This is a genomic window from Arthrobacter sp. TJ-266, assembly GCF_058269115.1.
Genome location: NZ_JBZCNC010000001.1, coordinates 1 through 55,309, shown reverse-complemented (window position 1 = coordinate 55,309; position 55,309 = coordinate 1). Strand labels below are relative to the sequence as shown.

General features: G+C 69.7%; 55 protein-coding genes and 3 pseudogenes (1 of these 58 cut by a window edge). 26 read left to right on the top strand and 32 right to left on the bottom strand.

The genetic code is table 11. The features are described 5' to 3' along the window. Positions 1-847 carry the 3' portion of a fatty acid desaturase family protein gene (locus AC4D12_RS00290; protein WP_490947789.1) on the top strand. It extends 236 nt beyond the left edge of the window, so only the last 847 of its 1,083 coding nucleotides appear in the window; its start codon lies off the left edge, out of view; the stop codon is at positions 845-847. 34 nt (positions 848-881) lie between these two features. On the opposite strand, the gene AC4D12_RS00285 is transcribed toward AC4D12_RS00290, so the two are convergent. Together AC4D12_RS00285 and AC4D12_RS00280 are read right to left on the bottom strand one after the other, a co-directional pair. Then, entirely contained in the window at positions 882-2,270 is a 1,389-nt protein-coding gene (locus AC4D12_RS00285) for an FtsX-like permease family protein (protein ID WP_490947788.1), read from the bottom strand. Beyond that, positions 2,267-3,040, bottom strand: coding sequence for an ABC transporter ATP-binding protein (locus AC4D12_RS00280; protein ID WP_490947787.1), 774 nt, complete (start codon positions 3,038-3,040; stop codon positions 2,267-2,269). Before AC4D12_RS00280 ends, AC4D12_RS00285 begins: the two co-directional genes overlap by 4 nt. Positions 3,041-3,210: 170 nt before the next feature. On the opposite strand from AC4D12_RS00280, the gene AC4D12_RS00275 reads away from it, so the two are divergent. Together AC4D12_RS00275 and AC4D12_RS00270 are read left to right on the top strand one after the other, a co-directional pair. Further along, on the top strand, positions 3,211-3,843 hold the full coding sequence (locus tag AC4D12_RS00275) for a hypothetical protein (RefSeq protein WP_490947786.1): 633 nt from the start codon (positions 3,211-3,213) through the stop codon (positions 3,841-3,843). A gap of 56 nt (positions 3,844-3,899) precedes the next feature. Next, positions 3,900-4,130 carry a zinc ribbon domain-containing protein gene (locus AC4D12_RS00270; RefSeq protein ID WP_490947785.1) on the top strand — a complete coding sequence of 77 codons (231 nt, stop codon included), beginning with the start codon at positions 3,900-3,902 and terminating at the stop codon, positions 4,128-4,130. Positions 4,131-4,142: 12 nt separating this feature from the next. Here AC4D12_RS00270 and AC4D12_RS00265 read toward each other — a convergent pair whose 3' ends face one another. From AC4D12_RS00265 to AC4D12_RS00245, 5 genes and pseudogenes are all read right to left on the bottom strand, one after another. After that, positions 4,143-4,622: an anti-sigma factor gene (locus AC4D12_RS00265; protein ID WP_490947784.1), complete on the bottom strand. Its 480-nt coding sequence runs from the start codon at positions 4,620-4,622 to the stop codon at positions 4,143-4,145. Positions 4,623-4,879: 257 nt separating this feature from the next. Next, complete coding sequence (locus AC4D12_RS00260; protein ID WP_490947783.1) at positions 4,880-5,497, bottom strand: RNA polymerase sigma factor; 618 nt, start codon at positions 5,495-5,497, stop codon at positions 4,880-4,882. Between the two features lie 24 nt (positions 5,498-5,521). Then, a pseudogene (locus AC4D12_RS00255) lies at positions 5,522-5,935 on the bottom strand (class F sortase); the annotation flags it as partial. Positions 5,936-6,172: 237 nt separating this feature from the next. Continuing rightward, a pseudogene (locus AC4D12_RS00250) lies at positions 6,173-6,724 on the bottom strand (DUF4397 domain-containing protein); the annotation flags it as partial. Positions 6,725-6,860: 136 nt separating this feature from the next. After that, entirely contained in the window at positions 6,861-7,709 is an 849-nt protein-coding gene (locus tag AC4D12_RS00245) for an HpcH/HpaI aldolase/citrate lyase family protein (protein WP_490947782.1), read from the bottom strand. 233 nt (positions 7,710-7,942) lie between these two features. Here AC4D12_RS00245 and AC4D12_RS00240 point away from each other — a divergent pair, with 233 nt between their 5' ends. The 3 genes from AC4D12_RS00240 to AC4D12_RS00230 all read left to right on the top strand — a co-directional run bounded on the left by AC4D12_RS00240 (position 7,943) and on the right by AC4D12_RS00230 (position 12,825). Then, on the top strand, positions 7,943-9,250 hold the full coding sequence (locus tag AC4D12_RS00240) for an MFS transporter (protein ID WP_490948749.1): 1,308 nt from the start codon (positions 7,943-7,945) through the stop codon (positions 9,248-9,250). Positions 9,251-9,854: 604 nt separating this feature from the next. Next, a complete protein-coding gene (locus tag AC4D12_RS00235) occupies positions 9,855-11,534 on the top strand; it encodes a thiamine pyrophosphate-binding protein (protein WP_490947781.1) in 1,680 nt (559 codons plus the stop codon). A 190-nt stretch (positions 11,535-11,724) separates the two neighbouring features. Next, the gene (locus AC4D12_RS00230) at positions 11,725-12,825 is read left to right on the top strand and encodes an SDR family oxidoreductase (protein ID WP_490947780.1); all 1,101 of its coding nucleotides are present in this window, start codon (positions 11,725-11,727) and stop codon (positions 12,823-12,825) included. A 51-nt stretch (positions 12,826-12,876) separates the two neighbouring features. On the opposite strand, the gene AC4D12_RS00225 is transcribed toward AC4D12_RS00230, so the two are convergent. Both AC4D12_RS00225 and AC4D12_RS00220 read right to left on the bottom strand, forming a co-directional pair. After that, positions 12,877-13,584 carry a hypothetical protein gene (locus tag AC4D12_RS00225; RefSeq protein WP_490947779.1) on the bottom strand — a complete coding sequence of 236 codons (708 nt, stop codon included), beginning with the start codon at positions 13,582-13,584 and terminating at the stop codon, positions 12,877-12,879. A gap of 205 nt (positions 13,585-13,789) precedes the next feature. Further along, positions 13,790-14,359 (bottom strand): sugar O-acetyltransferase, encoded by a 570-nt coding sequence (locus AC4D12_RS00220; protein ID WP_490947778.1) that lies wholly within the window; start codon positions 14,357-14,359, stop codon positions 13,790-13,792. Positions 14,360-14,416: 57 nt separating this feature from the next. On the opposite strand from AC4D12_RS00220, the gene AC4D12_RS00215 reads away from it, so the two are divergent. Further along, complete coding sequence (locus AC4D12_RS00215) at positions 14,417-15,160, top strand: class I SAM-dependent methyltransferase (protein WP_490947777.1); 744 nt, start codon at positions 14,417-14,419, stop codon at positions 15,158-15,160. A gap of 25 nt (positions 15,161-15,185) precedes the next feature. Here the strand turns inward: AC4D12_RS00215 and AC4D12_RS00210 are convergent, their stop codons facing one another. Then, the gene (locus AC4D12_RS00210; protein ID WP_490947776.1) at positions 15,186-15,527 is read right to left on the bottom strand and encodes a rhodanese-like domain-containing protein; all 342 of its coding nucleotides are present in this window, start codon (positions 15,525-15,527) and stop codon (positions 15,186-15,188) included. Positions 15,528-15,699: 172 nt separating this feature from the next. Between AC4D12_RS00210 and AC4D12_RS00205 the strand changes: the two genes are divergently transcribed. Together AC4D12_RS00205 and AC4D12_RS00200 are read left to right on the top strand one after the other, a co-directional pair. Further along, the gene (locus AC4D12_RS00205) at positions 15,700-15,957 is read left to right on the top strand and encodes a metal-sensitive transcriptional regulator (protein WP_490947775.1); all 258 of its coding nucleotides are present in this window, start codon (positions 15,700-15,702) and stop codon (positions 15,955-15,957) included. 141 nt (positions 15,958-16,098) lie between these two features. Beyond that, entirely contained in the window at positions 16,099-16,506 is a 408-nt protein-coding gene (locus tag AC4D12_RS00200; RefSeq protein ID WP_490947774.1) for a DUF302 domain-containing protein, read from the top strand. A gap of 71 nt (positions 16,507-16,577) precedes the next feature. Here the strand turns inward: AC4D12_RS00200 and paaK are convergent, their stop codons facing one another. From paaK to AC4D12_RS00185, 3 genes are all read right to left on the bottom strand, one after another. Continuing rightward, positions 16,578-17,909 carry a phenylacetate--CoA ligase PaaK gene (gene paaK, locus AC4D12_RS00195; protein ID WP_490947773.1) on the bottom strand — a complete coding sequence of 444 codons (1,332 nt, stop codon included), beginning with the start codon at positions 17,907-17,909 and terminating at the stop codon, positions 16,578-16,580. Between the two features lie 21 nt (positions 17,910-17,930). Continuing rightward, positions 17,931-19,841, bottom strand: coding sequence for an FAD-binding monooxygenase (locus AC4D12_RS00190; RefSeq protein WP_490948748.1), 1,911 nt, complete (start codon positions 19,839-19,841; stop codon positions 17,931-17,933). Positions 19,842-19,997: 156 nt separating this feature from the next. Beyond that, complete coding sequence (locus AC4D12_RS00185; protein WP_490947772.1) at positions 19,998-20,219, bottom strand: hypothetical protein; 222 nt, start codon at positions 20,217-20,219, stop codon at positions 19,998-20,000. A gap of 235 nt (positions 20,220-20,454) precedes the next feature. On the opposite strand from AC4D12_RS00185, the gene AC4D12_RS00180 reads away from it, so the two are divergent. The 6 genes from AC4D12_RS00180 to AC4D12_RS00155 all read left to right on the top strand — a co-directional run bounded on the left by AC4D12_RS00180 (position 20,455) and on the right by AC4D12_RS00155 (position 26,933). Beyond that, on the top strand, positions 20,455-21,906 hold the full coding sequence (locus AC4D12_RS00180) for a fumarylacetoacetate hydrolase family protein (RefSeq protein ID WP_490947771.1): 1,452 nt from the start codon (positions 20,455-20,457) through the stop codon (positions 21,904-21,906). Continuing rightward, positions 21,899-22,627 (top strand): GntR family transcriptional regulator, encoded by a 729-nt coding sequence (locus tag AC4D12_RS00175; protein ID WP_490947770.1) that lies wholly within the window; start codon positions 21,899-21,901, stop codon positions 22,625-22,627. Before AC4D12_RS00180 ends, AC4D12_RS00175 begins: the two co-directional genes overlap by 8 nt. A 7-nt stretch (positions 22,628-22,634) precedes the next feature. After that, positions 22,635-24,173, top strand: coding sequence for a 5-carboxymethyl-2-hydroxymuconate semialdehyde dehydrogenase (gene hpaE, locus AC4D12_RS00170; protein WP_490947769.1), 1,539 nt, complete (start codon positions 22,635-22,637; stop codon positions 24,171-24,173). A gap of 3 nt (positions 24,174-24,176) precedes the next feature. Then, positions 24,177-25,271: a 3,4-dihydroxyphenylacetate 2,3-dioxygenase gene (hpaD, locus tag AC4D12_RS00165; protein ID WP_490947768.1), complete on the top strand. Its 1,095-nt coding sequence runs from the start codon at positions 24,177-24,179 to the stop codon at positions 25,269-25,271. A gap of 61 nt (positions 25,272-25,332) precedes the next feature. Beyond that, positions 25,333-26,118, top strand: a complete 786-nt coding sequence (hpaH, locus tag AC4D12_RS00160; protein ID WP_490947767.1) for a 2-oxo-hept-4-ene-1,7-dioate hydratase — start codon at positions 25,333-25,335, stop codon at positions 26,116-26,118. Then, positions 26,103-26,933, top strand: a complete 831-nt coding sequence (locus tag AC4D12_RS00155; RefSeq protein WP_490947766.1) for an HpcH/HpaI aldolase family protein — start codon at positions 26,103-26,105, stop codon at positions 26,931-26,933. The genes hpaH and AC4D12_RS00155 overlap by 16 nt, the downstream gene beginning before the upstream one ends. Positions 26,934-26,939: 6 nt before the next feature. Here the strand turns inward: AC4D12_RS00155 and AC4D12_RS00150 are convergent, their stop codons facing one another. Further along, entirely contained in the window at positions 26,940-27,788 is an 849-nt protein-coding gene (locus tag AC4D12_RS00150; protein WP_490947765.1) for an SDR family oxidoreductase, read from the bottom strand. Beyond that, a complete protein-coding gene (locus tag AC4D12_RS00145; RefSeq protein WP_490947764.1) occupies positions 27,785-28,111 on the bottom strand; it encodes a nuclear transport factor 2 family protein in 327 nt (108 codons plus the stop codon). The genes AC4D12_RS00150 and AC4D12_RS00145 overlap by 4 nt, the downstream gene beginning before the upstream one ends. A 103-nt stretch (positions 28,112-28,214) precedes the next feature. On the opposite strand from AC4D12_RS00145, the gene AC4D12_RS00140 reads away from it, so the two are divergent. Together AC4D12_RS00140 and AC4D12_RS00135 are read left to right on the top strand one after the other, a co-directional pair. Next, positions 28,215-28,790: a MarR family winged helix-turn-helix transcriptional regulator gene (locus AC4D12_RS00140; RefSeq protein WP_490947763.1), complete on the top strand. Its 576-nt coding sequence runs from the start codon at positions 28,215-28,217 to the stop codon at positions 28,788-28,790. 12 nt (positions 28,791-28,802) lie between these two features. Continuing rightward, complete coding sequence (locus AC4D12_RS00135; RefSeq protein ID WP_490948747.1) at positions 28,803-28,928, top strand: SDR family oxidoreductase; 126 nt, start codon at positions 28,803-28,805, stop codon at positions 28,926-28,928. 4 nt (positions 28,929-28,932) lie between these two features. On the opposite strand, the gene AC4D12_RS00130 is transcribed toward AC4D12_RS00135, so the two are convergent. From AC4D12_RS00130 to AC4D12_RS00110, 5 genes are all read right to left on the bottom strand, one after another. After that, positions 28,933-29,667 carry an NUDIX hydrolase gene (locus AC4D12_RS00130; protein ID WP_490947762.1) on the bottom strand — a complete coding sequence of 245 codons (735 nt, stop codon included), beginning with the start codon at positions 29,665-29,667 and terminating at the stop codon, positions 28,933-28,935. Positions 29,668-29,787: 120 nt separating this feature from the next. Further along, on the bottom strand, positions 29,788-30,450 hold the full coding sequence (pnuC, locus tag AC4D12_RS00125; protein WP_490947761.1) for a nicotinamide riboside transporter PnuC: 663 nt from the start codon (positions 30,448-30,450) through the stop codon (positions 29,788-29,790). Positions 30,451-30,914: 464 nt separating this feature from the next. Then, a complete protein-coding gene (locus AC4D12_RS00120; RefSeq protein WP_490947760.1) occupies positions 30,915-31,490 on the bottom strand; it encodes a dihydrofolate reductase family protein in 576 nt (191 codons plus the stop codon). Between the two features lie 141 nt (positions 31,491-31,631). Then, positions 31,632-31,997, bottom strand: a complete 366-nt coding sequence (locus AC4D12_RS00115) for a DUF1048 domain-containing protein (protein ID WP_490947759.1) — start codon at positions 31,995-31,997, stop codon at positions 31,632-31,634. After that, positions 31,994-32,323, bottom strand: coding sequence for a PadR family transcriptional regulator (locus tag AC4D12_RS00110; RefSeq protein WP_490947758.1), 330 nt, complete (start codon positions 32,321-32,323; stop codon positions 31,994-31,996). The genes AC4D12_RS00115 and AC4D12_RS00110 overlap by 4 nt, the downstream gene beginning before the upstream one ends. A gap of 107 nt (positions 32,324-32,430) precedes the next feature. Here AC4D12_RS00110 and AC4D12_RS00105 point away from each other — a divergent pair, with 107 nt between their 5' ends. The 4 genes from AC4D12_RS00105 (at position 32,431) to AC4D12_RS00090 (ending at position 34,674) form a co-directional block, all read left to right on the top strand. Further along, positions 32,431-33,030: a glycosyl-4,4'-diaponeurosporenoate acyltransferase CrtO family protein gene (locus AC4D12_RS00105; protein ID WP_490947757.1), complete on the top strand. Its 600-nt coding sequence runs from the start codon at positions 32,431-32,433 to the stop codon at positions 33,028-33,030. A gap of 124 nt (positions 33,031-33,154) precedes the next feature. Then, entirely contained in the window at positions 33,155-34,012 is an 858-nt protein-coding gene (locus AC4D12_RS00100; RefSeq protein ID WP_490947756.1) for an NAD(P)H-binding protein, read from the top strand. A gap of 150 nt (positions 34,013-34,162) precedes the next feature. Beyond that, entirely contained in the window at positions 34,163-34,411 is a 249-nt protein-coding gene (locus AC4D12_RS00095; protein ID WP_490947755.1) for a type II toxin-antitoxin system Phd/YefM family antitoxin, read from the top strand. Further along, a complete protein-coding gene (locus tag AC4D12_RS00090) occupies positions 34,408-34,674 on the top strand; it encodes a Txe/YoeB family addiction module toxin (protein ID WP_490947754.1) in 267 nt (88 codons plus the stop codon). Before AC4D12_RS00095 ends, AC4D12_RS00090 begins: the two co-directional genes overlap by 4 nt. Positions 34,675-34,752: 78 nt before the next feature. On the opposite strand, the gene AC4D12_RS00085 is transcribed toward AC4D12_RS00090, so the two are convergent. From AC4D12_RS00085 to AC4D12_RS00050, 8 genes are all read right to left on the bottom strand, one after another. Continuing rightward, positions 34,753-35,079: an L-rhamnose mutarotase gene (locus tag AC4D12_RS00085; protein ID WP_490947753.1), complete on the bottom strand. Its 327-nt coding sequence runs from the start codon at positions 35,077-35,079 to the stop codon at positions 34,753-34,755. After that, on the bottom strand, positions 35,079-37,571 hold the full coding sequence (locus AC4D12_RS00080; RefSeq protein ID WP_490947752.1) for a BNR repeat-containing protein: 2,493 nt from the start codon (positions 37,569-37,571) through the stop codon (positions 35,079-35,081). Before AC4D12_RS00080 ends, AC4D12_RS00085 begins: the two co-directional genes overlap by 1 nt. Before the next feature lie 77 nt (positions 37,572-37,648). Then, on the bottom strand, positions 37,649-39,118 hold the full coding sequence (locus tag AC4D12_RS00075; protein WP_490947751.1) for an arabinose isomerase: 1,470 nt from the start codon (positions 39,116-39,118) through the stop codon (positions 37,649-37,651). 84 nt (positions 39,119-39,202) lie between these two features. Beyond that, positions 39,203-40,267, bottom strand: coding sequence for a rhamnose ABC transporter substrate-binding protein (gene rhaS, locus AC4D12_RS00070; protein ID WP_490947750.1), 1,065 nt, complete (start codon positions 40,265-40,267; stop codon positions 39,203-39,205). 57 nt (positions 40,268-40,324) lie between these two features. Further along, positions 40,325-41,494, bottom strand: a complete 1,170-nt coding sequence (locus tag AC4D12_RS00065; RefSeq protein ID WP_490947749.1) for an ABC transporter permease — start codon at positions 41,492-41,494, stop codon at positions 40,325-40,327. Then, the gene (locus AC4D12_RS00060; protein ID WP_490947748.1) at positions 41,487-42,533 is read right to left on the bottom strand and encodes an ABC transporter permease; all 1,047 of its coding nucleotides are present in this window, start codon (positions 42,531-42,533) and stop codon (positions 41,487-41,489) included. The genes AC4D12_RS00065 and AC4D12_RS00060 overlap by 8 nt, the downstream gene beginning before the upstream one ends. Further along, on the bottom strand, positions 42,530-44,083 hold the full coding sequence (locus tag AC4D12_RS00055) for a sugar ABC transporter ATP-binding protein (protein WP_490947747.1): 1,554 nt from the start codon (positions 44,081-44,083) through the stop codon (positions 42,530-42,532). The genes AC4D12_RS00060 and AC4D12_RS00055 overlap by 4 nt, the downstream gene beginning before the upstream one ends. A gap of 126 nt (positions 44,084-44,209) precedes the next feature. Continuing rightward, positions 44,210-45,241 carry a LacI family DNA-binding transcriptional regulator gene (locus AC4D12_RS00050; RefSeq protein ID WP_490947746.1) on the bottom strand — a complete coding sequence of 344 codons (1,032 nt, stop codon included), beginning with the start codon at positions 45,239-45,241 and terminating at the stop codon, positions 44,210-44,212. A gap of 208 nt (positions 45,242-45,449) precedes the next feature. On the opposite strand from AC4D12_RS00050, the gene rhaI reads away from it, so the two are divergent. From rhaI to AC4D12_RS00035, 3 genes are read left to right on the top strand one after another with little or no spacing between them, the layout of a single operon-like run. Then, positions 45,450-46,616: an L-rhamnose isomerase gene (rhaI, locus tag AC4D12_RS00045; RefSeq protein ID WP_490947745.1), complete on the top strand. Its 1,167-nt coding sequence runs from the start codon at positions 45,450-45,452 to the stop codon at positions 46,614-46,616. Positions 46,617-46,618: 2 nt separating this feature from the next. Continuing rightward, positions 46,619-48,691, top strand: coding sequence for a bifunctional aldolase/short-chain dehydrogenase (locus AC4D12_RS00040; protein WP_490947744.1), 2,073 nt, complete (start codon positions 46,619-46,621; stop codon positions 48,689-48,691). Positions 48,692-48,710: 19 nt separating this feature from the next. Next, positions 48,711-50,336 (top strand): rhamnulokinase, encoded by a 1,626-nt coding sequence (locus AC4D12_RS00035; RefSeq protein ID WP_490947743.1) that lies wholly within the window; start codon positions 48,711-48,713, stop codon positions 50,334-50,336. Here the strand turns inward: AC4D12_RS00035 and AC4D12_RS00030 are convergent. The 3 genes from AC4D12_RS00030 to AC4D12_RS00020 all read right to left on the bottom strand — a co-directional run bounded on the left by AC4D12_RS00030 (position 50,319) and on the right by AC4D12_RS00020 (position 52,509). Then, complete coding sequence (locus AC4D12_RS00030) at positions 50,319-50,807, bottom strand: DUF2256 domain-containing protein (RefSeq protein WP_490947742.1); 489 nt, start codon at positions 50,805-50,807, stop codon at positions 50,319-50,321. The genes AC4D12_RS00035 and AC4D12_RS00030 overlap by 18 nt on opposite strands. Further along, positions 50,804-51,643, bottom strand: coding sequence for a DUF1206 domain-containing protein (locus tag AC4D12_RS00025; protein ID WP_490947741.1), 840 nt, complete (start codon positions 51,641-51,643; stop codon positions 50,804-50,806). Before AC4D12_RS00025 ends, AC4D12_RS00030 begins: the two co-directional genes overlap by 4 nt. Positions 51,644-51,744: 101 nt before the next feature. Beyond that, positions 51,745-52,509, bottom strand: coding sequence for a MerR family transcriptional regulator (locus tag AC4D12_RS00020; RefSeq protein ID WP_490947740.1), 765 nt, complete (start codon positions 52,507-52,509; stop codon positions 51,745-51,747). Positions 52,510-52,672: 163 nt separating this feature from the next. Between AC4D12_RS00020 and AC4D12_RS00015 the strand changes: the two genes are divergently transcribed. Continuing rightward, a complete protein-coding gene (locus AC4D12_RS00015; protein WP_490947739.1) occupies positions 52,673-53,587 on the top strand; it encodes a DUF8692 domain-containing protein in 915 nt (304 codons plus the stop codon). A 159-nt stretch (positions 53,588-53,746) separates the two neighbouring features. Here AC4D12_RS00015 and AC4D12_RS00010 read toward each other — a convergent pair whose 3' ends face one another. After that, entirely contained in the window at positions 53,747-54,010 is a 264-nt protein-coding gene (locus AC4D12_RS00010; RefSeq protein ID WP_490947738.1) for a hypothetical protein, read from the bottom strand. Positions 54,011-54,251: 241 nt separating this feature from the next. Between AC4D12_RS00010 and istA the strand changes: the two are divergent. Then, a pseudogene (gene istA / locus AC4D12_RS00005) lies at positions 54,252-55,309 on the top strand (IS21 family transposase); the annotation flags it as partial.

Here is a 55,309-nt window from a genome sequence, read left to right as displayed (position 1 = left end):
CCTCACGCAGGTCGCCTTCCTCGCGCACGAGGCCTCGCACCGCCAGATCTTCACGACACGCGGCGCGAACGACTGGTCCGGACGCATCCTCGCCGCCGGCGTCGTGGGCATCAGCTACGCGTGGTGGATGGACAAGCACACCCGCCACCACAACGACCCGAACACCGTGGGCAAGGACCCGGACATCGAGGTGGACACCATCTCCTTCCTCGAGGAGGACGCCGCGAAGGCCAAGGGCTTCCACGCCTGGATCACCCGCCGCCAGGGCTACCTGTTCTTCCCGCTGCTCACCATGGAGGGAATCAACCTCCACGCCCGCTCCATCAGCACCCTCTTCGCCCGCCGCACCATCAAAGGCCGCTGGGTGGAACTCGCCCTCCTCGGCGCCCGCTTCGGCGCGTACCTCGGCATCCTGTTCTGGTTCCTGCCCGTCGGCATGGCGTTCGCGTTCCTCGGTGTGCAGCTCGCCGTGTTCGGCGTGTACATGGGCGCCAGCTTCGCCCCGAACCACAAGGGCATGCCCGTTGTACCCAAGGACAGTACGCTCGACTTCTTCCAGAAGCAGGTCCTCACCTCGCGCAACATCCGCGGTGGCTCCTTCGTGAACAACGCCTTCGGCGGACTGAACTTCCAGATCGAGCACCACCTCTTCCCCGACATGCCCCGCCCGCACCTGCGCCGCGCAGCCGTGATCGTGAAGGAGCACTGCGAGCGCCTGCGCGTGCCCTACACCGAGGTCGGCGTCGCGGCGTCCTACGGCGCCGTGGTCTCCTACCTGAACCGCGTGGGCCTCGCGGCGCGTGACCCGTTCGACTGCCCCATGGTCAACCGCTACCGCCGCACCTGAGCCTCGACCGTCGAGGACCCGGCGCTGTGACCTCTTAGAGTGCGGCCACCGGGTTCGCGAGGATGTGCCTGAGGACGGGCCGCGTGGCGCGGAGGCCGGCGTACACCAGGAGTATGCCAGCGACGAGGCACCCGAGGACGATCCCCACCGACAGCGGCGCGAAGATCAGTGCCATGCCCGCGAGCGGCAGGATCACGATCACCGCAGCCACCGCGCTGCCCACGGACACCAGGACGAGTGGGGCCATGACGGCCCTGATACGGGCGGCGTCCATGGTGGCCATCGGCATGCCGAGCCGGTCGAGGCTGACGTAGAGGGCCCGGCGGTCCAGCAGGAGTGAGGACTGGTTGATCCCCGCGGAGCAGGCCACCATCAGGAACGACGCCACGATGGTGATCAGCACTCCTGTGCGGACGTCGTCGGGCAGGAACCGCTCTGCGCCCTCCGCGGGCCCCGCCGCCTTCATGAGCGCCGCACCCGTGCCGCCGAACACCGCGACGAAGCAGGTCATGGCCACGCCGCTGACCTGGCTCCAGGCCGCCTTCGGTGAATCGAGGATCTGGCGTGCGGCCAGCAGCCGCTCCGTGGTCCTCGCCGAACGGACCTGACGCCGGGCCACCACTGAGATGAGCCATGGGCCGATGAGGTTGAGGACACCCAGGGCGCACGCGAAGCCGACGCCGAGGATCACCACGATCGTCGCGAGGTCGGCGACGCCACTCAGATTCCCCATGACCATCGCGACGACGGCGATGACCACCACGGCGACGACCGCGCGCAGCCAGTGCAGCCGCGGCGCCTGCTGGCGGGTCCGCACCCCGAGCGGGGAGATCACGATCTTCCGGAGCCCGAGCATCGCACTGAACGCGGCCAGGAGCACCACTCCCAGGGTCACCAGGGCGATCGGACCGGGGCCCATCCACAGGGCACTGCCGAGCGGCTCACCCCGGAACGGGATCATGCGCACGAAGGGCAGGAGCGCAAGATGCCCGATCACACCGGCGAGTGCACCGACGGCCGCCAGGAGCGCGGACTCGGCGACGGTCATCACCGCGACGGTCGACGACGGCGCGCCCAGGAGCCGCAGGGTGGCGAGCCGCTCGTCGCGGCGTCGGGCCGACAGCCGCGCCGCGGACCCGCCGAGGGTCAGGAGGGGCACCACGAGGAGCGCCGTCGCGATCGCGGCCAGCGCCTGGTAGAGCTGCGCCGTCTCGTCCTGCCACTGCAGGAAGGACAGCGCGCCTGCGACGACCGTGAGGAGCAGCGCCGTGACGAGCGCGAACGCCGTGACGGGCAGCGCCGCCGCGGAGGCTCCCCCGGCCGAGGGCCTCGCCAGGAGCCAGGCGAGACGCAGCGCGACGGTCACGGGAACGCGTGAGAACGGCACCCGGTCGTCCGTGACGGACAGCGTCGGGGCGCTCACGCGGCAACCTCCGCATTCCACGCATCGTCGACAATGAGCCCGTCGCGCAGCCGGACGGTGCGCCGGCAGCGGCGGGCCACGTCGTCGTCGTGCGTGACCACCACGAGGGTCTTCCCGGTTCCGACGGTCGAGTCGAGGAGGACGTCCATGACCTCGGCGGACGTGCTGGAATCGAGCGCGCCGGTGGGTTCGTCCGCGAAGATCACGCTCGCACCGGACACCTGGGCGCGCGCGATGGCCACCCTCTGCGCCTGGCCGCCGGAGAGCTGGCCGAGCCTCCGGCCCTCGAGGCCACCGAGACCGAGCGCGGCGAGCCACTGGGCCGCCGAGTGCTCGGCGCTCGCGCGGTCCACACCGAGCAGCATCAGGGACACCGCCACGTTCTCGAGCGCGGTGAGTTCCGGGATGAGCAGGCCCTGCTGGAACACGAAGCCGAAGGAGGCACGGCGGAGGGCGGACCGGTCCCGATCCGGCATGCGGGCGATGTCCGCGGAACCTCCGCCCAGCTGCAGGAACACCTGACCCGAGTCCGGGGTGATGATGCCCGCGAGGCAGTGGAGCAGGGTCGTCTTGCCGCCACCGGACGGACCCATGATCGCCAGGGACTCTCCTCCACGGACGTCGAGACTGAGCCCGGCGAGGGCGCGGGTGGTGTCGTAGGTCTTCGTGAGGCCGCGAGCGCTGAGCACCACCGGGCGGGCGGCGTCGGGCGGCAGCGGCTGCGGCTGCGGCTGCGGCCGGGCATGGTGGGTGGCTGGTGTGGATGTCATACCTCCATGCTTCCGACGCGTCGCCTCGAGCGCGTCGGGCGAGGGTGGGACCGTCCGCCGCCGGGGCTCATACCGCGGGGGGACGGCGCACTCATCCCGTGTGCGGGCGGTGGCAGGATGAGGAGCAGTGCAACGGACGACGACCGACGCGACGAACCGGGGGAACGGCAATGGCGGGGCTCGACGATCTCCAGGAGAAGAAGCGCGTGCGCTGGGCGCGGGCGGAGCGGTACGCGCACGGCGTTGCCGACAACGGCATGGGAGAGGCCTTACGGCTCTACTACACGCGGTACTTCCCGGCAGGGGCATTGCTGGTGGTCGGCCTCGTGCTTGGAATCGCGGCGCTCCTCCCCGGACCGATCGAGTGGGGCTTCGCCGTCCAACTCGTCATCTTCCTGATCGCGCTGGGCGGAGGCATCTGCGGCCTGCTGTACAACTCGAAACGCCTCGCGCCACGGGCGAACCTCGGACGAAACACGAATATGGGCGTGCTCTTCGCCCTCGAGAAGGACGAGCGCGCACTCGTGCTCAAGCACATCTCCGGTAGAGCGCCACTGAACCCTGATCACCTTCGGATCGCGCGCGGAGCTGCGGTGCAGCTCCGCAAAGGGTCGGCGACCCAGCTTCTCCTGCTGCCCTTCTGGCTGTATTCGCTCGCTTCCCTCCTCGATGATGTTCACTGGATCTCTGCGGTACTCGTGACCAGCTTCATCGCGATCTCGGTGTGGGCGGTCCTCGACTTCCGCCGCAAGGGACGCTTCCTCGCAAGGACGGATAGGATGGTCGAGCCGGAGCGCAAGTAGGGCGGCGACCTTGCCGATCCGGCCCCGGAATCGGCGGCGATGGCTACCGTGGAGGGATGTTCTTCCTCTTCGGTCTGTCCACGCGTGAGCATCTCCACTTCACACGCTCCGCCACCTGCCGGTACTGCGGCGTCTTCGCGCCGCAGCAGGCGATCGTCCGCAAGACGAAGCTCTCCGTGTTCTTCATCCCGCTCATCACCCTCAAGAAGACACGCCTGCAGGCTTGCACGAACTGCGGCGGGACCACCCGGCTCAGCGGCTCGGAACAGCGCGCCCTCGCCGGCTGAGCCCCACGCGGGTCAGCCGTCCGTCGGATCGACCGTCCCACGAACCAGGCTCACGGTGGAGTGCGTGGGGTCGCCGTCGTACGGCTCGTCCGAGACGTCCACGATCGGGAACTGGGCGAGATCGATGTCCGCCGGCACGGTGAAGGTGCCCTCGTCGCCGTCCATCACGCCCACGGTGTACATGCGGGTCAGGTCGGGGGCGATCAGCCAGACCTCGCGGTACCCCGCCGGCTGCTGCCCCTCGACAGAGACGTCGAGGACCCTCGCGCCGTCGCTATGCTGCGTGACCGTCACCGCGCCACCGCCCGAGTAGCCGGGGAGTGCTGCGAGGTCGGTGCGGGCGAGGACGGCGCCGTCGTCGCTCCTGAACGCCTCGAGACCCCACAGCGAGGCACCGCCCGCGATGATGCCGATCGCAGCCGCCGCTGCGAGCCAGCGGCCCGAGAAGCGCCGGCCCCCACGTCGTGATTGCGCCGCGCGGAGGGGAATCACCGTCGCACCATCGCGCACCCCCGGGGCGCCCTGGCCGTCGGCCGTGCTCGACGGATCGGTGAGACCGAGTTCCCGGGAGATGGCCTCCCAGACGGCGGGGCCGGGCTGCTCGAGGGGCCCTTGGCCGCCGTCGCGCGATGAGCACGACGTCGCGCAGGTCCTCGACCTCCACCGAGCACTGGATGCAGGAGGAGAGATGCTCTGCCGATCGCGGGTCCACGGTCTCGCCGATCGCGGCGAGGGCGGCCGTCTTCGGGTCAAGATGCCGCATTCCACTCCCCCAATCGCGTGCGTAGCTGGACCAGACTCCTGCGAATGTGGCTCTTGACCGTTCCCAGCGGGAGGGCGAGACGTTCGGCGATCTGTTGATGTGTGAAGTCTTCGTAGAAGGCGAGCCTGAGGATCGATCCCTGGGGCTCCCCGAGGAGATCCAGCTCGGCGCGCATCACCACACGGTCCGCGATGGAGTCCACGGTGGAGCTCCGTTCGATCCGCGTATCGGGCAGGGCCACTGCGCGGGCCACGAGCTGCTGCTGCCGTGACCGCGCCGCGAGGACATCGACCACCGCGTTGCGGCTGATCCCGAGGATCCAGGCCGGCGCCGAACCCGCTGCCGGGTTGTAGCTCCCGCGGAAACGCCAGGCCCTGACGAACACGTCCTGGGTGACGTCCGCTGCGGCAGCGCGGTCGTCGAGCGAGCGGAGCGCGATGGAGAACACCAGCGGCGAGACACGCCCGTACGCCTCGGCCAGGGTGGTCTCGTCACCCGTTGCGAAGCTGCGATCGAGCTCCTCGGTCCACGCGGAACCGGAAGAATCCACCCAGCCCTCCTTGCGCGCGGCTTCCCGGAGCCGCGCCGCGGAGACACCGTTCATCCCGGTTTTCTCATCCGGCACGGTTCAGAGTGGCAGGGCTGTGAGGACCACATCATCTTCATAGTCGCCCTCCTCCGGCAGCCAGTCCCCGCCGCAGGTGATGACCTTCAGCTCGTGAGCGCCGTCGCGGTCGAAGATCTCGGAGCCGTTCAGCGTGGCCTTCGGGACGTTGCTCACGTCCGTGACGCGGTTGCTCAACGAACGCCCGCCCTCGAGACCGACCGTCACGATGCTCCCGGCATCCACGTCCTTGAGCTGCGCGAACGGCATGACCTCCGTGAGGCTGTCCACGTGCGCGGCGATCACGGCGTTCCCGGCGTCGGCTCCGGGTGCCGGCCCGAAGCGGTACCACCCGGCCTCGTAGAAGCTGTCCGGGATCTCCATGGCGTCGTTCTCCTCGATCCCGACCTCCACTACGGCGACGTCGATGTCGGTGCCCTCGACGGAAAGGGAGACGGGCCGCGGATCGGGCGGCTGGAGTGCCGCATCCGCCGGTCTGACGAGAGGGGCGGCCTGCGGAGTCACCGGGGCGGTCAGCGGATCCGTGACGGAGTTCCTCACCGGAGGCGCGGAGACCCCGGGCTGCGCCTGTACCGACACCTCGGCGGTGGGCGCCGGATCCCCGGCACCGTTCCCGCCCTGGGCGCATCCCGTCAGGAGCAGGGCGGCGAGGACGACGACGGCGGAGCGGTCTCCCGCGGCCGCGACGGCGGCGGAGACCGTGCCGGCAGCCGTGGTGAGGGAGGCCTCATTGGGGTCGCTCAAGGTCTGGACGATCAGCGAGCCGCCCGCGAGAACGTCGACGGCGGGAGCCGCTGCGGTGTGGCGCACCGTGACCCGTGCCTCGCCTGCAGGGACGGCCGAGATGTCATTGGTGTAGAAGTTGGCGGTGGGGGCGCCCTCGGCGTCGAGGTTCGCCGTCGCGGTGTAGTTGCCACCGGCCGCCAGGGTGACGTCCACCGGCCCGATGAGCGGGGCGCTCGCGTCCGCGGCGTCGGCCGCCGTCACCGCGAGCTGGTAGTCGCCGGCCGGCGGTTCGAGCGGACCGGCGAGGGTTCCGGGGGTGAAGTCGTCGAGGGTGAGGGCCCCATTGACGTACACGTCCACGGTGAGATCAGGCACGGCGTGCAACACGGACAACGCGGCGGGTGCGGGTGCTTCGGCTGCACTCGCCGGGGCGGCGAGGGACGCGGCTCCGACGACGGCGACTGCTCCGGCGGCATACAGGCTTCTGTGCGTGGCTACTCCTTGGCGGGGCCCCGGTGGGGGCTCGACTGGCTGGCACCCTGTACTACCGGCGTCGGCCCCGCTTCGGATGCACGGAAGCCGCACTTTTTTCCCCGGGGTCTCCCCCGGCGCCCGATCAGGCGTTCCAGAGGCCGTACGAATCGGCCAGTGAGGAGATCTTCTGTGCTCGTGCGAGGCGCGGCAGGTACGAGCCGTCGCCGACGACCGCCCCGGCCGCGTGCTCCCGCAGCAACTCCGCGGCCCAGTTGATCTCGGACTCGCTCGGGGACAGGCCCTGGTTGATGGTGTCCGTGGCGTCCGGCAGGAGGCACAGCTTGCCGGTCATCCCCATGGACGCCGTGACCTTGCAGGCTTCGAGAAGGTCGTTGCCGAGGGCTCCGACGGTCGGCCCGTCGATCGGGCCGGGCAGCTGCCCCACGCGGGACGCCACCACGAGCTTGGAGCGCGCATAGGCGAGCGCCATCGGATCGTCCGACGCCCCGGTGTCGCGGCGGAAATCACCGACGCCGAACGCGAGGCGGAACGTGCCCGGGGCGCTGGCGATCGCCGTCGCGTTCTCGATGCCGAGGGCGGATTCGATCAGGGCGAGCACCGGCGTGCCCGCCTGCAGCCGCATGGCCGTGTGGGTCACCTGCTCCGGCTTCTCGGTCATGGCGAGCATGACACCGCGCAGACCGGGCGTTCCCGAGAGAGCCGCGAGGTCGTCGGCCCAGTACTCCGTCTCGATGCCGTTCACACGCACCCACGCGGTCATGCCCGTGGACAGGGCTTCGACCACGCGCTCGCGCGCTTCCAGCTTGTTCGCCGCCGGTACGGCGTCCTCCATGTCGAAGACCACGGAATCGGCCTCGGACGTCAGGGCCGGGATGAACGTGTGCTCGGAAGCAGCGGAGGCCAGCAGCCAGGATCGGGAGAGCTTGGCGGGAAGCGCGGCAGCGCGGCTGTTTCTGAGGGAGGTGGCCATACTCCAAACAGTACTGAGCGCGCGCCGTCAATAGCCACCGAGGCGGCCTGCCGAGCCGCGAACACTACGACCAAAAGACCTTGACCGTGTGCGGACCCGGGCCTAGCATTCGTATACGATCCGTCCCGCGGTCCGCCGTCCGCGGCACCGCACCCCGAAAGACAATGAGGTTTTTCATGGCCATGGCACCAGACCGTCAGGCGTCCGAGACGAACTCGCGAGCCCCTGAGCGTATGAGCGCCGCCGACCGGAAGGTGCTCGCAGGCACCATGGTCGGCACAACCATCGAGTGGTACGACTTCTTCATCTTCGCCCAGGCTGCGGGCATCGTCTTCGCGACCCTCTACTTCGGACCCCTCGAGGAGGAGAGCACCGGGCTGGCGCAGCTCGTGGCCTGGGCCACGATCGGCATCAGCTTCTTCTTCCGGCCGCTCGGCGCCGTGGTCGCCGGCAGGCTGGGTGACAAGATCGGCCGGAAGGCCATGCTCGTCTTCACCCTCGTGCTGATGGGCTCCGCAACCGCTCTGATCGGTCTCCTGCCCACCTACGCGCAGATTGGCATCTGGGCGCCCGTCCTCCTGATGCTGCTGCGCATCCTGCAGGGGTTCTCCGCCGGTGGCGAGTGGGGCGGGGCAGCCCTCATGGCCGTCGAGCACGCACCCGTGAACAAGCGCGGGTTCTGGGGCGCCTACCCCCAGATCGGCGTTCCCGTCGGGATGATCCTGGCGACCCTCGTGCTGTACCTGCTCCGGACCTCCCTGTCCCCCGAGGCCTTCCTGGCCTGGGGCTGGCGCATCCCGTTCCTGCTGTCGGTCGTGCTGATCGTCGTGGGGTACTTCATCCGGTCCGCCGTCGCGGAGAGCCCCGTCTTCAAGCGCATGATCGAGCGGAGGCGCGAGACGGCGACGCCCCTGCGCAGCCTGCTGAGGACGAACAAGAAGCAGGTGGTCCTCGCCGCCGTGATCTTCATCGGCAACAACGCGGCCGGCTACCTCGTCATCGCCTTCCTCTCCTCCTACGCGCAGCGCACCCTCGGCATGCCCGCGGCACCCGTGCTGCTCGCCACGCTGCTGGCCGCGTTCGGCTGGCTCATCTTCACCCTGTACGGGGGCATCCTCTCCGACCGCATCGGCCGCGTCCGCACCTTCCAGATCGGCTACGGGCTCATCTTCCTGTGGATGATCCCGCTGTTCCTGCTGATCGACACCCGCAACATCTGGGCCTACGGCATCGCCATCTTCGTGCTGACCATCGGGCTCGGGTTGTCCTACGGCCCCATGTCCGCCATGTACGCGGAGATGTTCCCCGCCAACGTCCGCTACTCCGGGATCGGGATCGGCTATGCGCTCGGCGCGATCCTCGGTGGCGCCTTCGCTCCCCTCATCGCGGAGGCCCTGCTGCGGGAGACCCAGCAGTCCATCTCCATCAGCTTCTACATCATGGTGCTCTGCGTCATCTCCTTCATCGGCGTGACGCTGGTCAAGGAGACCAAGGGTGCCCCGCTGGAGGCGGACGACCACGTCGAGGCCACCAGCCGCTGACGCAAGCAGGCGTTGGCGCCGCTCGTCAGCGCCGACGCCGGCGGACCCGCCGCCGCTGGCGGTCGTCGTCGGGCCCCTCCTCCACACCGGGTGAGGGGCCTGACCGATTCCCGGGAGCGGAACGTCCCACCTCAAGACGGCGCTGCGTGGGCATATGCGGACATGCCCGCACTGCACGCAGGCACCGTGGGATGGTCCGCTCGGGCGGGTATGCCCGACGGCGGCCTGGCGGCAGGGTGCAAACGTCGGGCAGGCGGCTTCCTCCCAGGTGATGGACCCGACCAGTGGGAGGAAGTCCGTATTCCCTCGTCACGCGCCGATGGAATGGGAGGAAGTGGCCCCCCTTCTGAAGAAGCGGCCCGCCCTGGCCGTCGGCCGACCCACCACCTGCCCCGCACCCGCGGCCACCCCGGCAGGACGACGGCGACGACGGCAACATCGGCCGCGCGGGAGCCGCTAGAGTGTCGACGTCGGGCGCTCGAGGCGCCGTGCCTGCAAAAGAGGCAATAAGGGCCAGGGGCCCGAGGCACATACGGAACCCACCCACTGTCGTCGTCCGGGTGACCGTGTGCAGCGATGCCCGCGCCCGGAGGACGTCCGCTCCATGAGGACCTCCATGCCGACCACCCGCACCACTCCCACAGCGTCCACCGTCTCCGCGCGCATCGCCACCGCCCTCGAAGCCGTCGCCACCGAGGTGTTCGGTGTGATGGGCAACGGCAACGCCCATTTCCTCGACGCCGTCATGGGCTCGCCCGTCCTGCACTTCACGGCCGTCCGCCACGAGGCCGGCGCGGTCGCCGCAGCCGACGCGTATCACCGCGCGAGCGGCCGCATCGCAGTCGCGACCACCACGTACGGCGCCGGTTTCACCAACGCCCTGACGCCGCTCGCCGAGGCCGTGCAGGCGGAGATCCCGCTGGTGCTCGTGGTCGGCGACGCCCCCACCACCGGCGTGCGTCCCTGGGACGTGGACCAGGCGGGCATCGCCAAGGGCCTCGGCGCCACCACGTTCACGGTCGACGCCGAACGGCCCACCGCGGTCACGCTCGCCGCCGTCGCGCACGCCCTGCTGCACCGCGAACCCGTGGTGCTGGCCATACCCTACGACCTCGCGGGCGCCGATGCCGCCGTCGACGAGGCGATGGGGCCCCGGGCCGTCCCCGCCCGGGTGGAGCCCGCCCTCACCGACATCGCGCAGATCGCGGCCCTCCTCGCCCAGGCCGAGCGTCCGCTGGTCCTCGCGGGCAGGGGCGCGTGGATCAGCGGCGCCCGGGATGTCGCCGCCCAGCTCGCCGACCGCCTCGGCGCACTCACCGCCACCTCCGGCCTCGGCGCGGGCTTCTTCGCGGAGCACGGCGGCGCCCTCGGGATCGCCGGCGGCTGGGCCTCGGAGCGGACAGCCGAGCTGATCGAGCAGGCCGACGCAGTGCTGGTCCTCGGTGCCGCGCTCAACCAGTTCACCACCCGCTTCGGTCACTGCTTCTCCGCGGACGCGGAGGTCGTCCAGGTCGGCGTCGCGCCCGGCCCGACATCGCCCCTGGTCACCCGGTACGTCCGCAGCGACGCGCGGCTCGCCGCGGAGGCCCTCCTCGCCGTCGTGCCCCACCGCGCCGCGAACCGCTGGCGCGACGCCGTCGACACCCGCGGCGCACACGACGCACGGCCCGACGGCGACGCCACCGCGCCCGACGGTCGCCTCGACCCGCGGAGCCTCTGCCGCGCGCTCGACCGCATGCTCCCCGCGGACCGGGCGATCGTCCAGGACGGCGGCCACTTCATCGGCTGGGCTCCCGCCTATCTCCGCGTGTCCGCGCCGAACCGCCTGATCATGGTGGGGACGGCGTACCAGACGATCGGCCTCGGATTCCCAAGTGCGGTCGGGGCGGCCCGCGCACTGCCGGACTCCACGCTGGTGCTCTGCACGGGCGACGGCGGCGGGCTCATGGCGCTCTCGGACCTCGACAGCGTGATCAGGACCGCCCGCCGCGCCGTGATCGTGGTGTTCAACGACGCCGCGTACGGCGCCGAGATCCACCAGTACGCGGTCCGCGGCATCGACTCCGGGCCCATGATGATCGACGAGGTGAACTTCGCGGGCCTCGCATCCGCGCTCGGCGCGCACTCCGCCGTGATCGCCGGTCTGGATGATCTCGCCGGCGTCGAGGAGTGGCTCGGGTCCGACGACGACGGCGTGCTCCTGCTCGACTGCCGCATCTCCCAGCAGATCGTGGCTCCCTACATGCAGGAGATCGTCGCGGTCGCGACGGGCGCTCGGACGTAGCGGCTGCTGGGGCCGGAGGTAGCGGCCCGCGTCAAGCGCTTCCGGCGTCTCCTCTCGAGCGGTCCCCGGGCGACGACGGTGTGGCCGCAGCGGACTAGGGTCGAAGCAGGAACCACCCGGGCCGCGCGCACCGACACCGTCGGATCCCGCGGCTGGCCAGGGTGCCGAGACCATCCTCCGAGGAGCCACCGTGACCGCCACGACGAACCCGACCGCAGCCGTACCCCCGGGGGCGGCCGACGACCGTTCCGTGCTCGTGGCCGGCGCGGGGGGTGTCATCGGGAGGCACGTCGCCGACGAGTACACCCGCCTCGGCGTGCCCGTCCGAGGGCTCAGCCGCCGGCCCGTCGACGGAGCGCGCTGGGAGCACCTCGCCGTCGACCTCCTGGATACGGAGGCGACCGAGCGGGGACTCGAGGCCGCGAGCGACACCACGCATCTCGTGTTCGGCGCGTACATCGAGCGGCCCACCACGGCGGAGCAGATCGAGGTGAACTCCGCGCTGCTGACCAATGCTCTGCAGGGCCTGGAGGCCGCCGGCGCACCGCTGCGCCACGTCACGCTGTACCAAGGCGGCAAGGCCTACGGCGCGCACCTCGGCTACTTCAACACGCCCGCCAAGGAACGCGACCCGCGCCTCGTGCAGCCGAACTTCTACTACGACCAGGAGGACATCCTCCGGGCAGCCGCGGCGAAGCACGGCTTCGACGCCACGATGCTGCGTCCGGAGGGCGTGGTGGGGTACGCGACCGGCAACCCGATGAACATCCTCATGGTCATTGCCGTGTACGCGAGCATCTGCCGCGAACTCGGTCAGCCCCTGCGCTTCCCCGGTACGCACGCCGCCTACGACGCCCTGTACCAGGTGACGGACGCCTCCCTCCTGGCGAGGGCCACGGTCTGGGCCGGCGCCGAACCCAGGGCGGCCGGCGAGGTCTACAACATCACCAACGGCGACCAGATCCGCTGGCGACACCTCTGGCCCGTGTTCGCGCGCCACTTCGGCATGGACTACGCCGAGCCTCAGCCGGTGGACCTCGCCGAGGCCATGCCGCACCACGAGCGGCTCTGGGCGGGCATGGTGGAGGAGCACGGGCTGGTCCCGACGCCGTTCGCCGACCTCGCCGGGTGGTCATTCGGCGACTTCCTCTTCCGCTCGGACTTCGACAACGTCACCTCGACCATCAAGGCGCGCCAGCACGGCTTCGGCGACTGCCTCGACACGGAGGACCGCTTCCTCGACCTGTTCGACACGCTCGCTGCCGACCGTGTCATCCCGCCGCTGACCTGACGCGTCGCGGGTGTGCGACAACGCCGGGGCGACGCCGAACAGGTGAGCGCACTACCTCGAATCGGTGGAAGGCGCCGCCGGTATGACCGCACCGGAGTGGGCCGGGAGGGGTTCGGCCGGGACAGCGCGGCCGGGGTCGGCACCCTGCCCTGGCTCTGCGGCCGGTCCGGCCGGACCGGGCTGCACCGGCATCGGCATCGGCTGTGCGTTCTGCATCTCCTCCTGGGTCAGCGGTTCACCCTCGGATCCGGAGCACGCTGTCGCTGCGACGACTCCCCCTTCGTGCGTGATCAGCGGGGGCTGCGCGGCCGAGGTGCAGGGTGAAGGGGCGTCGGGAGCGTGGTCCGGGAGGGGCACCGCGGAGGGATCCGGGCCCACAGGTTCTGCACCGATGACGGGAGGGCCCTCCGGGATCGTCTGCGTCTGCGCGACCCTCGTGACCGTCACCTCGTTCGTCGGGAGAGCCGCGCGGAGGCACTGGGCTATGCGTTCGGCGTCGGTCCCGCTCGCATCGGCCACGAGAGCGAGCCCCATGCTCGACGACGGGTAGGACGCAGATTGCCAGGCCTCAGCGACCGACGGATCCTCGATGCACTGCGCCGGATCGCCATCCTGAACGCCACCGACGCCGATCTGCCACCTCCCGGGAGTGCTCCCGGCGGTCTCGCCGACCACAGGCTGGCGTTCCGCGGGCCCCTGCCCGCAGGCCGAGACCACCAGTACAGCGCCCAGCGCGCACACCATGACGAGCTTCCTCATGGGACCCCCCTCCCTCGAGCCGCGTCCGGTCGGTGCGGTGTACCGCGATGCTAGCCCTCGGGCCCGCTCCTGGCGAGGGACGGGCGGCGGGGCGCGGGCGGGACGGGCGGCGGGCAGGCGGTGGGACGGCGAACGAGGGACGGGCGAACAAAGCCGCGCGGGCACGGCTCCTGTGCACGTGGATCAGCGCGACGGCGTCGTCGCGTCAGTAGGTCGCGTACCGGACCACCTTCGCCGGAGATCCCACGACGACCGCATCGTCGGGAACATCCCGGGTCACCACGGACGCCGTCGCGACCACGGCGTTCCGCCCGACCGTCACCCCGGGCAGGATCGTGGCGTTCGCGCCGATCCAGACGTTCGGACCGAGCACGATCGGCGCCGGGATGAGATCCGTACGGCGGCTCGGGGCGAGGTCGTGGTTGAGGGTCGCGAGGACCGCGTTGTGTCCGATGAGGCAGTCGTCCCCGATCGTGATGCCGCCCTGGTCCTGGAACATGCACCCTGCGTTGATGAACACCCGGCGCCCGATCGTGATGTTCCTGCCGAAATCGGTGTGGAACGGCGGGAAGACGGTCACGGACTCGTCCACCGGCGCACCGATCAGCCGGGACAGGAGCCGACGCACCTCGGCCGGCTCCCTCCACCCGCTGTTCAACTCGCCGGTGATGCGCAGGGCTTCCTGACTGGTCTCGTGCATGACCGCGTGCAGCGGAGAGCCTCCCGGGATGGTCCTGCCGGCCCTCAACTCGTCCAGCAGATCCTCGAGGGTCATGGCGATCCTCTCCTGCGGAACGTTGGCGGTATCGGTCAACCCTGACAGGGTGGGGCGATGACCAGCAACAGCGACACCCAGCGAGCATGGGAGACGGCGTCCCAGAAGCACGTCCGGGAGTACGACGAGCTGCTCGCCGAAGCCCGCACGGCCCGGCTCCTGCCCGTCGAGGAGACCCTGCTGCGCGAGCTCGTACCGGGCGCCGACGTCGTCCACCCGATGAGCGGCCACGGCATCGACGACCTCGCGCTGGTTCGCCTCGGAGCGCGCAGCGTCACGGGCGTCGACTACAGCCCGACGGCGGCTTCGGCCGCCCAGCGCCGCGCCGACGAGCTCGGTGCCCCCTGCCGCTACGTCACCGCGACGCTGCCGGACAGCGGTCTGGCTGATAGCTCCGCGGACCTCGTGTACACGGGCAAAGGGGCGCTGATCTGGCCCGAGGACCTCGGGGCGTTCCTCGTGGAGATGCACCGGATCCTGCGATCAGGCGGCCACGTGTTCGTCTACGAGGCGCACCCCCTGACGCCGCTGTGGACCTGGGACGAGGGGCAGGCAGAACTCCGCCCCCACCGCGGGTACTTCGAGCGCAGCCACGTCAACAACTCCTTCCCCGCGCGTGGCGCCGTGGAACACCAGCGCACACTCGCCGAGGTGGTGATGGCCTTTCTCGGCGCGGGTTTCGAGCTCCTTCACCTCACGGAGCACCCGGACCCGTTCTGGAAGCCGGCCGGCACTCACGCGGCGGCGTGGAGCGGGCAGCTTCCCAACTCCTACAGCCTGCTGGCCCGGCGCCGGAGCTGAGCGGCCGGTGGCGGAGCCCCGCGTGTCAACGGAGCGCTTCGCCTGCCCGTTGCCATGCAGCGATTCCACCCTTGAGCGAATACGCCTCGTACCCGTTCTTCGCCAAGTGACGAGCGGCCGTCGCCGACCGCATACCCGACTGGCAGACGGCGATCACCTGACGATCCTTGCGAACGCCCGGACTCCCAGCCTGCAGCCGGTCGAGAGGCAGGTGCTTCGACGAGGGGATGCGGCCGGTACGCCACTCGGCGGCACTGCGTACATCGAGTACCACGGCGCCCTCGGCGATCATGCTCTTCGCCTCGGCGACGTCGATGATCGTGAACGGCCGGCGGAAGGTGGAGGTGATCCGCTCGATCATGCCCATGCTGTTCCTGCTTCCTGGTGACGGGATCCTCTGCCGCGCCTAGGCCTCCCTTGCGAGCGAGAGCCCCGCAGGTTGTCGTGGCAGGAGGGACCGCGTTGCCGAGCAACGCAGACCTTCACCTTATACCCCCCGGGGTATAAGGTGAAGGTCAAAAGCTATCTGGAGGACGTACATGCAACTCGATACCGCGGACGTGACGCCCATTCTCAACCGCCTCAAGCGGGCCCAGGGTCAACTCGGCGCAGTGGTCCGCATGCTCGAGGACAGCCGCGACTGCAAGGACGTGGTCACGCAGCTCGCTGCTGTCTCAAAGGCACTCGACCGAGCCGGCTTCGCGATGATCGCCAGTGGACTCGAGCAGTGCCTGCGCGATCCTGACGGCTTCCTCGACAAGAAGGACCTCGAGCGACTGTTCCTGTCACTCGCCTAGCCGGCGCGTGCGACTCGCGCCGTCCCATCGGCTGCGCAAACCTGATCATGCCCCCGCTAGACGCCGACTCCACCACCTCCGTCCGAGGTGCCGGATCAGCCATCCATGAACACCCCAGATGTCCCTCGAAGGAGTACGAGCATGGCCTACGTTCACTCGATCACCGTTCCCCTGACCCACACTCAGGCCGTCCTACGCGTCCGTGACGCACTCGCCGAGCAGGGCTTCGGCATCCTGACCGAGATCGATGTGAGAGCGACATTCACAGAGAAGCTGGGCTCCGACGCCGGCGATGCTGTCGGCGATTACGTGATTTTGGGCGCCTGCAACCCTTACCTCGCCAGCAAGGCCCTCGCTGCGGATCCGACGCTCGGCGCACTGCTGCCGTGCAACGTGGTGGTTCGCACCGAGGGAGGCGACACCACCATCGAGGCCGTTGACCCGCTGACCCTCCTGCAGGTCAGCTCCCACGCCGGCATACGGGCGATCGCGACTGACGCCGACGAACGGCTGCGAGCATCGCTCCAGACCGTGCAGGCCTCTGCGTAGACCGCCGCGGGACACCTCCGCAGCCCCACACACGTGCTCGCCGCGTCACCCCTCGCGCCGCCGGAGCTGAGTCAGGAGCGCGGCCGGAGGTCGTAGATGCGCTTCAGCTTCCCGCTGGAGCGCACGAGTGAGCCCTGCTCGACCACCGCGACCTGGCACGTGGTCCCGATGTGCGTCTTGATGCGGTGCCGCAGTTCCTCGGCTGCCGCCGTCGCCTCGACGGCCGTGACGCCGTCCCGCGGCTCCACGCGGATGGTCAGCTGGTCCATGCGCTGGCCCTCCGGCCGGGTCAGCTCCAGCTGGAAGTGTGGGCTCAACGCCGGGATCGCCAGCGCCAGTTCCTCGACCTGCGTGGGGAACAGGTTCACCCCGCGGACGATCACCATGTCGTCGCTCCGCCCGGTGATCCGCTCCATCCTGCGCATGCCCGGCCGCGCCGTGCCGGGCAGCAGCCGCGTGAGGTCGTGCGTCCGGTAGCGGATGATCGGCAGGGCCTCCTTGGTGAGGGACGTGAACACCAGCTCCCCCGCGGCACCGTCGGCGAGTACCTGCTCGGTGAAGGGGTCGATGATCTCGGGGCGGAAGTGGTCCTCCCAGACGTGCGAGCCGTCCTTCGATTCCACGCACTCCCCCGCGACGCCCGGCCCCATCACCTCGGACAGGCCGTAGATGTCGCAGGCGTCGAACGCCATGCGGCCCTCGAGCTCCTGGCGCATGCCCTCGGTCCACGGCTCGGCGCCGAGCACGGCGGTCTTGAGGGACGTCGAACGCGGGTCGATCCCCGCAGCCGCCATCGCGTCGAGGATGGTCAGCAGGTAGGTGGGCGTCGCGAGGATCGCGTCCGGCTCGAAGTCGCGGATGAGCTGCACCTGACGCTCGGTCTGCCCTCCCGAGATGGGGATCACCGTGCAGCCGAGCCGTTCGGCGCCCGCGTGCGCGCCGAGCCCGCCCGTGAACAGGCCGTACCCGTAGGCGTTGTGCACCTTCCAGCCCGGCTTGACCCCGGAGGCACGCAGCGAGCGCGCCACGAGCGACGCCCACCGGTCGAGGTCCCCGAGGGTGTACCCGACGACGGTGGGCTGGCCCGTGGTGCCCGACGACGCGTGCACGCGCGCGACCTGCGCCTGCGGCACGGCGAACATCCCGAACGGGTAGGTGCTGCGGAGGTCCTCCTTCGTGGTGAAGGGGAACCGCGCCAGATCCTCGAGGGACCGCAGGTCCGAGGGGTGCACGCCGGCGTCGTCGAACTTCCGCCGGTACAGCGGCACGTTGGCGTACGCATGCGCGAGCGTGGCCTGCAGCCGCTCGAGCTGCACGGCCTCGAGGTGGTCGCGGCTCCACGTCTCCTCGTCGTCGAGGGACGCCGGATCAGCGGCCGTCGCCCGCAGTGGCACGGTGGTCATCGGTACTCCTTCCAGCCGGCTTCAGGACCGGCCCGCGTGGGCATGGCGGCCCGCCAGGATGGGCGCGAAGAACCTGCCGAGCGCCGCGGGCTCGGTGAGCGGCAGCACGTGTGCCACGTACTGGTCCGGACGGACGACGACGACGGCGCCGGTGCGGGTGATCCCCCGGACGTCGAAGATGTCCTCCGAGACCTCGGCGGAGCCGGCCGCGAAGACCTTCTCGTGGTCGGTCAGCCCGAACGGTCCGACCGACGGCAGGAAGGTACGGGGCACCTGCGTGATGTCCACCGCTGCATGGTGCTGCTGGTACACGATCTTCACGTCGAACCACGCGTCCCGATCGAGGTCGGCGGGCGTGGCGCCCACCGGGGAATCGGGCGCGCCGTCGAGCCAGTCCGCGAGCTCGGTGACCGCCGAGGCCGTTCCCGGCTGCGCCCCGTCCGCGAAGACGTAGATCCGCCACCGCCCGTCCGCCGTCGCCTGGTGTCCGAGGTGGAGGGGGACGCCGTCGCACACGCGAACCACCGAGGCGGATTTGAAGCGCCGCCCGATCGGGAAGCCCGCGGCCAGCTCCTGGTGCACGGGCTCGCCGACGAGCAGCGACGGCGCGTACTGCGTCATGAAGCCCGCGGGGAACTCGATGGTGCGCACGTAGAAGTCCTCGAGCTCGGACGGGTCCGCGAACTCCTCCGGCTTCTTCGCCATGAGGGTGGACCACTCGCGGTCGAAGTCGATCAGGTTCTGCGCGACCACCTGCCGCTCCGCCGAGTAGGTGCCGAGGAGCTCCTCCGGGCTGCGGCCCTCGAGCACGTGCCCCAGTTTCCAGCCGAGGTTGAAGCCGTCCTGCATCGAGACGTTCATGCCCTGGCCGGCCTTGGCGCTGTGCGTGTGGCAGGCGTCGCCCGTGATGAACACGCGCGGGGTGCGCGTGCCGAGATCCTTCGGCAGGACGTCGTCGAACCTGTCCGTGAGCCGGTGGCCCACCTCGTAGACGCTGTGCCACGCGACGTTCCGCACGTCGAGCGTGTAGGGGCTGAGGATGCGGTTGGCCTGCGCGATGATCTGCTCGATCGTGGTGTTACGGACGGCACCGTTGCCGGCCGGATCCACCTCGCCGAGGTCCACGTACATGCGGAACAGGTGACCGCCCTCGCGCGGGATCAACAGGATGCTGCCGCCCGCGCCGGACTGGATGGCGCACTTGCGGCGGATGTCCGGGAAGTCGGTGGCCGCGACGGCGTCCATGACGCCCCACGCGTGGTTGGCGGCGTCGCCCGCGAGCGTGCAGCCGATGGCCCGGCGCACCCCGCTCCGGGCGCCGTCGGACCCCACCACGTACTTCGCGCGGACCGTGCGCGGTGCGCCGTCGCCCCCCGTGGGCGTGAGGGTGACCGTCACCGGGTACTCCTGGGAGTCGTCCACGGTGAGGTCCACGAACTCTTGGCCGTAATCCGGTTCCATCCGGGTGGGTGCGTTCCTCATGAACTCGGCGAAGTAGTCCAGTACACGGGCCTGGTTCACGATCAGGTGCGGGAACTCGCTGATCCCGGCGGGGTCGTCGGCGGGCCTGGCCGTGCGGATGATGCGCGAGGGATCGGCGGGGTCGGGCTTCCAGAACGCCATCTCGACGATCCGGTAGGCCTCGTCCGTGATGCGCTGCGCGAAGCCGAACGCCTGGAACGTCTCGACGCTGCGTGCCTGGATGCCGTCGGCCTGCCCGATGGGGAGGCGCCCTGACCGCCGCTCGACGATGCGTGTGGTGATGCCGGGGAACTGCGAGAGCTGCGCGGCGGTGATCATGCCGGCCGGGCCCGTACCGATGATCAGGACGTCCACCTCGTCCGGCAGGTCCGCGGACCGGTCCACACCGACGCCGGCCGCCGGTTGGACCCGGGGATCGCCCGAGGTGTAACCGTGGTGGTGGAACTGAATGGGCGTGCCTCACTTCATCGTGGTCCCGCAGGCGTCGGCGCTCCGGCGAGCGGGCACCGCACTTCTCTCGTGCAGGGCGATGCTAGCTCCTCGCGACGACGGTACTCAATTCGCCCGACCTGCACGCGGCCATCCGGTCCGCGAGGTGGCGAGCGGTCAGAGTGTCCGCACGGCGTCGAGCGCGTCCAGGACCGCCAGCGACGGGACGTCCGCGGCCGCCGCGACCACGGCCAGGGGCTCACCGTTGTCGATCGCCGTCGCCACCGCGATGCGGAGCTCGGTGGTCGGGAAGGGGTCCACCGTCATGCCCGCGCTGATCGGGAGGTCCTCGAGGACCTCGCTGCGCATACCGCCCAAGCCGTCCGTGTTCATGGCCACTCCCATCCTGTTGTTGCCTGCCAGTCTGACCTTCCTGCAGCTACCTGTGAAGCAACCCGAAACGTCGTGGTAGATCGTGCGGTGACCGCATTGGTGCCATTCCCGACGCACGGCTGTACGACGTCATCGCCACGAGCCTGAGCGACGCCACTGCGGCGGGGACCGGGCGGCTTGACGGGTCCGAACGCCCCTGCCTACTGTTCGTATACGATTTCGTACTCGATGAGGAGCAACGGTGGATCAGGTTGACGACGGCATGCTCACTGCCGCCCGCAAGGTCATCGCGGTACACCTCAACTACCCGAGCCGTGCCGCCCAGAGGGGCCGCACCCCCGAGCAGCCCTCGTACTTCCTGAAGCCGACGTCCTCCCTCGCTCTCTCCGGGTCCCACGTCGAACGCCCCGCCGGCTGCGAGCTGCTGGGCTTCGAGGGCGAGGTCGCGATCGTCATCGGCAGCACGGCGCGGAGGGTCTCCGTCGAGGACGCCTGGGGTCACGTGCGCGGGGTCACCGCGAGCAACGATCTCGGCGTCTACGACCTCCGCTACGCCGACAAGGGCTCCAACCTGCGGTCCAAGGGCGGCGACGGCTTCACGCCGGTGGGTCCGGCCCTCCTGCCCGCCGACGCCGTGGACCCCGCCGCGCTGCGCCTGCGCAGCTGGCACAACGGCACCCTCGTGCAGGACGACACCACGGCCGGGCTGCTCTTCCCCTTCGACCGCCTGGTCGCCGACCTCTCGCAGCTCATCACGCTCGAACCCGGCGACATCATCCTCACCGGCACACCCGCGGGTGCCTCCGTGGCCGTCCCTGGTGACGTTCTCGAGGTCGAGGTCACCGCGGGCGCTCTCTCGACCGGACGGCTGACCACCACCGTCACCGACGGTACGGAGCCACTGGCCGTGTTCGGTGCGCGGCCCGTGGCCGACGACCTGCAGCGGGAGGAGGCCTACGGGTCGCGCGAGGCGGCCGGTCTCCCGCCGTCGTCCCCCGCGCTGTCCCCCGAGCTCCGGGGGAAGCTCGAGAGCGTCGCGACGGCGACGCTCTCCTCGCAGCTGCGCAAGCGCGGCCTGAACAACGTCAGCATCGACGGCCTGACGTCCACGCAGCCGGGCCGCCGCGTCGTCGGGCTCGCGCGCACGCTCCGGTACGTGCCGAACCGCGAGGACCTGTTCGCGGCGCACGGCGGCGGCTTCAACGCGCAGAAGCGCGCCATCGACACGGTGAACGACGGCGAGATCCTCGTCATGGAGGCGCGCGGCGAGAAGGGCACCGGCACGATCGGCGACATCCTCGCCCTCCGCGCACAGGTACGCGGCGCCGCCGCCGTCATCACCGACGGCGGTGTGCGGGACATCGCCGCGGTGACCGCCCTCGACATGCCCACCTACTACGCCAACCCCCACCCCGCCGTGCTCGGCCGGCGCCACATCCCCTGGGACACCGACGTCACCATCGCCTGCGGCGGCACCACCGTGCAGCCCGGCGACATCATCGTGGCGGACGCCGACGGCATCCTCGTGGTCCCGCCCGCTCTCGCCGAGGAGGTCGCCGACGACGCCCTGGCGCAGGAACGGGAGGAGACGTTCATCGCCGAGATGGTGACGGCCGGGCACGGCGTCGACGGCCTGTACCCGCTGAACGCGCAGTGGCGGCTCCGGTACGAGGCCTGGCGGTCCGATGACTGACCTCGCCGACGTCTCAGAGGGCACCGCGCCCTCGGGCAGCAAGTCGCAGCAGGCGTACACGGCGGTGAAGCGCGCGATCATCGACGGCGCCTATCCTCCCGGGCACCGGCTGGTGCTCTCGAAGATCGCCGACGAGCTCGGCGTCAGCGTGGTCCCGGTCCGCGAGGCCATCCGCCGCCTCGAGGCCGAGGGGCTCGTGACGTTCGAGCGGAACGTGGGCGCCACCGTCGCCGGCATCGACCCCACGGAGTACCTGTACACGATGCAGACGCTCAGCCTCGTCGAGGGGGCCGCGACGTCGCTCTCGGCGCCCTTCATGGGTCCCGGGGACATCGCACGGGCCCGCGCCGTCAACGAGCGGATGCGCGCGAGCCTCGCGGACTTCGACCCGCTGCTGTTCACCGAGCTCAACCGGGAGTTCCACGCGATCCTCTTCGAGCGCTGCCCGAACCCGCACATCCTCGACCTCGTGCAGCGCGGCTGGAACCGCCTCGCGCTGCTGCGCGCGTCGACCTTCCGCTTCGTGCCGCACCGCGCGCCCGACTCCGTGGAGGAACACGAGCGGCTGCTCGCCCTCATCGAATCGGGGGCGGGCGCGGACGACGTCGAACGGGCGGCCCGCGCGCACCGCAGCGCCACCCTCGATGCCTACCTGGCGCACGCCGGTGCGCCCCAACCCACCCATCACGACGGCGGCGATCCCGCCCACGAGCCCCGTTAGGACCACCATGACGACCACCAGCGCAGCCTCGCAGCACTTCGTCCCCGACGGCCTGCCGTCCCACCTCCAGCACTACATCGGTGGCCGTTTCGTCGACTCGATCGGTGGAGCCACCTTCGATGTGCTCGACCCGGTCTCGAACCGGAACTACGCCACGGCCGCAGCGGGCCAGAAGGAGGACGTCGACGCCGCCGTGGCCGCGGCCCGTGACGCCTTCACCAACGGCCCCTGGCCCCGCATGAAGCCGCGCGAACGCGCCCGCGTGCTCAACCGCATCGCCGACGCCGTCGAGGCACAGGAGGCGCGCCTCGCCGAGCTCGAGACGTTCGACACCGGTCTGCCCATCACGCAGGCGAAGGGGCAGGCCCTGCGCGCCGCGGAGAACTTCCGGTTCTTCGCGGACCTCATCGTGGCCCAGTTCGACGACGCCATGAAGGTGCCCGGCGCGCAGATCAACTACGTGAACCGCAAGCCCATCGGCGTGGCCGGGCTCATCACCCCCTGGAACACGCCCTTCATGCTGGAGTCCTGGAAACTCGCGCCCGCCCTGGCCACCGGCAACACCGTGGTGCTGAAACCCGCCGAGTTCACGCCGCTCTCCGCCTCCCTCTGGGCGCAGATCTTCACGGACGCGGGCCTGCCGGACGGCGTGTTCAACCTCGTGAACGGCCTCGGTGAGGAGGCCGGCGACGCCCTCGTGAAGCACCCCGACGTGCCGCTGATCTCCTTCACGGGCGAGACCACCACGGGCCGGACGATCTTCCGGAACGCCGCCGAGCACCTCAAGGGGCTCTCCATGGAGCTCGGTGGCAAGTCACCCTGCATCGTCTTCGCCGACGCCGACCTCGACGCCGCGATCGACTCCGCGCTCTTCGGGGTGTTCTCGCTCAACGGCGAGCGCTGCACCGCCGGGTCCCGGATCCTGGTCGAGCGTCCCGTGTACGACGACTTCTGTGAGAAGTACGCGGCCCGCGCGAAGGCCATCGTCGTGGGCGACCCCCAGGACGCGGCCACCGAGGTCGGCGCGCTCGTCCACCCCGTTCACTTCGACAAGGTGGCCTCCTACGTGGAGATCGGCAAGACCGAGGGCCGGCTGCTCGCCGGTGGCGGACGCCCGGACCACCTTCCCGAGGGCAACTACATCGCCCCCACGGTCTTCGCGGACGTCCTCCCGAACGCGCGGATCTTCCAGGAGGAGATCTTCGGGCCCGTCGTCGCCATCACCCCCTTCGACACCGACGCCGAGGCCCTCCAGCTCGCGAACAACACCCGGTACGGCCTCGCCGCCTACGTCTGGACGAAGGACCTCACCCGGGCCCACACGTTCTCGCAGGACGTCGAGGCGGGCATGGTCTGGCTCAACAGCCACAACGTCCGGGACCTCCGCACCCCCTTCGGTGGGGTCAAGGCCTCCGGCCTCGGCCACGAGGGCGGCTACCGCTCCATCGACTTCTACACGGACCAGCAGGCCGTGCACATCACGCTCGGCACGGTGCACACGCCGAAGTTCGGCAGCATCGACGCCTCCGCCCGGAACGAGGGCTGACCGGTGACCCACGCGCCCGCATCCCGCATCCCCACGCCGTCCGTCCCCGCGCCCGACATCGTCCGCTGCGCGTACATGGAGATCGTCGTCACCGACCTCGCACGCTCGCGGCAGTTCTACGTGGACGTCCTCGGCCTGCACGTCACCGAGGAGGACGACGACGCCATCTACCTGCGCTCCCTCGAGGAGTTCATCCACCACAACCTCGTGCTGCGGAAGGGACCCGTGGCGGCCGTCGCCGCCTTCGCCTACCGCGTGCGGACGCCCGAGGACGTGGACGCCGCCGAGGCCTACTACCGGGAGCTCGGCTGCCGCACCGAACGCCGTCCGAGCGGCTTCACGAAGGGCGTGGGCGATTCCGTGCGCGTGGAGGACCCCCTGGGCTTCCCCTACGAGTTCTTCCACGCCGTCGATCACGTGGAACGCCTCACGCAGCGCTACGACCTCTACTCGGCGGGCGAGCTGGTGCGCCTCGACCACTTCAACCAGGTGACCCCGGACGTACCGCGCGGCCAGGCGTACCTCGAGGACCTCGGCTTCCGCGTCTCCGAGGACATCCAGGACTCCGACGGCGTCACCTACGCCGTGTGGATGCACCGCAAGCAGACCGTGCACGACACCGCCCTCACCGGCGGCAACGGTCCCCGCATGCATCACGTGGCCTTCGCGACCCACGAGAAGCACAACATCATCCAGATCTGCGACAAGATGGGCGCCCTGCGGATCAGCGACCGCATCGAGCGCGGACCCGGGCGCCACGGTGTCTCGAACGCCTTCTACCTCTACATCCTGGACCCTGACGACCACCGCATCGAGATCTACTGCCAGGACTACTACACGGGCGACCCCGACAACCCGACCATCACCTGGGACGTGCACGACAACCAGCGCCGCGACTGGTGGGGCGACGCCGTCGTGCCGTCCTGGTACTCGGAGGCCTCCCTGGTCCTCGACCTCGACGGCAACCCGCAGCCGGTGGCGGAGCGCGAGGACCGCAGCGAGCAGGCGGTCACGGTGGGTGCGGACGGGTTCTCCTACACGCGCAGGGACGACGGCGGCGCGCCGGCCGAGGGCTTCAAGCTCGGCAACCAGCTCTAGACGACTCCAGGAACAGCTCCGACACGCACCGTACCGCCGCCCCCTTCCGGAAAGGATCCCCATGCTCGAGCCGCACGTGATCAGCGAGATCGCCGACGAGCTCCTCCACGCCGCCCGCACGCGGACGCCGGTCCCGCTGCTCACCGCCCGCCACCCGGGCATGACGGTGGAGGATTCCTACGCCGTGCAGCGCCTCTGGCGCCAGCGGAACGTGGACGCCGGCCGCACGCTCGTGGGGCGGAAGATCGGGCTCACCAGCCGCGCCATGCAGGTGGCCACGGGGATCACCGAGCCGGACTACGGGTCCATCTTCGACGACATGGTGTTCCAGACGGGCTGCTCGGTGGAGTGGGAGCGCTACACGAGACCGAGGGTCGAGGTCGAGCTGGCGTTCGTGCTCAAGGACGACCTCACCGGTCCGGGTTGCACCCTCTTCGACGTCCTCAACGCCACCGATTACGTGGTGCCCGCCCTGGAGATCCTGGATTCGCGGATCGAGATGGAGGGCCGCACCATCGTGGACACCATCTCCGACAACGCGGCGATGGGCGCCATGGTGGTGGGCGGCAGGCCGGTGAGGCCCGACGCCGTCGACCTCCGGTGGGTCGCCGCCATCCTGTACAAGAACCAGGTGGTGGAGGAGACCGGCGTCGCGGCCGGTGTCCTCGACCACCCCGCCGCCGGCGTGCACTGGCTCGCGAACAAGATCGCCGCGCACGACGACGGGCTGAAGGCCGGGGACATCATCCTGACGGGTTCCTTCACCCGGCCACTCTGGGTGGACCGCGGCGATACCGTCCACGCGGACTACGGACCGCTGGGAGCCGTCACGTGCCGCTTCCACTAGAGCCGACGTTCGCCGCCGCACTCGCCACGGCGGGACGTCCGCTCGCGGGGATGTGGGTGTGCTCCGGCAGCCCGCTGGTCGCCGAGCTCTGCGCCGGGTCCGGGTTGGACTGGCTGCTGATCGACGCGGAGCACAGCCCCAACGGCCTCGAGTCCGTGCTCGCCCAGCTCCAGGCCGTCCACGGGTATCCGGTGCAGGTGCTCGTCCGGCCGCCGGTCAATGACACCGTGCTCATCAAGCAGTACCTGGACCTCGGGGTGCAGAACCTCCTGATCCCGATGGTGAATTCCGCCGCGGATGCCGTGGCCGCCGTCGCCGCCACCCGCTACCCGCCCCTCGGGGTGCGCGGCGTCGGCTCGGCCCTCGCCCGGGCCGCCCGCTGGAACAGGGTGCCGGACTACCTCGCCACGGCGTCGTCGACCATCAGCGTGACGGTGCAGATCGAGTCCGCCGCCGCCGTCGACGCCGTCGATGACATCCTCGCGGTGGACGGCGTGGACGCGATCTTCCTCGGCCCCTCGGACCTCGCAGCGTCCATGGGCCTTCTCGGCCAGCAGGAACACCCCGACGTGCGCGCCGCCGTCGAGCACTGCCTCGCAGCTGCCACCCGTGCCGGGACACCGGCCGGGGCCAACGCCTTCACCCCGGCCACGGCGCGGCACTACCTGGACGTCGGTGCCCGGTTCGTCCTCGTGGGAGCCGACGTCGCGCTCCTCGCGCGGGGCTCGGAGGCGTTGGCCGCCGCGTACGTGCCCGCGTCCGAGGCCGGTTCGGCGGCCGGTCCAGCGACCGACGGCGACCCGGCGAGTTACTAGGCCACGTCAGATGGTGGGCACCGTTCCGCCGTCGATGACGTACTCGGCGCCGACGATCGACGATGCCCGATCGGACACCAGGAAGGCCGCGAGATCGGCCACCTCCTCCGGCCTGGCGAAGCGGCCGAGCGGAACCCCGCCGAGGGAGTCGAAGATCCTCTGCCGTGCTTCCTCCCGGCCGAGATCGCTGCCCAGGGCGATCCGGTCAACCAGCCGCTCGTAGCCTTCCGTCTCGATGCCACCGGGGCTGATCGCGTTGACCCTGATCCCGTGAGGCGCGACCTCCTTCGCGAGTCCCTTGCTGTAGGTACGGAGCGCGGCTTTCGATGCGGCATAGGCAAGAGATGCCTCGAACTGGGGCATCCGGTTCTGGATCGAGGTGAAGTGGACCACCGCACCTGAACCGGCGCGGATCATGGCCGGGAGCAGCGCCCGGTCGAGCCGCACAGCCCCCAGGAGGTTGAGCTGGAGTTCCGCCAGCCACTGCTCGTCGTCGATGACCGCGAAGCCGCCCGCTGGTGTCGACGAACCACCCACGACGTGCACGAGGACGTCCACGCCGCCCGCCTCCGCCAGCCGTGCGGCAACGTCCTGCGCTCCGATGACGGTCGAGGTGTCGGCCCTGATGAACCGGTCCACGACGTCCTCACCATCGGGGATCGACCTCGCCGTCACGAAGACATCCGCACCGAGTTCACGGAGCCGCGCGACCACCGCCCTGCCGGCCCCCTTCGTCCCTCCTGTGACGAGCGCACGGCGTCCGTCCAGTCGATCGCGCGTGGTGGGCACCGCCCGCGCGGGTGACTCACGTTGCTGGGACCGGAGAGTTGCGTTGGCTCCTCCTCCCGCGGTCATGATGCCTGCCCGATCGACAGACCGATGACGGCGTCGTCCTGCTGGGTGAAGGTGAAGGAGAAGGTGAGCGGGCCTCCGGGGAACTCGCCGTCGACCGAGGCCACGAGGCGATCCACGGCATAGGAGGTCGGCGTGATGACGATCATCGGCTCGATCTGGTGGACCGTGATCCACTCACGCACCGCTGCCTCGGTGTCGTAGGTGGTGCCGTCGTCGACGACGGTCGCGCCGGGCGCGAAGACGTCGAAGAGCGCCTCGGCGTCGTGGGCATTCGTGGCTGCCACGAACCGGCGGACAGCTGTCGGGAGGGTGATGTCAGGCATGGTGTCTCTTTCTCGTCGAAGGAGCTTCAACCGTATCAAGTACTGTCCTGTAGGACAATACTTTGGATCCGCATGCGCAGACGGGTGCCGATAGAGTGCTCGAATGGCGACGACGAACGAGGATCCCGACGTGGAGCAGCCGCAATCTCTTACCCCCGGGAACTTTCCCTACCGGTCGAAGCTCCTTGCGAACCTCAGCGCACTGATCCTGCTGTGGAACTCGCCTGCGCTGCAGGGCCAGATACTCGCGAAGAGCGGTGAGTCGCTGGATCAGCCCTCGCACCAGACCCTCCGGCTCCTCCTCGCCTGGGGATCGATGCGGCCGACCGCGCTCGCGGACGAACTCGGCGTGGGGGCGTCGTACATCAGCAAGATCGTGGGTCGACTCGAAGAAGCCGGACTGGTGGAACGGACGGCCGACCCGTCCGATCGCCGCGCGAATCTGATTCGCCTGACCGACGCAGGAACGGAGGCCGCCCGCGGCGTCTACGCACTGGGGGATCGCATGATCTCCGAAGTGCTCGACGATTGGTCACCCTCGGACATCCGGCGTTACACCGATCTGACGGAACGCTTCGTCGACGACGCCATCAGGTCCGCCGCACTCATGCGTGCGCGGGGCCTCCGCCCGGCCTACGAGGACACGGCCCACACCGACGCGCCGCCGTCGAGCTCCTGACGATCGGCCGGGCTGACCGCGCTCAAGAGGTTCGGCAAGCCCTCCGACGTCGGCGGGCTCGTCGCGTGGATCGCCAGCGACGCCGCCGCCTACATGACCGGATCCACGGTGAACATCGACGCCGGCTGGACGGCCTGACGTCTCAGGGAGCGCGATGGTCGGGCGCAGGCCTGACCATCGGAGGGCTGAGGTACTCGCTGGCGACCCTGAAGACGGCGGCGGGAGCACCCTTGGAACGCGCCACCTTCTTCCCGGTGTCCGCCAGGGCAGTGCTCATCTTCCGGGTGAAGTTCCCGGGGTCCAGCTTCTCGGTGTTCCACACCGCCTCGTAGACGTGGCGCAACTGGTACAGGGCGAACTCCTCGGGGACGAGCCTGGCCGCGGCCAGCGTGTACTCGATCTTGCCGGCCAGCCGCTCGAGCGCGGCGGCGAGGATCTCCCGGTGGTCGAACGCCAGGTGCTCCCCGGCGAGAACGTCGTGGACGGGCCGCCAGCGCGCCGCGGTGGCGTCACTGCCGGGCCGGAGTGCGGGCAGTTCCCGGCCGTCGGTGGCGAGGAGCGCGAGGTGCGCCACCGACACCACGCGGCGGCGCGGATCGCGGGCGGGCGAGCTGAAGGTGGCGAGCTGCTCCACGTGGGCACGGTGCGCCCCGAGATCCAGGCCCGTCTCCTCCTCGAGCTCCCGCCACGCGGCCTGCAGCGCGTCCTCATGCGGCTCGACGAACCCTCCCGGAAGGGCCAGGGCCCCCTCGAAGGGCTGGCCGGCGCGTCGCACCAGGGCGGCGTGCAGTGTGCTGCCCTCGACGGCGAAGACGACGAGATCCACGGTCAGCGCCACGGAGGGGTAGGTCGTCGTCCCGCCCTCGGAAGACTCCACCCCGCCACCGCTCATCGGGCGCGCTCCGGCGGGACACGAGCGTCCCCAGCGGGGACGGAAGAGCGGGTGCGCTGTGGGATCACCCGGTCAATCATCCCCGCCGGGGCATGAGGGCACCAGTCAGGCGGGTACGGGCGTGGCCGCGGTGGCGGTCTCCGTCCCGGCCCTGCGGCTCCGGGTCCAGTCGATGAGCCCGTAGACGCACAGTGCGGTGAAGCCGATGTACAACAGCGCGGTGAGGTTCAGGCCGCGTGAGAAATACAGCGGGATGGAGACGAGGTCGACGACGATCCAGACGTACCAGTGCTGGAAGATCTTCTTCGCCTGACCGTAGGTGGCGAGCAGGGAGGCCGCGAGGATGAAGGCGTCCGGCCAGGGGACCTGCGAGTCGGTGGCGCGCGTGAGGATCATGGCGATCCCCACCGTGGCGAGGGCGACGACGGCGACGCCGGTCAGCGCCTCGCGACGCGTGGCGTCCCTGATGGGCAGGTCGCCGCTCCTCTGCGTACCCCTGGCTCCCCGGACCCAGTTGAACCACCCGTACACGGCCACGGAGGCGAAGACCGCCTGGAGGACGGTCTCGGCGTAGAGCCCCGCGCCGAAGAACAGGATCATGAACGCGATGTTGTTGACGATCCCCACCGGCCAGTTCCAGATCCTCTGCCGGGCCACGCCGTAGACACACGCTGCACCGGTGACGAAGCCGATGACCTCGATCCAGCTGACGGGTGCCCCCAACAGCTGTGCTGCCGGTGATGACATCCAGGTGACCACTGCATCCATGTCCCGCTCCTCATATTTTGTCAGTGTGACAATGAGTAGTGTACGGCGGGGAGGAAGGAAGCGGAAGACTCCTCCGCAGCTCGCTCCTCATCGCCTCTCACTCCCGCCTCCATCACGGCGCCTGTCAACCCCCGTCGAGCGCTGGCCACCGACTGCCGGGATGCCGCACGATGGGGACGTCAGACCGCGACGGTGGAAGCATCGCAGCGCGGATCAACAGTCCGATCGAAGGAGTGCTATCCATGGCAGATCTCGGTGGAATGGCTGACAAGGCCAAGGACGCGGCTCAGGACCACCCGGAACAGGTGGATCAGGCCAAGGACAAGGCGAAGGACGCCCTACCTGGTCAGGACGACACGTAGGGCTCGAGAACGGCTGAGGCCCGGCCGGCGTGACAACGCCGACCGGGCCTCATCTACGACCGCGTGCCGATCCACCGCACGCGAGACGCCGTCACCATGCCGTCACCGTACGAGGTCGTAGATCACCTTCATGACCCCGTTGGAGTACGTCTCCGACTCGAGGAGGCGTAGGGGCCGGCTGTCGTTGTCCTCCACGCTGAAGAGCCGCTTCCCCGAACCCAGGAGCACCGGGAAGACCAGCAGGTTGTACCGGTCGATCAGATCGGCCTCGGACAGCGTGCGCGCCAGTTCCGCGCTCCCGTGGATGAAGATGGCTCCGCCGTCGCTCTGCTTCAGCGCCGCGACGTCCTCCGTGGAACGGAGGAGCTCCGTGGCACCCCAGCCGTCGATCAGCGATCCCTCGTCGAGCGTCGTCGAGACCACGTACTTGGGAAGATCCCGGTACGCCGCGTGGTCCTCGGAGTCCCGCCAGATCGGGGCGAACGCCTCGTAGCTGCGACGCCCGAACATGAGCGCCGTGGTCTCCTGCAGCTCGTCCTCCTTCAGCGAGAACGCCTCGGGGAGCATCTCGGTGCGGAGCACCCACCCACCGTTGCGATGCCCCTCACTGACGTCACCCGGTGAATCGGCAACACCGTCCAGTGACATGAAACCCGTCCAGACCAACTCCCGCGCCATGCCTGATCCTCTCGTCGACCCGAAGCTCCACAGCTACAGGAACACCGCTCGACGGACAAGTCCTGCAGGCACCCGGGACCGCGCCTCAGGCGCGGCCGGTCCTGCATCGGTACGTCCCCAGGGCGACCACGGACGGCGCGCTCATGGCCGGCCCTGCTCCTCGGCCCGGTCGATCGCCTTCGCCAGGCGATCGCGCTCGCTGCGGACCCAGCTCCCGCCGTCGTAGTTCTGCATGAAGGATTCGGCGAAGTCCGCGGGGTCCGCCCCGACGACGTCGCGAAGGGGGGTGCCCGCCGCCACGCTCTGCTCCAGCAGGTCGGCGAGGTCCGTCAGCATGGCGATGAGGCTGTCGCTGTCGGAGCTCGGGCCGAGGTTCAGGACATAGCGCTCGAGCGCCCCCGCTGCCTCGCGATAGCCATCGGGCAGGGTGCGCACGCGTTCCTTGTACTCGCGGTACTGCTTCTTGGCGGCGAGATCGCCGACGATCTTCTCGATCCACATGGTCATGCGCCTTCTTTCCTGAGGGTGTTCAGATGATCGGAGAGGAAGTCCCAGGTTCTCCAGAACTCGGTGAGGTACTGCTGTCCCAGCTCGTTGAGCGAGTAGACCTTGCGCGGCGGCCCCTTCTCGGAGGGAGCTTTTCGGACGTCCACCAGGCCGCGTTGCTCGATGCGGATGAGCAACGCGTAGACGGTGCCCTCCGCGATGTCCGTGAAGCCCTTCTCCCTCAGCCACCCGGTGATCTCGTAGCCGTAGGCGGCCCTGCCCGACAACGTGGCCAGGACCATGCCCTCGAGCGTGCCCTTGAGCATCTCGGTCATCTGCTTGCTCATGCGCCCCCCAGCTAGTGAGTGATACTCAGTACCGTGTAGTCGCTACATAGTAGGACTAGGTTCCGGTACTCAGCAAGAGCAGGTAGCGGCGAGGTTAGGCTCGTTCCGTGTCCGCCGACAACTCATCCAGTGCACTGCCCCCGCCCGGCTCCACCCCGCGCCGCACCGCCGTCGTCGCCGTCGTGGTCGCCGTCGTGTCCACGGCCGTGACTGCCGCCTGCCTCGTGGTGGCCTGGAGGGTCACCGGCGAGCGCGGCGCGGTCATCTCGCTCGTCTCGAATGTCGTGCTGATGACGTGGTCCGCCGTCGTCGGGGTCCCGCGCAGTGGCCTGACGGCGTCGTGGTTCCGCGTGCGCGCCTGCGAGCCCCGGGTGTACAAGGTGCTCGGGGTGCGGATCTTCGACCGCATCCTGTCCGTGATCGGCTGGAACCGCCTGATCGAAGCGGAGCGGGCGTTCGACGGCTCCCGCGCGGGCCTCGCCGCTCTCGACCACGACACGCGCCGCTCCGAGGTGGCGCACCTGGCCTGCATCGCCGTCGTGATGGTCGTCGCCGTGCTCGCCGTCACCGCGGGGCTGTGGACCAGCGCCGCCTGGCTGCTGGGCCTCGCGATACCGCTGCATCTCTACCCCGTGGGCCTGCAGCGCCTGCTGCGCTCGAGGATCGATCGCATCGCCGAGCTCGAAGCCCGCACCGCGAACCCCTGATCCGCGCGGACCGGGGTCATCAGCGGTGTCGGGTGCCATTCGCGGGAAGGGTTCGCAGGTGCACGCGGTTGTCGCCTGCAGGCACCATCGAGACGCAGTATCCGATGCACCACCAGGAGGACCCATGAACATCGTCATCACCGGAGCGACCGGACAGCTCGGCCGTCTCGTCATCGAGCAGCTGCTGGCACGCGGGGTGGACCCGTCCACCATCACGGCCGGCGGCCGCAACGAGCAGGCACTCGCCGACCTGGCCGCACGCGGCGTCCGCACCGCGCGGGTGGACTACGCGGACCCGTCCACCATCGACGACGCCGTTGCCGGCGCGGACAAGGTGCTGCTGATCTCGGGCAACGAGGTGGGTCAGCGCTCGGTGCAGCACAAGGCCGTGATCGACGCGACACGCAAGGTCGGCGCCGAACTCCTATACACCAGCGCACCCCGCGCGACGTCGACGGACCTCGTGCTCGCCCCCGAGCACGCCGCCACCGAAGGGCTGCTGCAGGGTTCGGGGCTGACCTACACTGTGCTGCGCAACAACTGGTACACGGAGAACTACGCCGACACCATCCGCCGCGCGGCCTCGGAGGGCCGGATCGTCGCCAGCTCCGGCGCGGGCAAAGTGGCGAGTGCTTCCCGCGTCGACTACGCGGAGGCCGCCGCGGTCGTCCTGCTCTCCGACGAGTACGCCGGCGAGATCCTCGAGCTCGGCGGTGACGCCCCCTGGGACGTCGAGGAGCTGGCGTCCACCGTCGCAGCGGTGGCCGGCCGTGACGTGACGGTCACGCAGCTGAGCACGGAGGAGCACGTGACCGCCCTCACCGAGGCAGGGCTCGACGCCGACACCGCCGGCTTCGTCGCCGCGCTCGACGCCAACATCGCGGCCGGGTGCCTCTCGGACAGCGACGGCACGCTCAGCCGGATCATCGGGCGCCCGACGACGCCGCTGAAGGAGTACGTGGCGGCGCTGCTCGCGGAGTAGGAACGCGGGGGCAACGTCGGATCGACGACAGCGCTCGACGCCGTCGACCGCTCCTTCTCGCGGCGTCGATCCAAGCGCTGACGTCCGAGATCGGGGGATGCAGCGCCGCCCACGACTGGTACCGTATCCAGTACAACTAGGAGGAACATCATGGCAATCACGGCATCCGAGGCACGGCGCGACCTGTTCGGCCTCATTGAGCAGGTGAATCTGGACCACACCGAAGTGGAGATCATGTCCCGGCGAGGAGCAGCCGTGCTCATGTCGAAGGACGAATACGATGCACTGGTCGAGACGAGCTACCTGCTCCGCTCCCCGGAGAACGCTCGGCGCCTGCTTGCCGCACTCACATCTGCCCGAACCGATGCGACCTCTGATCACGACCTGACCGAGCCGTGACCTCGCGCCGACTCCTCTGGGTCGATGAGGCATGGGAGGACTACCTCTACTGGCAGAGCCAGGACCGCAAGACGCTCCGGAGGATCAACACGCTGATCGAAGACATCCGAAGGGGAGACCCCTTCGAGGGGATCGGCAAACCCGAGCCTCTCAAACACGTACTCGCCGGAACATGGTCACGACGTATCGACGAGGTCAATCGTCTCGTGTACACCGCGGACGATCACACGGTGATCCTCCTCCAGGCCAGGTATCACTACTGACATCACCGTGGTCGTCATCCCGCGACCGGCAAGGTGAGTAGCTTCCGTTGTCGCGCGTGGAACGCGCCGGCTGGACCGCTAGAGCTGGTCCTCCAGGTGGAACACCTCATCCAGGCGCACGAAGCCTTCGTCCGGCCGGCCCTCGAGTGCGACGAAGAACGGTGCCATGTCCGCCTGCCACCGGGCGTTGACCTCCGTGGCGGCCATGGCCGCCTGCGAGGCGGCGAAGTCCTCGCACTCCACGTAGCCGATCAGCAGGCCGTCGGGCCGGAGGAACAGCGAGTAGTTGTGCCACCCGGTGTCCTTGAGCGCCCGCGCCATGTCCGGCCAGATCGCCGCATGGCGGGCGCGGTACTCGGGAATGCGTTCGGGCCGCACCTGCAGCTGGAAGCACGCGCGTTCCATCAGCTACCCACACCCATCGTGCCGGTGTATCCGGACTTCCCGGCCTGCTTACCGCTGTGCTTGACCTTCAGGACGAACTCGGTGGCGGTCACGGAACCCTGCGAGTTCGTGAGGACGGCGGTGTACCGGTAGGTGCCGTTCGGCTTGTCGACGACCAGGAAGCGCGCCTGCTGTGCCCCCACGGTGGTGAGGTCCTGCGCCTGCTCCTCGACGAGCACCCCGTCCTCGTACAGCGCGATCGACGCCGCTCGGGGACCGTCGGCCACGGTGACGGTGAGCGCGTAGTCGTCGTCCGCAGGTCCGCGCACCGCGAGCCGCTCGTGCGTCAGGTCGCCGCCCGCGGGCGGCGCGGTCTCCGTGTCCGTCGGCGGATCGGGCCGCGGTTCCCCGAGGAGTACCACCTCGAGGGTGCTGCCCTCCGTGGGCCACTCGCTGCGCGGGAGGTCCCGGTTCTCGCCGAGGCTCTCCCAGCGGAGCACGTACCTCCCGCGCTCCGTGGCCGTGCCACCGATGTCACCTCGATCCTTCATCACGTTGACCTGCATCCCCGGGTAGGCGGAGCGGACCGTCGACACCTCGCTAGGCAGCGTGGGCGTGGGCACCTGCGTGATCGGCTTCAGCTGATCGTCGATGACGATGCTGGTCTTCGCCCCGAAGCAGCCGAAGTCCACACGCACGTCACCGTTGGGCAGCACGCTGGAACCCTGCATGACCACCTCGAAGATCAGCGTGCCGTTCCCACCGAACTGCCACCGCCCGTCCCAGTCGCTGATCTGGCTGATGTCCCAGTCCTCGCCGCCCGAGGCAGCGGACGGGCGGGCCGCGTACACCTGCGACGCGCCGTCGTCGTCGTACTTGTGGTAGGTGATGAGCACGTTGTCCTCGGCGTCGAACCCGATCTTCGCGTTGCCGTTGAGCAGGCCCGCGTAGTCCGGAACGGGATCGACGACGTCGCCCGCGCCGTACGTGAACGGGGTGGCGAGCGGGTTGCCGGCGGCGTCCGTCCAGGAGACGAGGTCCTCGCTCTTGGCGTACGTGAGCATGCTGTTGGTCGCAGCGTCCGGGGTGTCGCGCCATACCCAGAGCAGGTGGAACAACCCGTCCGGCCCGAGGGTGGGGCCCTGGAAGTAGGAGTTCCACGTGCCCGTCGGATTGCCCGCGGAGCCGTTGCCGTTGAACAGCGGCTGGTCGATCAGCCGCTCCCAGGCACCCGTGGCTTCGTCGTAGACGTTGAAGTAGGTGACCCCGCTGCCGCTGCCACCGTTGCGGTAGCTGAAGACGAGCGAGCCGTCCTTCCGGTTCACGAACTCGGGGTAGGTGACGGAGTTCTCCGTGCCGGCGCTGATCATGGTTGTCACGCGGGTGAGCGTGGAGATGTCGCCGCCGGGAGCGGTCCTGAAGTAGATGAGCGGCACGTTGTGCATGTTGCCGCTGACGTGCAGCGTCCCGTCGCGGTCCAGACCGAGCGAGATGTAGTTGTGGCTGTCCCAGGCGATCCTCGTCGGTAGCGCCTGGTACTGCCACTCCGATTCGTCGCCGATCTCCTCGCCGAGCGTGCGTGATGCGATCACCATGGTCCGGTCGGCGTCGTAGAACCCGACGTACTGCCGGTCACCGCGCGTCAGGAGGTCCTGCACCACCACCATTCCCGCCCAGGAGATCCCGAGCTCGCTCGAATCGAGCACCTGCTGGCTCTGCTCCGGGAAGGGGTACGCCTCGCCGGGGACCGCGCACTGCAGCGGGCCGGGTGGGAAGACGGGGGGCGAGGACGTCGAGACGGAGAAGGAGTGCCCCACCAGGTTGCCGGTGTTGGAGTACAGGCCGGCCTTGCCGCCCACGCGCGTGGCATCCTGCGGCAGGGGCACGTCCTGGTCGACGACGACGGCGCCGGCGGCGTTGGTGACCGAGACGCCCAGCTGGTTGCCCGGCAGGCGATCCAGCCCGAGCTGCACGCGTGAGCCCGGCCGGACGTCCGGCATGGTGCCGCCGGCAACGGTGGTCCCACCGACGATCGACGTCGAGTTCTGCAGACGCAGCACCTGCCAGCGTGCGGCCTGGGTACCGTTGGTCGACGACGCCGAGACGCGCAGCAGGTAGTAGTTCTGCGTGCCGTCGGCGTTCTGCTGCACGTTCCCGGTCAGACCCACCCACTCACGGCCGTCGCCGGAGAGCGGTTTCAGGGTGACGTCGGCGTCGAGCTCATAGGTGGAGCCGAGGTCCACGCCACTCTGCGTGAGCGTGTTGTTCTGCGGACCCCCGGTGTTGACGAGCGTTCCGTTGCTGATCCCCCAGGTGCCGCGCGCGGTCCAGCCGTTGCCCACCGCGCCGTCGGGCCGCTGGAAGTCGTCGGTGAAGGAGACGCCCTCAGCCGCGGTGACCTCGGCGGACGACGGCGGCGCGGACACCGCGAGCGCCCCGGCGCCGAGAACGGCCGTGGCGAGCCACGCCGTCGCCCGGCGCGCCCTGCTCCTGGTGGTGATCGACTGGGACATGGGACTCCGTTCCGCCACGTCGTCGTGGCTGTTCGTGCGGGGCTACCACCGGGAGTGTTCCGGGGGTCTGCTGAGGATCAGGTGAGGGAGACGTGCCGGTGCTCCACGCCGAGGAGGGAGGCCGCCGCCTTCACGTCGGCTGCGCGATGGCCCACGCAGAGGGCCCAGTGGTGGCCGATGCCGGTCTGGCTCCACTCGTCCACCCACACGCCCGGATCGCCGCCGAAGTCCACGCGTGAGGTCGTGTTGCCGATCGCGAGGAGCGGACCCGGCACCACCGTGCCCTCCGAGGTGATGAAGACATAGGAACCGTCGGGGTCCTGGCCGATCCCGAAGGTGGTGACGGGCCCGTGGCGGACGTCGAACTCCACCGAGACGCCCCAGCCGCGCTTGCCGTGGTAGACGCCGAGGCCGCGCAGTAAGGGGTCGGCGGCGCTCACCGCGAGGTGTGCCGGACCGTCGTGGCCCATCTCCACCACGTTGTCGAAGAAGTTGAGTGCCTGGATCTCCGTGAAGGAGCCGCCTGCGCCCATGGCCTGAGCGGCGAGCATGGCGATGGAGGTGCGCAGCTCGTACTCGCCGGCCATGGGGACGCCGCGAGCCGTCAGGATCGAGGCGCCGAGGATCATGCCGGCACCGAGCCGCTCGTGCTGCTCCCCCGCGAGCCCGCGGTGGTAGTAGGCGAGCGAGTCGAGGTCGAACTCCGTCACGAGGCGGTCGAGCCCCACGGAGACCTTCGCGCCCCACACGAAGTCCTCGTCGATCACGGAGCCGTCCACGGTGAACAGGTTCCGGGCCAGTGCCACGCGCTCGCGCACCTGCTCCTCGGTGACCTCCGCGACGAACTCGCGGAGGTCGTCGAACTCGAGCACCTCCACGTGCGAGCCGAACGTCGTCGAGACGGTGGTGAGATCGGTGGAGACGTCGAGCATGCCCGGGTACACGTGGCCCATCACGCCGTGGCGTGCGTGCCGCAGCCTGCCGCGCACACCGGCAGCGTGCACCCACTGGTTGATGCGCTGCCACGCCGATTCCTGCTTCAGGTGGCCGGAGACGGACCGGAAGGGGATGCCCGCGCGCTTGAACACGTTCGCCACCTCCGGCACCGGGCACTGGCCGCAGTAGGCCAGCCACTTCCCGGTGTCGAAGTTCGCGTGGTCCATGGCCTCGGTGGGCTGGAGGTCGATCACGAGGACCGGCGTCTGCGCGCGCTGCGCGATCGGCAGGACCATCGAGGACGTCAGGTAGGTGGTGAGGAAGATGACGATCAGGTCGCAGTCGGCCTTCCGCAGCTGCTCTGCCGCGAGGGCGGCCTCCCGCGCGTCCGAGACGAAGCCGACGTCGGTGACCTCGGCGTCGAGCTCGTTGAACCGGGCCGTGACGTAGCGCGCCGACTCCTGCAGCTGCGGGAGGAGGTCGGGGAACTGCGGCCAGTACGCGCCGAGCCCTCCCGAGACCAGACCGAGGCGCGTGGGCCTGCGGCGGACCGGCTCGATCAGGTCGGTGAGGACGCGCGGCTGCGCTGCGGCGTCAGGCTGAACGGTCATCTGCACTCCGGGGGGGGGAAGGGGTGGAAGGGACGTGGTGCGGGCGGGGCGCTCACCATGAGCGCCCCGCCCGGGTCGGGACGGCTAGAAGTCGTAGTCGTCGATGTTCTCCGCGTTGAACTGCGTGGGCGGACCGACCAGGACGATCCCGCCCTCGCCGACCTCGCGCTCGCCGAGTTCTCCGGCCTCGAAGGTGTCGCCCGGAGCACCCGTGATGCTGCCGTCCGCGAGGGCCTTGCCCGCGAAGGCGGCCACGTACCCGAGCTGTGCCGGATCCCAGAGGGCGAACTCGGTGACCGTGCCGTCCTCCACGAACGGGCGCATCTCGTTGGGCAGGCCCAGACCGGTCAGCGCCACCTGGCCCTTGTACTCCGAGGTGGAGAGGTAGCGAGCGGTCGCCGCGATGCCAACCGTCGTCGGCGAGATGATCCCCTTGAGGTCCGGATAGGCCTGCAGCAGGCCCTGGGCCTCCTGGAAGGACTTCGTGTCGTCGTCGTCGCCGTAGACCTTCGCCACGAGTTCGATGTTCGCGTAGTCCGGGTTGGCCGCGAGCTCCTCCTCCATGAACGTGATCCATTCGTTCTGGTTGGTGGCGTTGGCCGTGGCCGAGAGGATCGCGATCTCCCCCTCGCCGCCGATCTGCTCCGAGATGAGCTCCAGCTGGATCAGCGCCACGTCCTTCGCGTTGACCTGGCTGACGAAGAGGTCGCGGTAGTCGGGGCTCGTGTCCGAGTCGAACGCCACGATCTTGGCGCCCGCGGTGCGGGCCTCCTCGAGGGCGGGCCCGACGGCGTCGGGATCGTTCGCGGCGATCACGATCACGTTGGTGCCGCGCTGGGTCTCGGCGTTGATGAAGGACACCTGGCTGGAGGCACTGGCGTCGAGGGGACCCACCACCTCGGAGGAGGCGAAGCCGGCCTCCGTCGCGCCGGCCTCCCCGCCGCCGAGGACCACATCCGTGTAGGGGTTGTTGAGCTGCTTGGGGATGAACGTGATGGTCTGCTCGCCGTCCGTGCCGCTGCCGCCCTCTGTGCCGCCGCCTTCGGTGCCTGCGTCGCCGCCGCAGGCGCTGAGGACCAGCGCTGCGCTCGTTGCGAGGGCCGCGAGAGCCACCCGCCGGCGGGTGGAGCCGGAGTGAATAAACCTCATTGTTTCTTCCTTTCGATGAGCGCTGGGGACCAGTCGCCGGGAGCAACCCTGGGAGTCCTAGGGAAGTGGAGCGGAACGGACCCGCCGGGAATGGCGGGCCCCCTTGATGGCGGTGCCGATGGTCGGCGCCACCACCGAGACGATGAGCAGCGAGCCGGTCACGATGATGAGGACCACCTCGGAGACGCGGTCCAGTTTGAGGGCGTAGTTGATGGTGCCGATGAGCAGCACACCCGCGAGGACCCCGGGGATGGAGCCCTTGCCGCCGAAGATCGAGACCCCGCCGAGCAGCACCGCGGCGATGACGGCGAGTTCGAGCCCGCTCGCGTTGTCGCTCCGGGCGCTGGAGTACCGGAGCGTCCAGTAGATGCCCGCCAGTGCCGACACCGTCCCGGTGGCCAGGTAGAGGAGGAACTTCGAGCGGGCGACGTCGATGCCGACGAACGTGGCCGCCTCCTTGCTGTACCCGAGGGCGAAGAGCCCCCGGCCGAACGGCGTGAAGTGCAGCACGACGGCGAACGCGATGATGAGCGCCACCACCCCGATCATGACGGTCGGGATCCCCGTGCCGCCGAGCTTCGAGGTGAAGAAGGCGGTCAGCGCGGGCGGGAAGTTGGCCACCGCGTTGTCACCGATCACCACGAGCGCGAGCCCCCTGAACAGGGCGAGCGTGCCGATGGTCACCGCGAGGGAGGGCAAGCCGAGATAGGCGATCAGCACCCCGTTGAACGCGCCGGCCAGGAGACCGGCGAGGACGCAGATCACGAGCACCAGGGCGATCGGCATGCCACCCTGCCAGAGCACGCCCATCAGGGCACTCGTCAGGCCCGCGATGCTCGCCACGGAGAGGTCGATCTCCCCGGAGATGATCACGAGGGTCATCGGCAGGGCGATCAGCAGGGTGGGGATGACGTCGAGCAGGAGGAACCCGACCGTCACCGGGGAGGCGAACCGCGGGATCGACAGGCACGCGTACATCACCACCACCAGGAGCACGTAGATCATGACGGCGTCGCGGCCCAGCAGGAGCCGCGCCGCACCGGTGCGCCCCTTGGGGACGGCCAGCACCTTCGTGGTGTCCGCCTTCACCGGGCGGCGCGTCTTCTTGTCCTCGGAGGTGCTGCCTGCCGCCGCCATCCGCCTGCCTTTCGTGGGTGATGCCGTGAGCGGGGTGTCCCCGGTGCGGGGGTCGGGCCGGACCGGCTGGGAATCGAGGCGCTCAGACATTGCGGGCCTCGGCGATCCGGAGCTTCCGGGCGGAGCGGACGCTCGCCACGCGATCGATCACGACGGCGGCGAGGATCAGGATGCCCACGATCGCCTGCTGCCAGAACTTGTCCACCCGCAGTGCGGTCAGGGCGCTGGTGATGGTGGTGAGCAGGAGCGCTCCGATCGCGGCCCCCACCACCGTGCCGCTGCCACCGAAGATCGCGACGCCACCCACCACGGCGGCGGCGACGACGTCGAGCTCGAGACCGGCGCCCGTCGTCGCGCCCACGGAGTTGAAGCGGCTGGCGTACAGGACGCCCGCGAGCCCGGCCAGCAGCCCGTTGACCACGAACGCGAGGAGCACCCGGCGCGTCACCGGGATGCCGAACAGCCGTGCGGCATCGGGCTCGGACCCGATCGCGTAGAGATCGCGCCCGGACCGGGTGCCCATCATGTAGACGGCGACGACGGCCACCACCAGCACGGCGATGAGCGTGATCACGGGGAACCCGAGCACGGTGTCCACGGACAGGTTGCCGAAGGCCTCCGGGCGGTCACCGGCGAAGTACTGGGTGCCGCCGGCCCAGGCGTTGTTGATGCCTCGGAAGATGTACAGCGTGCCGAGCGTGATCACGAGGGCCGGCACCTTCGCGATGGTGATCAGGAGGCCGTTGAGCGCTCCGAGCACGGCACCGAACAGCATGCCGATCGCGAAGACGGCGATGATGGGGAGCCCGGGGGCGGCCACGAAGATGCTGCCCGTCCCGAACGCCACCAGCCCCAGGATCGAGCCGACCGAGAGGTCGATGTTCCGCGTGATGATCACGAGCGTCTGCCCGACGGCGAGGATCATGAGGATGGTCGCGTTCAGCAGGAGGTCCTTGACGCCCTGCTCGCTGAGGAACAGGGGGTTCAGGGCCGCCGTGACGGCGACGAGGACCACGAGCGCGAGGATCACGGGGAGCTCGCGCAGTTTCAGGAACGAGGCCAGGGGCGAGGGCCGGGCGTGGGCCGGCGCCGGAACCGGAGGCGTGGCGGTGGTGCTGTCGAGGCTCATCGGGTGTGCTCCAGGGAGGCGGTGGCGGCGTGCATGACGGTCTCGGCGGTGGCCTCCGACCGGTCGAGGCGGCCCGTGATGCGGCCTTCCCGCATGACGAGGACGCGGTCGGCCATGCCGAGCACCTCGGGGAGCTCGGAGGAGATCATGAGGATCGCGATCCCGCGGCCCGCGAGCTCGGAGATGAGCCGGTGCACCTCGGCCTTGGTGCCGACGTCGATCCCGCGGGTGGGTTCGTCGATGATGAGGAGCTTCGGGTCCGTGGCCAGCCACTTCGCCAGCACCACCTTCTGCTGGTTGCCGCCGGAGAGGGTCGAGACGGCGTGCTCTGGTGAGCCGGCCTTGACCTGCAGCCGCTTGCCCCACGTCTCCGCGGCCTCGCGCTCGGCCTTGGCGCTGATGAGGCCGAATCTCGCCAGGGAGTGCCGGAGCGTGAGGGCCGCGTTGCGCTCCACCGAGAGCTCCATGACGAGGCCCTGCTTGCGACGGTCCTCGGGTACGAAGCCGATCCCGGCGTCGATCGCGGCCCGCGGGTCCCTGCCGCGCAGCGGCTTCCCGAACATCTCGACACTGCCCGACTCGTAGCGATCGATGCCGAAGACGGCCCGCGCCACCTCCGTGCGGCCCGCACCCACGAGGCCGGAGAGCGCCACGATCTCGCCGGCCCGCACCTCCAGGTCGATGTCGTGGAACACCCCGGGGCGCGTGAGGCCGGTGACGCGGAGGACGACGTCGCCCGCCTCCGTCTCGGTCTTCGGGAACAGGGCCTCGATGTCCCTACCCACCATCTCCCGGACGATCGCCTCGACCGACGTCGCCCCCGTCTCGTGCGTGGCGATGTAGGTGCCGTCCCGCATCACCGTGATGCGGTCGCAGAGGCCGAAGACCTCGTCGAAGCGGTGCGAGATGAAGAGGATGCCGCTGCCGGCGTCGCGTAGTGCGCGGGCCACGGTGAAGAGGCGCTCCACCTCGACCCCGCTGAGCGCCGCCGTGGGCTCGTCCATCACGAGGACGCGCGCGTCGAGGGAGATGGCCTTCGCGATCTCGATGATCTGCTGGTCGGCGATGGAGAGACCCTCCGCCACGCGGTCGGGGTCGATCGGGACGCCGAGCCGGTCGAAGAGCTCCTTGGCGCGGCGGCGCATCTCGGCACGGCTGATGAGGCCGAAGCGGCCCGTGGGCTGGCGGCCGATGAAGATGTTCTCGGCGACGGTGAGGTCCGGGAAGAGCGTGGGCTCCTGGTAGATGACCGAGATGCCGGCCGCCTTGCTGTCCGCGACGTTCCGGAAGCCCGCCGGTTCCCCGGCCACGATGAACTCGCCGGAATCCGGCTGGTGCACCCCGGCGAGGATCTTCACGAGCGTCGACTTCCCGGCGCCGTTCTCGCCCACGAGGGCGTGGATCTCACCGGGCAGGAGATCGATGGTTCCGTCCGCCAGGGCGATGACGGGTCCGAAGGTCTTGAGGGCGCCGCGCAGGCTGAGCACCGGCTCGCGGGCCGGGGCCGAAGGGTCCACGGTGTCACGACCGGGACCGGTACTGTGCGTCATTGCAACTCCTCGAGAAAATGAATCGTTTCAGAGTGACGGTTCACCTCGAATAGTAGGCGTGAGCCACATCACCGTCAACACTCCGAGACGGAGCTGTGATGGACGGGGCCGGAAGGCGCGCGGGCTTCAGCCGACCGTACGGACCGGGGCGGCAGTACTACCGCGCACCACCAGTTCCGGATCGAAGATCACCTGGCGGCGTCGGGCCCCGGGCGCCTCGATCTCCTCGAGCAGGAGCTCCACGGACGTCCGGCCCATGAGTTCGGTGGGCTTCCGGACGCTGGTGAGGGGGACCACCGCCGAGGCCGAGAAGTCGATGTCGTCGTACCCGATCAGCGCGAGGTCCTCGGGGATGCTGAGGCCGCGGATCAGCAGCACGGCCTGCATCACGCCGATCGCGAGGAGGTCGTTGGCACAGAAGATGCCGTCCGGGAGGTGACCCTTCCGGCGCTCGGAGATCACCGCACCCACCCGGCGCCCGGCGAGGACGGTCATGGCGTCGGCCTCGATGACCTCGAGCACCGCACCCTCCTGCTCCTCGACGGCCTGCCTGGCACCCGCGAGACGCTCTGCGACCTGGCGGTAGTCTGCCTCGACGCCCACGAACACGATCCGCCTCCGGCCCGCCTCGAGCAGGTGACGCACGGCCATGTAGCCGCCGGCGACGTCGTCCACGGACACCGAGCTGCAGCGCCGCTGCGGATCCGTCCGGTCCACGAGGACCACCGGCATGCCCCGGCGTCGCAGTGCCTCGACGCGAGCGCCCACGTCACCGACCGGCGAGATGAGCATGCCCTGGACGCGTTGCTGCTCGAAGACGTCGATGTACCGGCTCTCGCGCTCCGCGCTCTGGCCGCTGTCACCGAGGATCACGGTGCTGCCGTTCTCGGCAGCGCAGTCCTCCGCCGCCCTCGCGAGCGAGGAGAAGAAGGGATTGCCGACGTCGAGCACGATCAGTCCGATGGTGCGGCTCTGGCCTGCGCGGAGCTGGCGCGCGGCGTCGTTGCGGACGAAATGCAGGTCGTCGATCGCGCCCTGGACTTTGGCGCGTGTCGCCTCGGACACGCGGTCCGGGTGGTTCAGCACGTTGGAGACGGTGCCGATCGCGACGCCGGCGCGGTCGGCGACGTCCTTGATGCTGACTGGTCGATTCTCCATGCGTTGCCCGCCGTCCGGCCCGCCGTGGCGGGGCTGTTGACACTCCAGAAGGCCAACGCTACTTTGAAACGTGTCAATGAAACGATTCAACGACATGACGAGTTCGTGTCCCTACGCCCCGTCCGTCCGGGCATCGGGACGTCCCTCGCCGCCGGGTGTGATGGAGCACCCGCGTGGTGACCCATCGTTCTAGCGCTGGAGAGAGTACATGAGTGTCATCGACGACATCGCGGCAGGGCTGGACCAGCTGGCCATCGAGGTGCCCTCGTGGGCGTACGGCAACTCCGGGACACGCTTCAAGGTGTTCGCGACCCCCGGCACCCCCCGCACCGTCCAGGAGAAGATCGCCGACGCCGCGGAGGTCCACCGCCTCACGGGGCTCGCACCGAGCGTCGCACTCCACATCCCGTGGGACAGGGTGGACGACTACCGCGCCCTGGCCTCCTTCGCCGCGGACCACGGCACGAGGCTCGGAACCATCAACAGCAACACCTTCCAGGACGACGACTACAAGTTCGGGAGCCTGACGCACAGCGACGCCGCGGTGCGGAACAAGGCCATCGACCACATGTACGAGTGCATCGACGTCATGGACGTGACCGGATCCCGCGACCTGAAGATCTGGCTGGCCGATGGTTCGAACTACCCGGGCCAGGCTGACATGCGCTCCCGGCAGGACTGGCTGCAGGAGTCCCTCCGGAAGGTCTACGACCGCCTCGGCGAGGGCCAGCGGCTGGTCCTCGAGTACAAGTTCTTCGAACCGGCGTTCTACCACACGGACGTCCCGGACTGGGGAACGTCCTACGCCCACTGCGTGCAGCTCGGCGAGAAGGCGCTGGTGTGCCTGGACACCGGTCACCATGCGCCGGGCACCAACATCGAATTCATCGTGGCGCAGCTCATCCGCCTCGGCAAACTGGGCTCCTTCGACTTCAACTCCCGCTTCTACGCGGACGACGACCTGATCGTGGGCGCCGCGGACCCCTTCCAGCTCTTCCGCATCATGGCCGAGGTGGTGCGTGGGGGCGGCCTGGACCCGTCGAGCGGAATAGCGCTGATGCTGGACCAGTGCCACAACCTCGAGGAGAAGATCCCCGGGCAGATCCGCTCGGTGCTGAACGTGCAGGAGATGACGGCGCGGGCGCTGCTCATCGACCGGACGGCGCTGGCCACGGCGCAGGAGGCCGGGGACGTGCTCGGCGCCAACGCGATCCTCATGGACGCCTTCTACACGGACGTGCGCCCCGGCCTCGCCGCCTGGCGCGCGGCGAAGGGGCTTCCCGCGGATCCGATGGCCGCCTACGCGGCGAGCGGGTACCAGCAACGCATCAACACCGAGCGACAGGGTGGCCGGCAGGCCGGATGGGGAGCATGAGCATGAGCTCAGGAACGACGACGGCAGGTCCCGGCACGACGACGAATCCCACCGTCAGCGCGCTCATCGCGCGTTCCAACCGGCTCGGCGCCGACAAACGGACCACCAACTACGCCGGCGGCAATACGTCGGCGAAGGGCGTCGGTACGGATCCCGTCACGGGCGAGGACGTCGAACTGCTGTGGGTCAAGGGATCCGGCGGTGACCTCGGCACGCTCACGGAATCCGGTCTCGCGGTGCTACGCCTCGACCGGATGCGCGCCCTGCAGGGCGTCTACCCGGGTGTGGAGCACGAGGACGAGATGGTCGCGGCCTTCGACTACACGCTGCACGGCAAGGGCGGGGCGGCACCCTCCATCGACACCGCCATGCACGGGCTCGTGGACGCGGCACACGTGGACCACCTGCATCCCGACTCCGGCATCGCCGTGGCGACGGCGGCCGACGGCGAGGCGCTGACCGCCACGATCTTCGGACCGAGGGTCGTGTGGGTGCCCTGGCGGCGGCCCGGTTTCCAGCTCGGACTCGACATCGCGGCGATCAAGGCCGCGCATCCCGACGCCATCGGGACGATCCTCGGCGGCCACGGCATCACGGCCTGGGGTGAGACCTCGGAGGACGCCGAGGCGAACTCGCGGTGGATCATCGACACCGCCGAGCACTACATCGCCGAGCACGGCCGCCCGGAGCCCTTCGGCGCCGCGCTCGAGGGGTACGGCGCGCTGTCCGCGGACGAGCGTCGTGCGAAGGCCGCGGCCCTCGCACCGACCATCCGCGGCCTCGCCTCCACGGACAAGGCCCAGGTGGGCCACTTCACGGACGACCCCCGGGTGCTCGAGTTCCTGGGCAGCGAGGCCCACCCCCGGCTCGGCGCCCTCGGCACGAGCTGCCCGGACCACTTCCTCCGGACCAAGGTGAAGCCGCTGGTCCTCGACCTCCCGTCGGACGCCGACGTCGAGAGCTGCCTGCTGCGCCTGCGCGAGCTGCACTCCGCCTACCGCGAGGACTACGCCGCGTACTACCGGCGCCACGCGACACCGGACTCCCCTGCGATGCGCGGTGCGGACCCCGCGATCGTGCTGGTGCCCGGCGTCGGGATGTTCTCCTTCGGGGCGAACAAGCAGACAGCCCGCGTGGCCGGGGAGTTCTACCTCAACGCGATCAACGTCATGCGCGGCGCCGAGGCGATCTCCGCCTACGCCCCCATCGAGGAGAGCGAGAAGTTCCGCATCGAGTACTGGTCGCTCGAGGAGGCCAAGCTCGCGCGGATGCCGAAGCCGAAGTCCCACGCGGGGCGGATCGCACTGGTGACGGGCGCGGCGTCCGGCATCGGCAAGGCGATCGCCACCCGCCTCGCCGCCGAAGGCGCCTGCGTGGTCATCGCCGACCTGAACATCGACAGCGCATCCGCCGTCGCCGCGGAACTGGGCGGCCCCGACGTCGCGATCGGCGTGCAGGCGGACGTCACCGATGCGGCCCAGGTGCTCCAGGCCGTGAAGGCCGCCGTCCTGGCCTTCGGCGGGCTGGACCTCGTGGTCAACAATGCCGGGCTGTCCATCTCCAAGCCGCTCCTCGAGACCACCGAGAAGGACTGGGACCTGCAGCACGACGTCATGGCGAAGGGTTCCTTCCTCGTGTCGCAGGCCGCCGCGAAGGTGCTGATCGAGCAGGACATGGGCGGGGACATCGTCTACATCTCCTCGAAGAACTCGGTGTTCGCGGGCCCGAACAACATCGCGTACAGCGCCACGAAGGCCGATCAGGCTCATCAGGTGCGCCTCCTCGCCGCGGAACTCGGCGGGTACGGCGTGCGGGTCAACGGGATCAACCCCGACGGCGTGGTGCGCGGCTCCGGCATCTTTGCCGGCGGCTGGGGCGCCAAGCGCGCAGCCGTGTACGGCGTCGAGGAGGAGAAGCTCGGTGAGTACTACGCGCAGCGCACCCTCCTCAAGCGCGAGGTGCTGCCCGAGAACGTCGCCAACGCCGTCGCGGTGCTGACCTCCGCGGAGCTCTCGCACACCACGGGCCTGCACATCCCGGTGGACGCGGGCGTCGCCGCGGCCTTCCTGCGCTGACGGACAGGGCGGACGACGCATGGACGCGGACGAGACCCCGGGTGGGCGAGCACGGACACAGCCGGACCTGCAGGGGCACGGTGCCGCCGATGCGGGCGGTTTCCACCAGAGCTTCGCCGCCGTGGACATCGGTGCGTCCTCCGGGCGGGTCATCCTCGGCCGCCTGACCGTCGCGGGGCCGCAGCTGGAGACCGTCCACCGGTTCCCCAACGGCGCGCGGTACCTCGATGGCGGCCTGCGGTGGGACCTCGACGCCCTGGTGGCGGAGGTGATCGTCGGTCTGCGGGCGGCCGCCGAGGTGGCGCACCGCAACGGTGACACGGTGGTCAGCATCGGCATCGACACCTGGGCGGTGGACTACGGGCTGGTGGACGACGCCGGGACGCTCCGCCACCTGCCGTTCAGCTACCGCGACGCCCGCACCGGCAGAACGGTGGACACCGTGCACACCGCCGTACCGCCCGAGCACCTCTACGCCCGGACGGGCCTGCAGTTCCTCCCCTTCAACACGGTGTACCAGCTGGCTGCCGAGCCGTTCCTGGCAGGCGTGCAGGCACTGCTGATCCCGGACCTGCTCGCGTACCGGCTCACCGGCGAGCGCCGCACCGAGACGACGAACGCCTCCACCACGGGCCTGCTCGACGCCCGTTCCGGTGCCTGGGCGGAGGACCTCTTCGCCGCCCTCGGTCTGGAACCCGGTCTCTTCCCGCCACTGGTGGAGCCCGGTCAGGTCATCGGCCGCCTGCTGCCGGCGGTCGTCGCGGCCACGGGTCTCCCCGCGGGGACGCCGGTCGTCGCGGTCGGGTCCCATGACACGGCGTCCGCCGTTGCCGCGGTACCTGCTGAGTCGGCGCACTTCGCGTACATCTCCTCCGGCACGTGGTCCCTCGTGGGCGTGGAACTCGACGCGCCGATCCTCACCTCCGCGAGCTGCGCCGCGAACTTCACGAACGAGCGGGGCGTGGACGGCACCGTCCGCTACCTGCGCAACACGGGCGGGTTGTGGCTGCTGCAGGAGTGCCTCCGCGAGTGGGCCGCCGAGGGCCCCGAACCCGTGCTCGCGGACCTGCTGGAGCGGGCTGCGCGCCTTCCGGCCGGAGGCCCCACCATCGACGCCGACAGCACGGACTTCCTGGCACCCGGGGGCATGCCGGGTCGCATCCGCCGGGCTGCCGGAATCACGGGCGGCGCCGGCACCAGCGGGGGGATCACCAGCGGCGGGGGCAACGACGGCGGGATCACGGGCGGCGCCGGCACCGCTGCGGTGCAGGCCCGGGCCGTGGTCGTGCGCTGCATCGTCGACAGCCTCGCCGAGGCCTACGCCCGCACGCTCGACGACGCCGCGAGGCTCTCGGGTCGGCTCATCGACGTCGTGCACGTGGTGGGGGGCGGGTCGCAGAACGCGTTGCTCTGCCAGCTCACGGCCGACCGCACCGGGCTCCCCGTGGTGGCCGGGCCCGTCGAGGCGACAGCGCTCGGCAACGTCCTGGTGCAGGCCCGCACCGCCGGGCGCCTACCCGCCGAGGGTGGTCTCGCTGCGCTCCGCGTCGCGGCCCGGCAGGCTGCGACGACCGTGCGGTACGAGCCGTCGTCGGATGCCGGGGCGAAACGTTCCCTGCCGCTCTCGTCAGCGCGGTCTGCGTAGGCCCACGGGGCCCTTCGCCGTGGACGGGTCCACCACGGCCCCGTGCTGCACCATCTCGGCCAGGCCTCGGTTCACGAGTCGCCGTGCTGCGCGCCGGGCCGCCTCCCGCAGCTCGGCCGAGTCGTTCGCCGGAGGGGCGACCCCCGCGGATGATCCGTCACCCCTCCGATGGTCGGCGCCGCTTCCGGGCGATGCACCGCCCACCGGGAGAGCCGTTGCGGCAGCGGCGGGATCGACCACCGCGTTCCGGGCACCCGCCGCGAGGCGCTCCAGGAGCCACTCCTCCAGCGCCGTGTCCGTGGCCGAGACCTTCCGCGCCCGGCAGGCGTCGCTGCAGTAGGCCACGGAGTCCCAGGACCGTTCCCACTTCTTCCGCCACTCGATGACGCGCCCGCAGGACCTGCAGTGCTTCGGCTCGGGCGTGACCGCTGCCGCCCTGCCCTGCGTCCGGTTCCTGCCGTTCCCGCTCACATGCGCCCGAAGACGGCTCGGATGACCGCGAAGATCCCGTAGCAGATCAGGCCGACGGCGATCGCCGTGAGAACGTATGCGCCCAGGGGGTGGGCCTGCAGCGCCTTGAGACTGCCGTCCAGCCCGGTGGACTCCTGGGGATTCCTGTCCAGCCCCGCGATGACGAAGAGGCCTCCGACCAGCAGCAGCGCAACACCCTTCGCCACGTGACCCACCACGCCGAGCACCTCGATGACCTGCCCGTGGGCCGTGTCCTCGAACCTGCGCAGTTCGGGCCTGAAGTTCCGCCGGGCGCCCTTGATGACGAAGTGCACGCCGATCCCGAGGATCACCCCGGCGGTCACGAACACCAGGAGTACCCCGGCGCCGGTCTCGAGGAGTGACCGCGTGAAGTCCACCGTCGACTCGGACGAGTCCGGATCCTCGCCGAGCGCGAAGCGCGCGAAGGTCCCGGCCATGGAGCCGTAGATGATCACGAGGGCGCCGGAGGAGATGTGTTTGCCGAGGCGCTCGCGCGTGGGCAGATGCCGTGCCCGCAGGGTGGCCTCGCTGAGCTGCCAGAGGGCGAGGCCGGCGCAGCCGACGGCGCAGACCCAGAGCGTCGGCGTCCCCAGTAGGCCTCCCGCGACCTCCTCGAGTGCGCCGGTGGGCTCCGCCTCCCCGTCACCGCCGAAGGCGATGCGCAGGGCGATGATGCCGATGAGGATGTGGACGACGGCGAGCGCTCCGAACCCGAGGCGCGCGGCCACGGCGAGAGCCCGGAGGTCCGAGGCCTGCTCCACGACGTCGGCGGCGCGCGCAGGCAGGCTCCGCCGATGGGCTCCGCCGTGCGTCATCCGTGTTCCTCCGCGTCGCGCTGCAGTGCGCTTGTTCGCGCACCGCTTCCCAGCATAGGGAGCATCACCGACGCCTACCTGGTGATCTGCCCGACGCCGGATCAGGGACGTGTGGCCACGAGCGCGTTGAGCGCCTCCCTCACGAGTTCCGCGCCGCCCTGCCCGCCGTAGTTCGCGGCGAACCGGGGATCGGCGACGTACATGTCGCCCAGTCCGCAGACGTACTCCGCGGAGAGTGCGCCGTCGTCGTCGCGCGGTACACCCGGGACGCCCGACAGCCACGCGACGTGCCGCGCCGCGAGGCCGGCCGCCTCCTCGCTCTCGGGGCTGACACCACGGGCAGCGGCGTCCGTCCATGCCGCTCCGAGGTCGCGGCTCTCACGGGAGAACCCGGCCCTGCCGTCCTCGCCGAGGCCGCGCCACCACGCGTCGCCCTGTGCGTACGCGTCCTGACCCCACCGCTGCTCCGCCTCCTCGCGGTGTCGCGTGTGGTCGAATCCGTCGAACATGGTCTCGGGCATGGGTTCTTCTCCTTCGTCGAGTGCCCGCACGGTGGCGAGGACAGCTGTCATCTGCCGGTCGAGCCGAAGCTGCTCACCGCGCAGGTGATCGAGGTGTTTCCGGAGCATCGCCGCCGGCGTCCCAGCCGCCGTGTCGGCGAGCAGCTCCCTGATCGCCGGCAGCGGGAGCCCCAGTTCGCGGAGCAGGAGGATGCGCTGAAGGCGCACCAGCCCGGCGCCGTCGTAGTAGCGGTACCCGTTGGGACCCACGCGCGACGGCGTGAGCAGCCCCACGTCGTCGTAGTGGCGCAACGTGCGGCTCGTGATCCCGCTGAGGCGGGCCACGGCGGAGATCGGGTGTTCCATGCCGCCTCCCTCGGTCCGGATGATCCGACGTGCTCTGTGTGGTCAACGGTAGGAGTTGACGCAGCGGCAAGGTCAACCCCGCCGGCCCGCTGCTCTCATCCCTGTCTCATGAACGGCGACTAGGCTCCCGAGGTCGGCCCGTTGAGGCTGCCGGAGAGGCTGGATGATGCAGGTCGAAGGGGATGGCACGTCCGTGGCGGACGACGCCTGGCGACGCCTGCGTCTGATCCGGACCTTCCTCGTGCTGTTGATCCCCGTGGCCGTGCTCGCCCTGACGAGCTACCTGCTGTGGCGGGCGATCGCCCGGTCCAAGCCGGAGACCTACGCCGACATCCACTTCTGGTTCTACTTCTTCGACGTGGGCCGCGAGATCAACGTACCCACCTGGTTCAGCGCCGGCCTGTGGATCCTGATCGGCGTGCTCACCGGCTACTGCGCCCGCCGGGCCACGCGCTTCCGGTTCTCCTGGGGCTTCTTCTCCTTCGTGGCGGTGTTCCTCTCGCTCGACGAGACCCTCGAGCTGCACGAGCGGCTGGACGTGATCGGCAACCAGCTGGCGCCCTACCTCCCCGTGCAGCTCGGCTTCACGTGGGTCATCCCGGGTGTGCTCATCGCCGCCGTCCCGTGCGCCGTGCTGCTGCGGCTGGTGCTCTCCCTGCCCCGCTCGGTGATGCTCGGCCTGATCGTTTCCGGCGCCGTGTTCGTCGGCGGGTCCGTCGGTGCGGAATCGCTCTCCGGCATGGCACTCGTCAACGGCGGCGCGGCGCCGTCGTTCTTCGTGCTCACCCTGATCGAGGAGACGCTCGAGATGACGGGGCTCGCACTCTGCCTCGCCTCGCTGCTCCACATCCTTGAGTACCGACCGGTCGACGGCGGCATCGCCTACCGCGTTGCGGCGCTCAGGCGGGCCTCACGCGCCTCGGAGGAGCGAGCGACCGCCGACGAGGAAGCCGCGTGGTCGGGGCGCGCCGCGAGTGGAACCCACGAGGGCCGGGCAGCGGGCGGACCGGCTGTGCCGGCGTCGGCCACAGCGGCGTCGTCCACAGCGGCGCAATCCTCAACCACGCCCGACGCCTGACCGTGGAACACCCGCGCCGGACGCCTGACCGGGGGACATCGGCGCCGGACGCCCGTCGCGGGGCTGCCGTGGGCACTTTCGGGCCGCGCAGGCCGCTCGCGCGCACCTGTCACGGACCAGCGGCGGCGCAGCGAAAGGTGTCCCGCTACGCCGAGCGCGTCAGTTGTACCAGAACCACTGCGGCGGGCGCCACGATGCCGGTACGGCGTGGGCATTGAACGTGCCGCACTCCGAGCAGGCGTAGCTGACGCTGGCCGGCAGCAGTCTGGAGGTGTGATCGGCCTGCCGCGCCGGCACGAATTCCTCGTAGATGAGGTAGTCGTCGGTGTGGCAGCGGGGACAGGTGGGTGCCTCTCCCGCGAGCTCGTCGGTGGTGGAGGACCTGCTGGTCTGCAGGCTTCTGGTGTGATCGATCATTGTCATGAGATTCACCGTTTCCGTCTTGCATTCAACGCTGGATGCAAGTAGTAAGGGGACTGATACTTCGAATATAGACGCCTGCTTCTCCCAGTGGAAGCAGGCGTGACTGTGACAGCCTCATTCAGGACCACTAGGACGGCCTGAGTCAGGACCACCTGCGACTCGCCGGTTCCCTGTGACGGTTTGATTCAGGACCACCTCCACTCTTGTTCTCATGTGATGGGACGGGCTCGTGGAGGTTCGGATGAGGTTGCGTATGGAGTTGTTTGCCAGCATTCGTAGAGATGCCCGAGTTGAGGGTGCTTCGATCCGGGAATTGGCCAAGCGGTATCAGGTCGGCAGAGACACGGTCCGTCAGGCCCTCGCGAGTCCAGTCCCACCGGCCCGGAAGATTCCGGTACGGAGCGCGCCCCGCTTGGATGGCTTCAAGCCTGCGATCGACACGATGCTCGTCGAGGACATCACAGCACCCCGGAAGCAACGCCATACCGCTCGGAGGATTCTTGCCCGACTGATCGAGGAACACGGGGCTGAGGAGTTGTCGTATTCCACGGTTCGGGACTAGGTCCGGGTACGTCGTGCGGAGATCGATGTTGAGGCCGGCCGCAGGGTGGAGGTGTTCGTCCCGCAGGAACACGCACCAGGCGCGGAAGCCGAGGTCGACTTCGGTGAGGTCTGGGTCGTCCTCGACGGGGTGAAGACGAAGTGCCACATGTTCGTCTACCGGCTCTCCCACTCCGGGAAAGCCGTCCACCGGGTGTATCCGACGCAGGCGCAGGAAGCGTTCCTCGAGGGACACATCGACGCGTTCACCGCCTTGGGTGGTGTCCCGACCAGACATATTCGGTACGACAACCTCACTGCTGCGGTGACGTCGGTGGTATTCGGGCTGGAGCGTTCCCCGGTTCCACTGCTTTAGCCAGGGCACGGGAGGCTGGTTCATTCACCAACGCCCATGAAGCGTTCTGGGCGGCGTCCCGGCGGGTCAACGGTGATGCCGATGGGACCCGAGAACTCATCGATGTCTTGCTCCTGCACCGGTTCATGCACCCCAATGACATCCAGGCCGGCATCCGCGCCGCCCTCACGGTGGGGGCGGTCAGCGCCGACGTCGTCGCGGTCGAAGCACGCCGACACGCAACCGAACACCTGACCAGCGACCAGGACCGGACCGCGAGGGACCTGGCATCCATGGGTGGGTCCAGTTCGGACCGTCATTCCGACGGCCATCGTGGTGCTCACACTGATCAGCGCGAGCAACGAGTTGTCAGTCTCACCCAGCGCCGGCTCATGGACCCAGCC

What these genes read in the sequence shown, in the direction of transcription:
- AC4D12_RS00100 (WP_490947756.1), top strand. Translation starts at nt 33,155, where the DNA reads ATGAACATCGTCATCACCGGAGCGACCGGACAGCTCGGCCGTCTCGTC.
- AC4D12_RS00025 (WP_490947741.1), bottom strand. Translation starts at nt 51,643, where the DNA reads ATGACGCACGGCGGAGCCCATCGGCGGAGCCTGCCTGCGCGCGCCGCC.
- AC4D12_RS00065 (WP_490947749.1), bottom strand. Translation starts at nt 41,494, where the DNA reads ATGTCTGAGCGCCTCGATTCCCAGCCGGTCCGGCCCGACCCCCGCACC.
- AC4D12_RS00275 (WP_490947786.1), top strand. Translation starts at nt 3,211, where the DNA reads ATGGCGGGGCTCGACGATCTCCAGGAGAAGAAGCGCGTGCGCTGGGCG.
- AC4D12_RS00210 (WP_490947776.1), bottom strand. Translation starts at nt 15,527, where the DNA reads ATGGGCATGATCGAGCGGATCACCTCCACCTTCCGCCGGCCGTTCACG.
- AC4D12_RS00220 (WP_490947778.1), bottom strand. Translation starts at nt 14,359, where the DNA reads ATGACCCTCGAGGATCTGCTGGACGAGTTGAGGGCCGGCAGGACCATC.
- paaK (WP_490947773.1), bottom strand. Translation starts at nt 17,909, where the DNA reads ATGACCACCGTGCCACTGCGGGCGACGGCCGCTGATCCGGCGTCCCTC.
- AC4D12_RS00115 (WP_490947759.1), bottom strand. Translation starts at nt 31,997, where the DNA reads ATGACCATGTGGATCGAGAAGATCGTCGGCGATCTCGCCGCCAAGAAG.
- AC4D12_RS00060 (WP_490947748.1), bottom strand. Translation starts at nt 42,533, where the DNA reads ATGAGCCTCGACAGCACCACCGCCACGCCTCCGGTTCCGGCGCCGGCC.
- AC4D12_RS00245 (WP_490947782.1), bottom strand. Translation starts at nt 7,709, where the DNA reads ATGGCCACCTCCCTCAGAAACAGCCGCGCTGCCGCGCTTCCCGCCAAG.
- AC4D12_RS00140 (WP_490947763.1), top strand. Translation starts at nt 28,215, where the DNA reads ATGGCGACGACGAACGAGGATCCCGACGTGGAGCAGCCGCAATCTCTT.
- hpaE (WP_490947769.1), top strand. Translation starts at nt 22,635, where the DNA reads ATGACGACCACCAGCGCAGCCTCGCAGCACTTCGTCCCCGACGGCCTG.
- AC4D12_RS00240 (WP_490948749.1), top strand. Translation starts at nt 7,943, where the DNA reads ATGAGCGCCGCCGACCGGAAGGTGCTCGCAGGCACCATGGTCGGCACA.
- AC4D12_RS00215 (WP_490947777.1), top strand. Translation starts at nt 14,417, where the DNA reads ATGACCAGCAACAGCGACACCCAGCGAGCATGGGAGACGGCGTCCCAG.
- rhaI (WP_490947745.1), top strand. Translation starts at nt 45,450, where the DNA reads ATGAGTGTCATCGACGACATCGCGGCAGGGCTGGACCAGCTGGCCATC.
- AC4D12_RS00080 (WP_490947752.1), bottom strand. Translation starts at nt 37,571, where the DNA reads ATGTCCCAGTCGATCACCACCAGGAGCAGGGCGCGCCGGGCGACGGCG.
- AC4D12_RS00035 (WP_490947743.1), top strand. Translation starts at nt 48,711, where the DNA reads ATGGACGCGGACGAGACCCCGGGTGGGCGAGCACGGACACAGCCGGAC.
- AC4D12_RS00175 (WP_490947770.1), top strand. Translation starts at nt 21,899, where the DNA reads ATGACTGACCTCGCCGACGTCTCAGAGGGCACCGCGCCCTCGGGCAGC.
- AC4D12_RS00110 (WP_490947758.1), bottom strand. Translation starts at nt 32,323, where the DNA reads ATGAGCAAGCAGATGACCGAGATGCTCAAGGGCACGCTCGAGGGCATG.
- AC4D12_RS00050 (WP_490947746.1), bottom strand. Translation starts at nt 45,241, where the DNA reads ATGGAGAATCGACCAGTCAGCATCAAGGACGTCGCCGACCGCGCCGGC.
- AC4D12_RS00270 (WP_490947785.1), top strand. Translation starts at nt 3,900, where the DNA reads ATGTTCTTCCTCTTCGGTCTGTCCACGCGTGAGCATCTCCACTTCACA.
- AC4D12_RS00150 (WP_490947765.1), bottom strand. Translation starts at nt 27,788, where the DNA reads ATGACCGCGGGAGGAGGAGCCAACGCAACTCTCCGGTCCCAGCAACGT.
- AC4D12_RS00055 (WP_490947747.1), bottom strand. Translation starts at nt 44,083, where the DNA reads ATGACGCACAGTACCGGTCCCGGTCGTGACACCGTGGACCCTTCGGCC.
- AC4D12_RS00020 (WP_490947740.1), bottom strand. Translation starts at nt 52,509, where the DNA reads ATGGAACACCCGATCTCCGCCGTGGCCCGCCTCAGCGGGATCACGAGC.
- AC4D12_RS00235 (WP_490947781.1), top strand. Translation starts at nt 9,855, where the DNA reads ATGAGGACCTCCATGCCGACCACCCGCACCACTCCCACAGCGTCCACC.
- pnuC (WP_490947761.1), bottom strand. Translation starts at nt 30,450, where the DNA reads ATGGATGCAGTGGTCACCTGGATGTCATCACCGGCAGCACAGCTGTTG.
- AC4D12_RS00260 (WP_490947783.1), bottom strand. Translation starts at nt 5,497, where the DNA reads ATGAACGGTGTCTCCGCGGCGCGGCTCCGGGAAGCCGCGCGCAAGGAG.
- AC4D12_RS00280 (WP_490947787.1), bottom strand. Translation starts at nt 3,040, where the DNA reads ATGACATCCACACCAGCCACCCACCATGCCCGGCCGCAGCCGCAGCCG.
- AC4D12_RS00200 (WP_490947774.1), top strand. Translation starts at nt 16,099, where the DNA reads ATGGCCTACGTTCACTCGATCACCGTTCCCCTGACCCACACTCAGGCC.
- AC4D12_RS00205 (WP_490947775.1), top strand. Translation starts at nt 15,700, where the DNA reads ATGCAACTCGATACCGCGGACGTGACGCCCATTCTCAACCGCCTCAAG.
- AC4D12_RS00015 (WP_490947739.1), top strand. Translation starts at nt 52,673, where the DNA reads ATGATGCAGGTCGAAGGGGATGGCACGTCCGTGGCGGACGACGCCTGG.
- hpaH (WP_490947767.1), top strand. Translation starts at nt 25,333, where the DNA reads ATGCTCGAGCCGCACGTGATCAGCGAGATCGCCGACGAGCTCCTCCAC.
- AC4D12_RS00075 (WP_490947751.1), bottom strand. Translation starts at nt 39,118, where the DNA reads ATGACCGTTCAGCCTGACGCCGCAGCGCAGCCGCGCGTCCTCACCGAC.
- AC4D12_RS00010 (WP_490947738.1), bottom strand. Translation starts at nt 54,010, where the DNA reads ATGACAATGATCGATCACACCAGAAGCCTGCAGACCAGCAGGTCCTCC.
- AC4D12_RS00040 (WP_490947744.1), top strand. Translation starts at nt 46,619, where the DNA reads ATGAGCTCAGGAACGACGACGGCAGGTCCCGGCACGACGACGAATCCC.
- AC4D12_RS00120 (WP_490947760.1), bottom strand. Translation starts at nt 31,490, where the DNA reads ATGGCGCGGGAGTTGGTCTGGACGGGTTTCATGTCACTGGACGGTGTT.
- AC4D12_RS00095 (WP_490947755.1), top strand. Translation starts at nt 34,163, where the DNA reads ATGGCAATCACGGCATCCGAGGCACGGCGCGACCTGTTCGGCCTCATT.
- AC4D12_RS00085 (WP_490947753.1), bottom strand. Translation starts at nt 35,079, where the DNA reads ATGGAACGCGCGTGCTTCCAGCTGCAGGTGCGGCCCGAACGCATTCCC.
- rhaS (WP_490947750.1), bottom strand. Translation starts at nt 40,267, where the DNA reads ATGAGGTTTATTCACTCCGGCTCCACCCGCCGGCGGGTGGCTCTCGCG.
- AC4D12_RS00145 (WP_490947764.1), bottom strand. Translation starts at nt 28,111, where the DNA reads ATGCCTGACATCACCCTCCCGACAGCTGTCCGCCGGTTCGTGGCAGCC.
- AC4D12_RS00225 (WP_490947779.1), bottom strand. Translation starts at nt 13,584, where the DNA reads ATGAGGAAGCTCGTCATGGTGTGCGCGCTGGGCGCTGTACTGGTGGTC.